This window comes from Pseudomonas sp. yb_9 (genome assembly GCF_043103635.1).
Taxonomy (GTDB): Bacteria; Pseudomonadota; Gammaproteobacteria; order Pseudomonadales; family Pseudomonadaceae; genus Aquipseudomonas; species Aquipseudomonas monteilii.
Genome location: NZ_JBICKA010000043.1, coordinates 49,201 through 102,101 on the forward strand (window position 1 = coordinate 49,201; position 52,901 = coordinate 102,101).

The following is a 52,901-nucleotide window of genomic DNA, read 5'->3' on the forward strand; positions in this document are numbered from 1 at the left end:
GTGCTCCGCAAGGCGATGGAGGAATGCAGTCCGGAGCCTGGAGCCATTGCAGCGGTATTGCGCGGCAAAGCTCTTCTGCATGTAGGGACGGTTCTTCTCAGCGAGGGCCGACTGAAGGTCATCGACACAAACCCCGGCGGCGCCTGCCTCCGGACAACCGGCGAGTTCGAAGCCGCGCATCCAAGGGTGGTTTACTACCGTGACCGTCGAATTCTTCCCGAACAAACTCAGTGACACGGCGCCGCTCGGCACCTGGAAGACCGACCGCCGCATGTCCATCGAGGCGTGGCTGAAGTCGTTGGCTCCGTCCTACGAGCGCCGGGAAAGCCCGCCGATCAGCATTGTCCTCAATGATGAGGTGATCGAGCAGCACCTGTGGCACAAGGTTAAATTCAAGCCATCCGACTTGCTCCAGATCTACCGCGAGCCCAAGGGAACCGACCCGTTTTCCATCACCTTCGCCCTCTTCAAGGGCGCCAAGGCGGTGCTGAAGGCGATCATGCCGAAGATGCCGGGAATGCCGTCCAGCGCCGGAACTCAGCAGGGCGACCCTCTGACCGAGGCCAGTGCCAAGGGCAACAAGGTCAAACTGGGCGATCCTGTTCGGCAGATCGCCGGGCACCAGCGGGTCTATCCGTCGTACCTGGCCCAGCCGCGCCGCGCATTCCTGGCGCCTCGTGACCAGCGCGTAGAAATGTTGCTCTACATCGGCGAGGGCGAATACGACGTGCCTTTGGCCAAGGTCAAGGTAGGGGAAACCCCGCTGATCTCGCTGGGCGCTGATGCCACCTTCACCATCTACCCGCCAGGCGCTGACTTGTCTGGAGACCCTGCGCACATCAACTGGTTCAACGCGCCAGAGGTGGGTGCCAGTTCCAGCGGTTCGGCTGGCCTGGAACTGACCATGGCAACCGACCTGACCAGGTCGGCCACCGCCTCGGCGTACCAGTTTGTGGGCGACACCATCAGCGTGCCGGCCGGCTCCGGCCAATTCCCAGCGGACTGGTCGAACGGAATCATCGTCCGTGTGCTTGCACCGTACACCTACACCGTTATTGACGGCGGGGTTGGCCGAGATATCGTGCGCGGCCCGCTGGAGATGCTGAACCCAACTCCGGGGATGCTAATAGAGGTCGCCGGGGCTAACGCCGGCCTGTACGTGGTGAACAGCTATACGCCATACAGCCCAGCGGTGCCGGCCAACCCGGGCACCGCATCGACGCTGACCGGCTCGGCTGCGCCGACGCGCTACGACTTCAACGTCACGCCGCTGAGCTTCACCCTGTTCCGGGGCGCGACCAGCTACCCGATCACGCTGAACACTGCCACCACCAACTTGGCAGGACTGGTTTCTGCACTGAACACGCTGTTTAGCGGAATGCCATTCCAGGCGCAAGTGAGTGGCACTGTGCTGCGCATCGTCGAGCTCACGCCATTCGCCGGCCAGGCGATAACCGCCACCGGCGCGTCCACCATTTTGGGTGGGGCGCCAGTCGGCGTCACGGGCACGGCCACCACCAGCGCTATTCCTGAGCAGCCAGCCGAGATGACGCTGGACTATGACGGCGGCTCGCCTGTGGTAGGCCTGGCGCTTGGGCAAGGACTGGCCACCATCGGCCCGCGTGGTCTGCGGTACCGCATTACGGCCTTCAGCACGAGCCTGCTCGAGGTTGAGCGCCTGACCTCTTCTGGATCTACCGATTCAGGGTGGCCGGGCTTCAATGCCATGCAGACCGTGAACGGCCTGATCACCCTTGACGCATCGAACCTTCAAGGCGGTTACCGGGGCCCATTCGCCTGCTGCCCAGAGAACGAGAAGGTCATCGAACTGGAATGGTCGGTCACCTACGCCAACGGCCTGTGCGGCATTGGCCGGGAAGGGCAGATCTACGAGATTCCGACCTACTACGTGTTCGAGTACCGCGACATGGATGTAGCAGGGGCCTGGACTCAGCTGCAGTACATGAACGTCGGTGGGTCACTGGATGCTCAAGGATTCACGGAGCGATTGACCCTGCCATACGCAATGCGCGCTGAAGCAAGGGTTCGCAAGCAGTACGTTGACCGGCCGGGGCGAATCAATGATGAAGCCCGGGATGACGCAACCTGGACAGACCTGCGCGGGCGGATGCAGAACTCGCCTACCAGCTACCCGGGCCTGACGGTTATGACCTGCAACATCCGTGGCGGTGACCGGCTTTCAGCGCAATCAGAGAGCCAGGTGAGCGCTGAGGTTACCCGCATCCTGCCGCTGATGGCTGAAGGCACAGGACCAAGCCGCGACATCGTGCCCTGGTGCATCTATCAGCTGAAGCAGCGCGGATACACGGACGATGACCTTGATCTGCCCGAGTGGCAGGCCTTCCATAATATCTGCGTTGCCCGCGGCGACACCTACGACGAGACGCTGGATTCCACGATCACCGTAAAGGACATGATCAACAACGCGCTGGCGTGCGGGTTCGGTGAGCTGGTGACTTTCCGTGGCCTGCTGCGCCCAGTTCGTGACAGCGCCCGCGCCGCGTTCGATGTCGCCTACGGCCCGAAAACGCAGACCTACTCACCACAGAACATGACCAAGATGCTGAAGATTAGCGGCGCCATGCCGTCGATCAACGACTTCGACGGCGTGGATGTGGAGTTTTTCTCGCGCATCTCCTGGGCTTGGGAAACGGTCGAATGCCGCTGGCCTGGCGATCTCGGAACCAAGGTCGAAAAGATCAAGATGCCGGGAATCAGCGACAAGACCAGAGCCTGGCGAATCGGCATGCGCCGGCGTGGCCACCAGAAGTTCCGCACCGATATCTACACCTGGGAAACCGAGATGGACGGCAGCAACAGCGGCTATCTGAGCTTTGCAGCCGTTGCGGATGACGCGCCGAAGCGGTGCCAGAGCGCGATCCTGCTGGCCTTTGAGGTGACTGGGGCGGGCACGCTGCTGACCTCTTCGGAGCCGCTGGACTTCACCGCTGGCGGTGAGCACCTGATCGGTGTGCGCAAGCTGGATGGCACGCTGTCTGGGCCGTGGGCTTCCACGCAGGTGGACCAATACACGGTCAAGGTTGATGCGCTCGACTTCACACCCGTGGTCGACGGCCCGTTTGAGCCGCCGCACATACTGTTCGGCCCGGCCACCAGGTGGGCCTACCCAACCCTGATCACCAGTTCCGACCCAGCCAACGGCAACGTCGCCATGAAGGGCATGCCCTACGACGCCCGCGTTTACACCTACGACGACCAACTCCCGCCGGTCTGACCGGAACCATACGAGCATGCCCGCCATGAGCGGGCTTTTTCATGCCCGGAGAAAATATGCGATATAACACTGGTAACCCGGTTGGCCCGGACGGCTCAAACAGTCCGTTTGACCTTAACGATAACGCCGGGATTATAGATGTATGGGCAAATGATCGCTCAAAACGAAGCGCGACTGATCGCTTGGGGGTGCCCAGGAAAACTGTTTTTGGCCTTGAACAGCAGGTAAACGACTTCCTGGCAAATCAGGGGTATGAGCCTGTTGTTCTTAATTATGTAGATGGGCAGCCACTGGTTGTCGAAAGATCGACTCAGCTCTTAATGCGGGAAAACATTTTATACAGCGCCAGGCTTCCTGCGACATTTCCAGTGGTGCTATCAGGTGAGTGGCTGGACGACCAGGCTGAGCTTGTAACTCAGGTAGACAGGGATTTTAAAGCCAAAGTTAACCTAGAGGTCATGCCGATCTCTGAAAGCGTCATCGTGAAAATTCCTTCGGATTATCAATATATTCAGTCTGCTCTTGATGATCTTTATACAAAAGGTGCGAGTAAGGAGTTTAGAGTTGATATAGTAATTGAGTCGGGTCATCGACTCAAAAAAGGGTTTAGGATCATTGACAAGGATTTGTCGTTTGTGACTATTAAGTCCGTTGATCCTGTTGTGTTTCCTGCTGAAGACTTTGAGCATACCTCAAATGCCGACATAGGTTTGGATCAAATTGTAGCTAGGACTAGCAAGATAGGGTTTTTGTCGATAAGGTCAAAAGCTCCGGTTTGGGACATTCTTGTCGATATGGAAGGTATTCCAACTGTTTATGGCTACGCGCTTAATGCAGGAAGCTACGGCTACATAAGGTCAAATAAAGGAGTTAAAAATACATCTGACAGCGCAGCTCTGGCGGGAACGAATATTATCGTTGGGGGCGACAGTACTCTGGATGCGATGCATGGGGTTGCTGAGGGCGGGTACTTTTCAGGAATTACAGTTACTCACAGATCTAACGCGAATATCGCTGAGCTGCAGGCAGGAGGAGTGCGGGGGATTGGGATCGACGTATCAAGGGGGTCTACAGTCTACTGCAACCTAGCCAACGTAAGCGGAAGGAACCAAGGGGTATATGGGAGAAGGTGCTTTATTTCTGCTCAGGGGCTGGTTCTTGCTAATTGTACTGGCGCAGGCATTGTTGGAGGCTTCGGAGCAGTTATTGAGGCCAGTGATTCGAATTTTTCAGGTGCGCGGCCTACGTTCGGTTATATTCAGATCAGCGGGGGATGTTCTGTTGATGCCTCCAACTCGGTGGTCAATGGTGCTTTAATAAGTCGGTATGATGTATATCTAAATGCTGGTCTAAATAAGGTAACAGGTCGAGGCATTGTGCATGCTCAGCACGCTCGAGATTCTCATCCTTATTATCTGAGCGCAGGTGGTGCTAGTAGGCAAGTTTCAGGATCGATTTCTGTTTCTTCCGCATCCTATGCAACTGTGTTTTCACGCACTGATACTGGATACTTCGCGGGAGGGGTGGTGTATGGGAATGACGTTGGCTTCCGCCTGACGTGCGATGGCGCAGTCTTGATTGAGGATGTTAGCAGGGTGATCGGAGGGACTTCGGTTTCAGTAGCGTTCGTTCCGCCATTTGCCTTTGCGTCCAGCTGCACGCTGGAGGTATACAACCGCGCCAGCGTTACAGCCAACGTTGCTTACCGGCTAACCGAGTATCGGTAGCCGGTACTCTTAGTGGTCAGTTGTTAGCTACATCATGTCGAGAGAGGTTGAGCAGGGATTTAGGAATAGCTCCCGTCTTAACTGCGATCTGCCCAAGCTTCTCTGATCCAGCACGACTCAGGTGTCCGCCGTCATAGTAGAGCTGTGTCTTGCCAGAAAATGCGGAGCAAGTTTTCCCGTCACAGATAAGGTCACGCACGCTGAAGTAGGAAACATTGGAGCGTTGCTCTACACGCTTGATGATTTCCTTGTTGATGTTCATTTCTCCAGAGTCGGCCAGAATGGTTTTACTACCGCAATCGATGAATGGGATCTTCAGTGCTTTCTCAGAGCATTGTCTATCGATGGCGTTAAATGTCGGCGCTTTCAATGCAACAATTACGCGCTTTCCGCTGGCACTTAGCTCGTCGAGCATGGCATCGAAGTCTTCAATGAAAGCCGCTTTGTCCACTGCGTAGTAGGATGGCCAGCTTGCACCAACGATTATCGTGTCATATTTATCCATCTGTTTTTGAACTTCTGAGAAGTAGGAAGGGCAGCTTACCTTGTAACCCTCCTTGATGTAGCGAATGCTTCTTTGCCCAGGAAACGGAGGACAAGCAGAGTGCTCGACGTTCCTCACGGCAACGCCTTGGGCTTTGGCAATCTCATTCAGATAACCGGAAAAATGCGCAGCGTTTGAGTCGCCAATGAGGAGTGCGGTAGCCGGTTTTGTGGTGTCACCAAATATGCACTTTTCCGCAGTGAACAGCTCTGGCTTGAATGCATTCTGGCAAACGTATGGAGCTGATGCCGCAGGCTCAGAGCCAGAACGATTGGCCAACAACGCTTGCTCATAACCGGTTGGGTTGAAGGGCGCTATCAAACCATTGCTCACATACAAAGCCCCTGCAAGGGACAGCGCAACTGCAGCGGATGACGGTATGGCCAGGGTGAACTTCCACCCTCTGTTACCACGGAATGGGACCTCGATCAGGTGGTAGCTGAACATGGTTAGAGCGAGCATTACGGCAAGGCAAGCCAGGTTGCCCACGGCATCCGGCTCACCAAAGGCATAGCGATAGAACGCCAGGACTGGCCAGTGCCACAGGTAAAGCGAGAATGACACCAAGCCAATCGCTACCATTGGACGGATAGCAAGAACGCTACCAACAAAAGTCTTCCCGAAGCTTCCTGCTGCCATTACCAAGGCGGCACCGACGGCGGGAACAACCGAAATAAAGCCAGGGAAACCTTCAGTTTCGCGAACGAAGGCGAGCGACCAAGCCAGCAACAGAGCGCCTGCAACCGCCATGGCCTGGGCATACAGTTGATTGACCCGCCCCTTGAACGCCTCTGCACCAAAGAAGGCGATTCCACCAATGAGCAGCTCACCGGCACGAGATGGGAGCATGTAATAGGCGAAGGTCGGATCTGTCGCCAGTTTGCTCTGCCCATACCAGAAAGAAGCCGAAGCGATTAGTGCTGCTACTCCAACCGTTGCGGCTCTACCGCCAAACTTCAACGTGATCAGCAGCAGGGCTGGCCAGATCAGGTAGAACTGTTCCTCGACACCTAGTGACCACATGTGGAGCAAAGGAACAGTGTCAGATGACGCTGCAAAGTAGCTCGTATCGAGGAACTTCCAGAAGTAGATGTTTGCGGCTGACAGAGTCGATGCGATTGCTGAAAGAGATAACGCCTTCGCATCGTCTGGTAGCATGAATACAGATCCGAACAACAGGGTAGCCAGAGTTGCAAACAAGGCTGCTGGCAGAATGCGTCGGACTCGTCGCATGTAGAAGTCAGTAAACGAGAAATTTCCTGCGGCCGCTTGTCTCGCCACGATCCCGGTAATTAGGAATCCCGAAATCACAAAGAAAATGTCAACACCAACGAATCCGCCGGGAAGCCATTTCTTATTGAAGTGAAAAATTACCACAGCCAAAACGGCCAATGCCCTGAGCCCGTCGATATCCGGGCGGTAGGCCAAATGTTTGCCTTGCATCTCTGATTTCCCTGTCATGGGGCCGCTGAATAAGCGGCGAATAATACCTTTTTGCCCGCATTTGCGGGTTTTTTTGTGCCTGGAGAAAACCAATGGCAACACCACGCGGTGTCCGCAACAACAACCCCGGCAACATCGATTACAACCCGCGCAACGCCTGGCAGGGCCAGCTCGGCCTGGAAGAGGGGGTATCCAAGCCACGCTTCGCCCGCTTCGACCATCCCGAAAATGGAATCCGTGCCCTGGGCAAGCTGCTGATCAACTACCGTGGCAAGGATGGCATGCCCGGGGTGGGCGGGAAGGGCATCGATACGGTGCTTGAAACCGTCAACCGCTGGGCGCCCAGCAACGAGAACGACACCCAGGCCTACGCCTCGGCCGTGGCCAAGCGCCTGGGTGTGAAACCGACTGACCCGATCAACATCAAGGATCCGGCCACGCTGCGCGGAATGGTGCTCAGCATCATCATCCACGAGAACGGCGGTAACCCATACCCCCAAACGATCATTGATGAGGGTATTCGGCGGGCGCTGGCGTGACGGCCTGGGCACTGCGGGCGGCTGGCGCTGGTCTGCTGATAATCGTCGGCATTGCCGTTGGAGCCTGGGTGACGATCAACCACTTCCGACCGGCTCTCGACGCAGAACAGGACTTGGTGGCGGCGTGCACCGCGGCCCGCGACAACCTCGCAGGCCTAGCTCAGGAGCAGGGGAAGGCCCTGGGCGACCTGACTCTGGCGGCGAACAAGCGCCAGGCCAGGGTGGAGCAAGCGGTAGCCGAGGCGAAGGCCAGCGCCCAGGGTGACTACGCCGCGGCGAACCGGCTTCAGCAGGAACGGACTGGTGGCGACCAATGCGCGGCTGCCATCTCGATCATCGACGAGGAGCTGGGCCTATGAGGCTGGGCCTGAAATCAAAATGCTGTGGGAGCGGAACGCCGCTGTTTCAGGCTGCACGCCGTGTATTTCGGGGCTTTGCCTTTAGGAGCGGGCTGGTGCTGACCCTGGGCCTTGCCGGGTGCGCAGGTAAGCCAGCGCCGCAAGTGCAGTACGTGCGCGTCGAGGTGCCGGTGCAGGTGCCCTGCCGGGTGCCGGAAGTCGCGGTACCGTCTTGGGCGGCTGCCGGCCTGCGGAAGTCCGACAGCCTGGAGGTGAAGGTGCGGGCGCTGTTGGCTGAGCGGCGGCAGAGGATAGGATACGAGAAGCAGCTGGAGGCGGCGGTTCAGTCCTGCCGCTGACCGGTGATTGCCTGAGGGCATGACGGCCTATACGATACTGGTTTTACGTACAGTATTAGCCATGCCGCTTCCATACCCGCCACACTGGGTAACCGCACTCGATGACCGCGAGCCACTGATCACAGATCCAGAGGCGCGTGTGGCCGTGCTCAGGCAGATGGCCTACGACTGCTATCACCGGGCGGAGGTGTCCTTCGAGGATATGGGCGACATGCTTGAGCTTGCCGACGCGGCCCGCGACTGGGCGCTGATGGAGCACGAGGAGGCCTGGGCTATAGGCCTGTTCGGCAAGTACGAGCCAGATCACCCGCTTGGTCACCAGGTGATAAAGGGGGCGGGAAAGCCTCCGGGCTGTGAGTAGCTATATAAAGGAAGGGAAGCGGTCGGCAGAACGCCGGAAGATGGGATCTGGAAGCGTGGGACAATTATGGGACATCGAGTGTCCCAAACGATGATGAATCAAGATGCATCAAAATTAGGCAAAACCCAATAGATATAGGGGGTTGAGCGATTTCATCCAGCAAAATAGCAGGTTCGTACCGGATTGCAAATCCGTCTACGCCGGTTCGATTCCGACCTCGGCCTCCACCATTCGAAAGCCCCGCAGACTAACGTCTGCGGGGTTTTTATTTGCGCGCTGGAAAGTCTGATCATTTCCGCTTGGGCGCTAGCCTTCAGGCAAGGTTACGCCACAGACAAAATCACGCGACCCCAGGCGATGCGAGCCGAACTCCACGACGTAACCTTTCCCTCGGCGCTGTGCTTCCGCTTCGGCGGTCTTCTGGTCGGCATAGACGTCGACGAAATGCCAGGGATGCCTGTCTCTCAGAACGCCCCATCCCAGAACCCAGCCCGCTCTGGAAGGATCTGGCGGTAGATGCTTGGCCAAGCTTCGAATCGACATGCCCATCTCCTCGTGTGTACAGGCTCGATGCTGCATCTTGAGCACTTAGCTTGAACCGCACCACCCATACGTGGTCATCAGAAGGGAGGGCGGTAATCACGCCCCGGTTCCCTCACCACGAATTGAAATGTTCGCAAGCTAACGTTGAGCTCAAGCCCATTCCACCAGCGAGGTCGTCAGGAAATGGATTATTCCAGCATGGTTGAAGCGTTGGACAAGATGTTGGAGAAAGCGGCTGCAACACAGGTGCCCGCCAACGAAAGTCAGCGATGCATCCGTAACCATTCATCCGCGACGTCGCCCATGGTGGACGGCGTCCCGCTCTTGATCCACGCCATGAAGGCTCGGTCGAACGTGAATGCCTGGCCACACTCGCCGAGCAGAAACTGACGCACCTTCTGCGTGTTGCGGTAGTGCTTGTCCAGGGGCGTGGTGCGGGTAATCGGCCCGGCGTGCCAGTCGAAGCTCATGGTCTGTTCCTTGACTATGAAAGGGGCAAAAGCCCGTGAATGATCATCCCCGGGCTTTTGGTCGTTCGAAATGATCGGCCTTCAGGCTATCAACCTTCGAACTGGATCACCATGCGGCCTTTGATCTTGCCTTCCAGCATCTCGTCGAAGATCTGGTTAATGTCCTCGATTGGCCGCAGGGTTACCTTGGGCACTACTTTGCCTTCAGCGGCAAACTGGAAGGCCTCTTGCAGGTCTTGCCGTGTGCCGACGAGCGAGCCAACCACTTCGATTCCGTCCAGCACCAGGCGGGGGATATTCAGGTCCATGGACTCTGACGGAAGCCCGACGGCAACCAGGCGGCCGCCTGCGCGCAGCGCATCTACAGCCGAATTGAATGCACCTTTGGCAACGGCGGTAACCACAGCTGCATGGGCACCCCCGGTCTTGGCCTGGATGACCTTCGCGGCGTCTTCGGTGCGCGAGTTGATCACCAGGTCGGCGCCCATTTCGCTGGCGAAGCGCAGTTGCTCTTCGTTTACGTCAATGGCGATCACTTTGGCGTTGAACACGTTCTTGGCGTATTGCAGCGCCAGGTTGCCCAGGCCGCCGAGGCCGTAGATGGCGATCCATTGGCCGGGGCGGATGTTGGAGATTTTTACCGCCTTGTAGGTGGTCACGCCGGCGCAGGTAACGCTGCTGGCGGCGGCGGAGTCGAGGCCGTCAGGTACCTTGACCGAATAATCGGCTTTGACGATGCAGGCTTCTGCCATGCCGCCGTCCACGGTGTACCCGGAGTTCTTCACTTCGCGGCACAGGGTTTCGTTGCCGCTGGTGCAATAGTCGCAATGCCCGCACCCCTGATAAAACCATGCCACGCTGGCACGGTCGCCTGGCTTGAGCGAGGTAACGCCCGGCCCGACTTCCTGGACCACGCCGATGCCTTCGTGGCCCAACACGACGCCGGTCTTGTCGCCGAAGTCGCCGTTTTTTACATGCAGGTCGGTGTGGCACACACCGCAGCATTGCATCTTCAGCAGCGCTTCACCGTGTTCGAGGGGGCGCAGGGTTTTCTCAACCACATCCACGCGACGGCCTGGCGCAACAACAGCAGCTTTCATAAGAGCCTCCGTGTCTATCCGAGTGAGCTTGGGTTATCGCCGGGTTAGCATAGCCCTTGCGTGGCCGTGCAAAACTGCTTCAGGTCATGGAGTGGGTGAGCGCCACAAAAGAAAAGCCCGCGGCAATGATGCGGCGGGCTGCAAGAACGTACGGAGCAGTGTCAGTGTGCCCATCCGTTTGTCAGTATTTCGTGAAGCGCAGGTCATGAGGCTGTCATCTGCGCAACACCATAAAAAAGCCCGCCATGAGCGGCGGGCAAAAGACGTTTGAAGGGAGAGCCTGCAGGTTGCGCCCGGTTGGTTAACCCAGGATTAAGTGGCAACGCATTGACCTCGGAACCTGATCAGCCTATACAGGCCTGCCATCACGCCAGGAGCCAGCATGCACGACGAAGACGACCTGCACGAACCCGAACACGATCACCTGCTCGACCATGAGTTTCTCTACGACGACGTGGAGCACGAGGCAGATGCCCAGGGCGCCGAGGATGAAGTGGAAGAAGACGAGGAAACGCTGGATGACCTCGATGACGAGGAGCGGGATCACCCAGCCTGGTTCGACGATTGCGAAGACGACTGACCTAGCGGCCGTCCACCGAGAAACGCCCTGGGCCGCTTACGGCCAGCAATAGCAGGCCGCCCATGATGGCGAGGTTTTTCAGGAACTGGGTCATGTTGGCGCTGCGCTCGGGGTCGACCATGTTCCAGAACGGGTGGCCCAGCAGCGCCGTGCCCAGCACGAACAGTGCGAACAGGAACGCCAGCGGCCGGGTATAGAAGCCCAGGATCAGCAGGATACCGACCACGAACTCCATGAGCACGGCAATCGCAGCCGCCAGCATGGGGGCAGGGGCACCCAGCGAGGTCATGTAGCCGACCGTGCCGTCAAAACCGGTCAGCTTGGCCCAGCCCGACAAGACGAACAGGATCATCAGCAGCACGCGGGCTATCAGGATAATGATGTCGCGTTGGCCATCAAACAGTGAGTAGCGCATGGCGGCGTTCCAGTGGACGAGTACAAGCTCCACTCTAGCAGCTGCGCGAGACATTGCCGGCAGGCAGCAAAAAGGCGCCGCAAGGGCGCCTTTTCAACGAAGTTTGGTGCGAGTGGCGGGACTCGAACCCGCAAGGCTCACGCCGACAGATTTTAAGTCTGCTGTGTATACCAATTCCACCACACTCGCATGCTTGACGGGGTCGTAACGACCGGCTCGCTTCTAAGCAGAAGGGCTTCGCAATCAAGCGCGCTTTATAACCCATTGTTATAGTTGAGTCAACTGCAGCACCTATGATCAACAGAATGAAGGGGCGAGCGAACGGATAATTGACACTTTGCTGTCATTGCGCCACTGTGGCCCTTTTATTGGATCCAAGAGTATGCGGCGATGACTCAGTCCGACGCTTGCGAGCGTGTCGTGCGCCCGCGGCTGTTCTGGCGGCTGCTGTTTGCGCAGGTGATCGTGTTGGGGGCTTTTCTCTACCTCAGCCTGGTCAGCCTGGGTGTTTACCTGCTGATGTTGGGGTTCGATGCCGATCATCCTCAACCGCAGCGGCTGATGGCCCTGGCAGGTGGCGGTGTTATCATGCTGGTTGGCCTGTGGCTGCTGAAAGTCGCCATGCCGCGACGCATCAGCCCGATACTGGTCGAGCCTGAACGGTGACCCACGGTAGCTGCACGGCTGTTTGTCACCGGGCGTCTTCGGCTAAGCTCATTTTGTTCCTCCCGCTGTGCCAGTGGAGCTTGCATGGTTTCAGCTGACTGCCCCGACCACCCCGTCATGCCTGCCCACCGCTACGAGCAGCTGGTTCAGTCGGTGGTGGACTACGCCATCTACATGCTTGACCCAGCCGGCCATGTGGTGTCGTGGAATGCCGGTGCGCAACGGATCAAGGGTTACCGCGCCGATGAAGTGATCGGCAAGCATTTCTCGCTGTTCTTCACGCCGCAGGACTGTGCCGACGGCCGCCCGGAGCGCTTGTTGCGCCAGGCGCTGGAGCAGGGTGTAGCGCAGGATGAAGGGTGGCGCGTGCGCAAGGATGGTACACAGTTCTGGGCCTTGGCGGCGCTGGACGTGATCCGCGACGACCAGGGCCAGATCATCGGCCTGGCCAAAGTTACCCGGGACATCACGGACCGCCGCGAGTCGGCGATGCAACTGGACGCGGTGCGCGCCCAGCTGTTCCAGGCACAGAAACTGGAGGCCCTCGGCCAACTGACTGGCGGGCTGGCGCATGACTTCAACAACATGCTGACCATCATCATCAGTTCGGCGCGCCTGGCGATAGCCACCCAGGACCCGGCGCGTGCCCAGCGCATGCTGCAGCATATTCTGGATGCCGGGCAGCGAGGCACTGAACTGACCCAGCAACTGCTCAGCTTTGCCCGCCACCGCAAACTCGATGTGGCGTGTGTAGCGCCGGCAGACCTTGTAGCTGCCACGCGTGGGCTCCTGGAACATGCCCTGCCCAGTTCGATTGACCTGCAGGTGCAGTTGCAGGCGGACTTGCCGCTGATCGAAGTGGATGCCGGGCAATTGCAGATGGTGCTGCTGAACCTGTTGTTCAACGCCCGCGATGCCATCGCAGGGGAGGGCCGGATAGGCTTGTCGGCCGAAGTAGTCGAACTGGCGGGCGACGTGGAAGGGTTGCAAGGCCGTTTCGTGCGTTTTGTGGTGGCAGACAGCGGCGAAGGCATTGCGCCTGAGGTATTGCCACGCATCTTCGAGCCGTTCTTCACGACCAAACCTTTCGGCAAGGGCACTGGCTTGGGCCTTAGCCAGGTATATGGCTTTGCCAGGCAGAGCGGCGGCGCCATTTTTGTCGACAGTGAGCCCGGCCACGGAACTTCCATGCAACTTTACTTGCCAACGTATCAGGACAAGACCCACAGCAATCTCGACAGGTGAGCATCATGGCACAGGCACTCAGGCGGCTGGTGACGGGTATCGAAGGGCTCGATGCCTTGCTCAAGGGTGGCTTGGTAGCCGGTGCCTCCTACATCATTCAGGGCCCACCGGGTGCGGGCAAGACCATTCTCGCCAACCAGCTGGCCTGCGGCCATGTACGCGGCGGTGGCCGGGTGCTGGTGGCCACCTTGCTGAGCGAGTCGCATGAGCGGCTGTTCCAGTACCTGGGCACGCTGGACTTCTTCGACCCTTCGCTGGTCGGCGACCAGATCCAGTTTGTCAGTGCCTTCGACACCCTTGAGCAGGAAGGGCTGGATGCCGTTGTGCGGCTGTTGCGCCAGGAAATCGCCCGGCAGCAGGCCAGCTTGCTGATCGTCGACGGTGTACTCAATGCCCGGGTGCGCGCGGAAACTGCGCTGGACACCAAGAAGTTCGTCTCCGAGCTACAGGGTCATGCGGCCTTCGCCGGCTGCACGGTGCTGCTGCTCACCAGCGCACGGCTGGACGAGGGCAGCCCGGAACACACCATGGTCGATGGCGTGATCGAGTTGGGTGAGCAACTGGTGGGCAGCCGCGCCGTGCGCCATATCCAGCTGCGCAAGACGCGCGGCAGTGGGGCGTTGTCGGGGCGCCATGAGTGCCTTATCGATGAAAGCGGCATGCATGTCTACCCGCGCCTTGAGGCGTTGTTCAGCCACCCCAGCCAGCTGGGCAGCGCCATCCCTGCACGCATCAGCAGCGGTGTGCCAAGCCTGGATGAAATGCTCGACGGCGGCCTGTCCACGGGGTCGGTCAGCTTGCTGATCGGGCCTTCGGGTATTGGCAAGACATCCTTGGGGCTGGCCTTTCTGGGGGCCAGCACTGCGCAAGCGCCGGGGCTGCATTTCGGCTTCTACGAAACCCCCGAACGCCTGCGTAGCAAGGCTGCATCGCTGGGTTACGACTTTGCAGCGATGGAACGCGCCGGCAGCCTGCAGCTGTGCTGGCAACCGACCACCGAAGGTTTGTTGGACCAGGTAGGGGCGCGCCTGCTCGAACGTGTCGAGGCGCAGGGCTGCAAGCGCGTGCTGATTGATAGCCTCGGGGCGTTCAGCCGACTGGCTGTTGACCCGGCGCGTCTCAATGCATTTTTCCGCGCCTTGACCGGTGAACTGCGCGCGCGTGATGTGAGCGTGATGCTGACCTGGGAAATGCGCGATATCTTCGGCTCGGAAATCAGCGCCCCGGCCCCGGACCTGTCGAGCATCGTCGACAACCTGATGCTGATGCGCTTCGTCGAGCTAGATTCGCAGCTGCGGCGCATGCTGTCGATCCTCAAGGTGCGTGACAGTCACCATGACCCTGCTTTGCACGAACTGCTGATGGGGCCGCAAGGCATTAGCCTGCGCAAGGCGTTCGAAGGCGCCTGTGGCGTGCTCTCGGGAACGCCGGTGCCGCAAGGGGGCGGGTGACGGAGCAGGCCCATGAACACCATCCTGATCGTCGATGACGAGTACCTGATTGCCGATATCCTCGGTTTTGCCCTGGAGGACGAAGGCTACCTGGTGGAAAAGGCGAGCAATGGCTGCAAGGCGCTGGAAGCGCTGAAGGAGAAGCGTGTTCAGCTGGTCATCACCGATTACATGATGCCGCTGCTAAACGGTGAAGAGCTGGTGCGCTCGATGCGTGAAGACCCGGCCTTGAGCGAGTTACCGGTCATCCTCATGAGCGGCGCACAGGCCAACCAGGGATGCCCGGAACTGTTCGCCGCCGTGTTCGACAAACCGTTCGACATGGACTGTATGGTCGCCAAGGTGCACGAACTGCTCGGCACCTGAGGCGTGGGGCGATCAAGCGCGTCCGTGCGGCTTGAGGCAGGTCGCTCAGTGCGAGTCGTCGTGCTTTTCCGGGGCCGGGCTGCCGGCCTGGATGCGCTTGAAGATTTCTTCGCGATGAACCTGAACATCTTTCGGTGCATCGATCCCGATCCTCACCTGCACCCCTTTGACGCCCAGAATGGTGACTTTGATGTCATCGTTGATGACGATGCTTTCGCCAACCTTGCGGGTGAGTATCAGCATGTAGATCTCCTTGGTGATGTAAAAGACCGCCAGGCTAATTGCCTTGGCGGCGGGAGCGGGTCCCTCTTCCTTCTCATTAAAGACGCTTTCGGCGGATAGTAATTCCCCGACAGACAAATTCTGTTGCGAGTCTTCAGTTGCAGGTGCCGAAGCAAACCGTCAGCGTTTTGCCGGTCAAGGTGCTCGATGGCAAGAATAGGGCGCTTGGCGGCCAATGGGAAATTTCTTCGCATCATGGGGTGAATAGACAGGCTTAATGGTCATCCTGTTCCTCAAGTGCCTGCAGAAATATCAGCAATGCCACTTCTTCGGGGTCCAGCCCTTTGCGCACTCGGCTTTTCGGCAAGTTGGCCAGGCGCCCCAAGGCATAGTGCTCAAGTACCGCAGGGTGTATATAACAACGCCTGCACACTGCGGGCGTATTGCCAAGGCGTTTGGCGACCTGGCGGACTACTGCGGCGACTTGGCGTTTGGCCTCGGCGTCCGGCTCCCAGGCCAAGGGCTTCAGCAGGTCCAGGGCCAGGCTGCTGCCGGCCCAGGTGCGGTAGTCCTTGGCGGTGAAGTCGGCGCCGGTCAGTTGCTGCAGAAACTGGTTGACCTCGCTGGAGCCGACGCTGTGGCGCTGGCCGTCCTCATCCAGGTATTGAAACAGTGCTTGTCCGGGCAGTTCCATGCAGCGTTTGAGCAGGCTGGCAAGCCGCCGGTCATTGAGGGTGACGTTGTGCTCCACGCCGCGCTTGCCGCGGAACTGGAAGCGGATAGTGCTGCCTTTGACCTGCACATGACGGTTGCGCAGAGTGGTCAGGCCATACGACTGGTTGTCGCGCAGGTAGCGTTGATTACCAATGCGGATCAGGGTGTGGTCGAGCAAGCTCACTACCAGCGCCATCACTTTTTCCCGGTCCAGGCCTGGCCGTGCCAGGTGGCTCTCCAGTTGTGCGCGCAGTGCAGGCAGGGCCTGGGCAAAGGCCAGCATACGCCCATACTTGTGCTGGTCGCGCAGCTCGCGCCACTGCGTGTGGTAGCGGTACTGCTTGCGGCCACGCGCGTCGCGGCCGGTTGCTTGCAGGTGGCCCTGTGGGTCGGTGCATATCCACACATCCGTGTAGGCCGGCGGAATCACCAGTGACGCGATGCGGGCGAGGGTTTCGCTGTCGCGCACCCGTTGGCCATCGGTATCCAGGTAGATGAAACGGTCGCGCCAGCGACGCCGGGTCAGGCCCGGCTGGCTGTCGTCAACGTAGTGCAGGGTGCGTGGCAGGGGGCAGTCGAGCATGGGCGGCAGGCCTCAATCAAGTCACTGATCAATGGACAACGCCCGTGTAAAGGATGCTCAGCGCAATAGGGCCACCGACTTGATCTGGGCAAACAGCGCCTGACCCGTGTGCAGGCCGAGCTGGTCTGCCGAGAAGCGGGTGATGCGGGCGAGCAAGGCATTGCCGCCGGCATCCAGGCTCACCAGCACATGGGCCGGGTTATCGGCCGGGCGGCTTTCGCGCACACGCACCGGCAGGCGGTTGAGAATGCTCGATGTGCTGTCAGCCGTCAGCGCCAGGCTGACGTCCCGGGCTTGCACCTTTACTCGCAAGGTACTGCCCATCACATGTGCCGGATGGGCGATGCGCAACAGTGGCGCGCCGCTGCCGGGCAGACGCAGGTCGAGCAGGTCGTAGTGCGGGTCATGCCCCACCACCATGCCGTCGAAGACGACGCCGGCATCCTCGCCCTGGGCCAATGACAGGTCCAGGCGTGCCAGGGTTTCGCCGATCGCGCCGCTGGCCACCGCCTTGCCTTGCTCCAGCAGTACCAGGTGGTCGGCCAAGCGTGCCACTTCATCCTGGGCGTGGCTGACATACACCAATGGAATGTCCAGTTCGTCGTGCAGGCGCTCAAGGTAAGGCAGGATCTCGCGCTTGCGCGGCCCGTCCAGGGCCGCCAGGGGCTCGTCCATCAACAGCAGGCGCGGGCTGCTGAGCAGGGCGCGGGCAATGCCCACCCGCTGCGCTTCGCCACCCGACAAGGTAGCGGGACGGCGTTCCAGCAGGTGGCCGATACCCAGTAGCTGGCAGGCCTGGTCGAGGCTGACCTTGCGTTCGGCAGCGGCCACCCGGCGCCAGCCGAACTCAAGGTTGCCGCGCACTGACAGGTGCGGGAACAGGCTGGCCTCCTGGAACACATAGCCAACCGGGCGCAGGTGCGGTGCCTGGAAGTAGCGGCGGGTACTGTCTTCCCAGACTTCGCCGTTAACCTCGATGTAGGCGCTGGCGGCCCGTTCCAGCCCGGCCAGGCAGCGCAGGCAGCTGGTCTTGCCAGAGCCCGAGTGGCCGAACAGCGCGCTGATGCCGCGCCCCGGAAGGTGCAGGTCGACGTCCAGGGTAAAGTCGTCGCGCGACAGGTTCAGGCGCGCCACAATCGATGCGGTCATATCAGCTCCAGCCAGCTTTGCCACGGCGCCCGGCGTACAACAGGAGCAGCACCAGGAAAGAGAACACCAGCATGGCACCGGCCAGCCAGTGGGCTTGTGAATACTCCATGGCCTCGACGTGATCGAAGATCTGCACCGAAACCACGCGGGTCTTGTCGGGGATGTTGCCGCCAATCATCAGCACCACGCCAAACTCGCCCACGGTGTGGGCAAAGCCAAGAATGCTGGCGGTGACGAAGCCAGGCCGGGCCAGTGGCAGCACCACATGCACGAAGGTGTCCCACGGGCTGGCGCGCAGGGTGGCAGCGACTTCCAGTGGACGCTGGCCGATCGCACCAAAGGCATTTTGCAACGGCTGCACCACAAACGGCATGGAATACACCGTCGAACCGATCACCAGGCCCGTGAAGCTGAACACCACGCTGCCCAGGCCAAGCGCCTGGGTGGCCTGACCGAGCCAGCCGTGCGGGCCGAGGGCGATCAGCAGGTAAAAGCCGATCACCGTCGGTGGCAGCACCAGCGGCAGTGCCACCACCGCACCCACCGGCCCGCGCAGCCATGAGCGCGTGCGCGCCAGCCACCAGGCGATGGGTGTGCCGATAATCAGCAGGATCAGGGTGGTCAGGCTGGCCAGTTTAACGGTCAGCCAGATTGCCCCCAGGTCACTGGCATCCAGTGGCATCAGATTTCATAGCCGTAGGACTTGATTACCGCTGCGGCTTTTGGGCCTTTAAGGTATTCCACCAGCGCCTTGGCGGCGGCGTTGTCCTTGCCTTTGTTGAGGATTACGGCGTCCTGGCGGATCGGGTCGTGCAGGTTGGCTGGCACGATCCAGGCCGAGCCACTGGTCACCTTGCCGTCCTTGTAGATCTGCGACAGGGCGACGAAGCCCAGCTCGGCATTGCCGGTGGAGACGAACTGGAAGGCCTGGGTGATGTTCTGGCCTTCGACGATCTTGCCTTTGGTGGCTTCGGTGAGCTTCAGCTTGTCCAGCACCTGGGTGGCGGCCAGGCCGTAGGGTGCCGCTTTCGGGTTGGCGATCGACAAGTGCTGGTAGGTGTTTTTCTTCAGTACTTCACCCTTGGCATCTACGTAGCCTTCTTTGGCCGACCACAGGGCGAGGGTGCCGATGGCGTAGGTAAAGCGCGAACCGGGGACGATTTCTTTTTCGTCTTCAAGCTTTTTCGGGGTGGTGTCGTCAGCGGCAAGGAACACTTCGAACGGTGCGCCGTTCTTGATCTGGGCATAGAACTGCCCGGTGGCGCCGTAGGCCGCGACCAGCTTGTGGCCGGTGTCTTTCTCGAAGGCTTTGGCAATGGCCTGGATAGGGGCTGTGAAGTTGGCTGCGACCGCGACCTGAACCTCATCGGCCCAGGCCGTGTTGAAGGCGAACAGGCTGGCCAGGGCGGTGAAGGCCAGGTGGGACGGGCGGATACGCATGAAAACAGCTCCTTGGGGTTATCGTTATGTCCTGAACTATATAGCGATAGGCCATTTGCCGGGAAGAGGGCCAGCCTGCTGAAGAAGCCTAACGATAAACCACGGCCAGTGCCTGTTCGGCAATCGCCCGGGTCAAATCCCCGGCCGGCATGTGCCGGCCCAGCCGCAGCGCCTGCCCCGACCACAAGTTGCTGAAATCACTGTTGCCCTGCGGCTCGGCAATCGCCCGCAGTGGCATCAATGCTCCACCCGCCAGCGGGAAGCGCGGTGCAAGCGCGCTCATCGGCCCCAGCTCACGCATGATGCGGTTGTTGATGCCACGCGCCGGGCGCCCGGTAAACAGGTTGGTCAACGCGGTGTCGCTGGCAGAGGCACTGTCCAGGGCTTTGCGATGAGCCGGCGAAACCTTGGCCTCGGGGCAGAACAGATAAGCGGTTCCGATCTGAACAGCCGACGCGCCCAACGCCAGTGCCGCCACCAGGCCGCGGTGGTCACCGATACCGCCAGCGGCGATGACCGGCACACTGACCGCATCCACTACCTGCGGCACCAGGGCGAAGGTGCCGATCTGGCTGGTGATGTCATCGCTAAGGAACATGCCGCGGTGGCCGCCGGCTTCATACCCCATGGCGATGATCGCGTCACAGCCGTGGCGCTCCAGCCAAACCGCTTCTTCCACCGTGGTGGCGCTGGACAGTACCTTGGCACCGCTGGCCTTCACCCGTTGCAGCAGTTCAGCCTGCGGCAGGCCAAAGTGAAAGCTGACCACTTCCGGGCGCAGTTGCTCGACCAGTTGGCAGCTTTGCTCATCGAACGGCGCACGGTTGGACACCGGCGTGGGCGCCGAAAAGTCGGCCCCCGTTTCACTGTAATAACGGGCCAGGGCCTGCTTCCAGCGTACATCGCGCGCGCTGTCGGGCGCGGGTGGCTGGTGGCAGAAGAAGTTCAGGTTCAGCGGGCGGCCCGGGCAACCGGCGCGCAATGCGGCGATTTCCGCACGTATCTGTTCGCCGGTAAGCATGGCGCAGGGCAGGGCGCCCAGCCCGCCTGCCAGGCCCACGGCGATGGCCATGGGCGAGCCTGTCGCACCGGCCATGGGGGCCTGGAGAATGGGCAGCTCGATGCCCAGCAGATCGAGGATTCGGCGGTCGGGCCAATGGCTCATGCGGTTCTCCATGTGCGGGGCGGGCGGCGCTACAGGGGCTTGAAGCGGGTTTTACAAGGCCTTGCTGACCTGGATGTCGCTGATCTTCTCGGCGTCTTCGCCGTGGATCTTGCGCAGGGCTTCCAGGGCTTGCTCCTGAGAGGCATCCTGCATGAGTGCGAAGTCCCAGCGGCGCTGGCCGTCGAGCTTGTATTTGATGACGTACTTGATGGTCTGGGTCATGGGGGCCTTATCTGAGTTTCGACGACGAACGGCGGATGATCTTGATCTTGTGGGTCAGGGTCGGCTTGCGGGTGACCGAGATCGGGCGGGTGGTGACGGTATCGATGGTGATGTTCCAGAAGCCCGTGCTGGGTACGGTGATTTTCGCCGGGAACTTCTCGAAATGGCCGCCGTGGTAAGTGTGACGGCCGCCATTCTTGAAGCTGCGGAAGTTGGCGTCGTTCATCAGGCGGATATTGCAGCGCTGGGAGCACTCGATGACGACGATGTCGTCCTCGTTCAGGTGCTCGCGCTGGTGTACGAATTTCATGTGATGCTCCGCAAGGTTTGGATCTGCAAACGCAAACGATACCACGATGTGCCGTTACACTGCCGCGCTGTTCACCCGGCGCAGATAATTCTGCCAAAGCAGGGAGCAAAACCGCCCGGCTGTGGTCAAACCGAACTCTTGAAGGCAGAGGTGTTGCAAATGAAGTGGATGGTGGCCGCGTTAGCGGTGACGCTCGGTGGCTGCGTGAGCGTTACGGAGCTGGAGCAATCACGCGAAACGCTGGATGTGATTTCTGGCAAGAGCCCGCGTGAATATGCCGACTGCGTCAAGCAGAAGCTGGCCGATACCCGCGACCCGCTGACTGAAGAGCAGCGCGGTGACGGCCTGCGGCTGATCGTGCCGCAAAAACTCACGTCGGGTGCCGGGCCGGCGGCGCTTGTGGATATCGACAAGCGTGGCAGCGGTAGCAGCATCAAGCTGCACGAGCGGCTGAACAACTTCCCCCTGCGCCTGGGCGATGTGCGTACCGCAGCCACCCAGTGCATCTCCGGAAATTGATCTGAGGCAACGGACCTTCCGCTCTTTGCTTATATGTTTTAAGCCTAAACATATAACAAAAGAGAAGGAGTTTCGTGATGACACCGTTGAGACGCGTCGTGATCGGCAGCCTGCTGATCCTGGCCTGGCCGACGGCGCATGCCGCCGATGGCCAGAAAATCTTCACCCAGGGTGGGGCCAACCCCGCCGCCATGGCCTGCCTCGGCTGCCATGGCCCGGACGGCAAGGGTATTGCTGCTGCCGGCTTTCCTCGTTTGGCCGGGCTACCGGCCGGTTACCTCAGCAAGCAACTGCATGACTGGCGCAACGGCAGCCGCAAGCAGCCGGTGATGGAGCCGTTGGCCAAGGCCCTGAGCGAAGATGAAATCAAGGCGGTCAGCCTGTACCTGGCCAGCCTGCCGGCAGACCCCGTTGGCGACCTGCGCCGCCAGCAGATGGCCGATGACCCTACCACTCGCATGGCCCTGTACGGCGACTGGAGTCGGCAGATTCCCGGCTGCGTGCAATGCCATGGCCCCGGTGGCGGCGGGGTCGGCGAACACTTCCCGCCCTTGGCCGGCCAGCCCGCCAGCTACCTGGTGGCGCAGCTCAATGCCTGGCGCGACGGTAGCCGCAGCAATGACCCCAACCAGCTGATGGTGGGCGTGGCCAAGGCCATGACCGATGACGAGATCAAGGCCGTTGCCGAGTTCTTCGCCCACCCCGTCAGCCAGGAGGTCAAGCCATGAAACCGATGATTCCAGCCTTGTTGCTGCTGGCCATGGGCAGCGCCCAAGCCGCGCCGATCGCCATGGAAGACCAGTCGCAGCTGAAGGTGCCCGATGTGCAGGTGGCGCCGCAGTTCATGCCGCCCGCCGAAAGCGAGTTGCCTGACAATGCCTTTGGCAAGACAGTGCGTGAAGGCCATGCCTTGTTCGTCGACACCCGTCGCCTGATGCCAGAGGCCGTGGGCAACGGCATGAACTGCAGCAACTGCCACCTTGATCAGGGGCGGCTAGCCCATTCGGCACCGTTGTGGGGCGCTTACCCGATGTACCCCGCGTACCGCAAGAAGAATGACAAGGTGAACACCTACGCCGAGCGCATCCAAGGGTGTTTCCAGTTCAGCATGAACGGCAAGCCGCCTGCTGCCGACAGCCCGCAGATGACGGCGCTGGCCGTGTACTCGTACTGGCTTTCGACCAAGGCACCTACCGGCGTGGAGATTGCCGGGCGTGGCTACCCTGAGGTGCCGCCACCCAAGGGCGGCTACGACTTCAAGCGTGGCCAGCAGGTGTACCGCGAGCAATGCGCGATTTGCCACGGTGACAGCGGCGAAGGGCAGAAGGTGGCGGGCGAATACGTGATGCCACCGCTGTGGGGCAAGGATTCCTACAACTGGGGCGCCGGCATGCACCGTATCAACACGGCGGCGTCGTTCATCAAGTACAACATGCCGCTGGGCAAACCGGGCAGCCTCAGTGACCAGCAGGCTTGGGACGTGGCGGCGTGGATCAACCGCCATGAGCGGCCTCAGGACCCACGTCTGGTGGAAGGCTCCATCGAGAAGACGCGGGTGAAGTTTCATGCCAATGATGGCGTGAACCTATACGGGCAGAAGGTTGACGGGGTGCTGGTCGGCCAGGGCACGGGCAGTTGATGGGGGCCTGTGCCGGCCTCTTCGCGGCGGTTCGATGCCTCGCTAAACCCGCGAAAAGGCCGGTACGGGCAACATCATTTTGCTGTCATCCATCCGTCATGTATGACCGTAATATTTACGATGCCCCGGAACTATCTACACTGGGATATCTCTATGATGGCATCGGTCGATACCAGGGGGCATTGTAAGGTGACTGCCGCCTGATTAGACTGCGCCGAATTCCACAGGCCTAGCCTTTTGTAAGGACGTTTATGATCAAGAAATGCTTGTTCCCGGCAGCCGGCTACGGTACTCGCTTCCTGCCCGCTACCAAAGCCATGCCCAAGGAAATGCTGCCGGTGGTCAACAAGCCACTGATCCAGTATGGCGTTGAAGAAGCATTGGATGCTGGTCTGAACGAGATCTCCATCGTGACCGGTCGCGGCAAGCGCGCGCTGGAAGATCACTTCGACATCAGCTACGAGCTGGAAAACCAGATCAAGGGCACCGACAAGGAAAAATACCTGGTCGGCATCCGTCGCCTGCTCGACGAGTGCTCGTTCTCCTACACCCGCCAGACCGAAATGAAGGGCCTGGGCCACGCCATCCTGACCGGTCGCCCGCTGATCGGCGACGAGCCGTTCGCCGTGGTGCTGGCGGATGACCTGTGCGTCAACCTCGAAGGTGAAGGCGTGTTGGCGCAAATGGTTGCGCTGTACAAGAAGTATCGCTGCTCGATCGTCGCCATCCAGGAAGTCGATCCGCAGGAAACCAACAAGTACGGCGTCATCGCCGGTGAAGAGATCAAGGACGGCATCTTCCGTGTCGACGCCATGGTCGAGAAGCCGAAGCCTGAAGATGCCCCATCGAACCTGGCAATCATCGGCCGTTACATCCTGACCCCGGACATCTTCGAGAAGATCGAACAGACCGAACCTGGCAAAGGCGGCGAGATCCAGATCACCGATGCCCTGATGAAGCAAGCGGCCGAAGGCAACGTGATCGCCTACAAGTTCAAGGGCAAGCGTTTCGACTGCGGTGGTGCCGAGGGCTACATCGAGGCGACCAACTTCTGCTTCGAGAACTTCTACAAGGCTGGCAAGGCTTACTGATAAGCCCTGCTGGTACAAGAGCCACCCTTCGGGGTGGCTTTTTTGTTTGCGGCGGCCAACGGCGTTATGCTGGGCGCCTGCCTAGGAGACTGAATACATGGCCTACGATTTTGATCTGTTTGTGATTGGCGCCGGTTCTGGCGGTGTGCGCGCGGCGCGCTTTGCCGCCGGCTTTGGCGCAAAGGTGGCTGTGGCCGAAAGCCGCTACCTGGGCGGTACCTGCGTCAACGTTGGCTGTGTACCGAAAAAGTTGCTGGTGTACGGCGCGCATGTCGCTGACGAGCTCGAGCAGGCCGCAGGGTTTGGCTGGACCTTGGAAGAGGGGCATTTCGACTGGGGTACCCTGATTGCCAACAAGAATCGCGAGATCGAGCGCCTCAACGGCATCTACCGCAACCTGTTGGTCAATAGCGGTGTGACCCTGCTGCAGGGCCATGCGCGGCTGACCGGCGCCAATGAAGTGGAGGTCGAAGGCCAGCGCTATACGGCCGAGCATATCCTGATCGCCACCGGTGGCTGGCCACAGGTGCCGGAGATCCCGGGCAAGGAGCTGGCCATCACCTCCAACGAAGCCTTCTACCTCAAGGACCTGCCACGACGGGTGTTGGTTGTGGGGGGCGGTTACATCGCCGTCGAGTTCGCCGGTATCTTCCAGGGCCTGGGGGCCGATACCACGCTGCTCTATCGAGGCGACCTGTTCCTGCGCGGCTTCGATGGCTCGGTGCGCACGCACTTGAAGGAAGAGCTGGAAAAGCGCGGCCTGAACCTGCAGTTCAACGCCGACATCCAACGCATCGACAAGCTGGAAGATGGCAGCCTCAAGGCCACGTTGAAAGACGGCCGCGAATTGGTGGCAGATTGTGTGTTCTACGCCACAGGCCGGCGCCCGATGCTGGACAACCTGGGCCTGGAGAACACGGGCGTAGAGCTGGATCCACGCGGTTACATTCGCGTCGATGACCAGTACCAGACTACCGCCCCGTCGATTCTGGCCATTGGCGATGTCATCGGCCGTGTTCAGCTGACCCCCGTGGCCTTGGCCGAGGGCATGGCGGTGGCACGTCGCTTGTTCAAGCCAGAGCAATACCGCCCGGTGGATTACCAGAACATTCCGACTGCGGTGTTCAGCCAGCCGCCTATTGGTACTGTCGGCCTGACCGAGGAGCAGGCGCTGGAGGCCGGGCATAAGGTGCAGGTGTTCGAAAGCCGCTTCCGCGCCATGAAGCTGACACTCACCGACATCCAGGAAAAGACCCTGATGAAGCTGGTGGTCGATGCCGACACCGACAAGGTGCTGGGTTGCCACATGGTGGGCCCTGACGCTGGCGAGATCATCCAGGGCCTGGGCATTGCCCTGAAGGCCGGTGCGACCAAGCAACAGTTCGACGAGACCATCGGCGTCCACCCGACGGCGGCTGAAGAGTTCGTGACCATGCGCACCGTGACCCGCTGATGCTAACGGCCTCGTTGCTGGCTTGCCGGCAATGAGGCCCAAACGCACCCCGCAATCCTTTGCTCAGCCGATTCCCTTCTATTAATAAACCCCGGTTATAGCCAAAACCAATCGCAAGCATGAGCTTTGCCAATGAGCCATCTGCGGGATGATTAGTTAGGATTCTATCCATCAACTGATTCCAACCCCATGAAGGAGCGTCTCTCATGCCAATCATCAACAGCCAGGTCAAACCGTTCAACGCCACTGCCTACCACAAAGGCGAGTTCGTTCAGGTCAGCGAAGCCGACCTGAAAGGCAAGTGGTCTGTCGTGTTCTTCTACCCGGCCGACTTCACCTTCGTATGCCCGACCGAGCTGGGTGACCTTGCTGACAACTACGCCGAGTTCCAGAAGCTGGGCGTGGAAATCTACGGTGTGTCCACCGACACCCACTTCACCCACAAAGCCTGGCACGACACCTCGGACACCATCGGCAAGATCGAATACCCGCTGATCGGTGACCCGACCCACGTCATCTCGCGCAACTTCGACGTGCTGATCGAAGAAGCCGGCCTGGCCGATCGCGGTACCTTCGTGATCAACCCGGAAGGCCAGATCAAGATCGTCGAACTGAACGACGGTGGTGTAGGCCGCGATGCTGCCGAACTGCTGCGTAAAGTGAAGGCTGCCCAGTACGTTGCCGCTCACCCAGGCGAAGTGTGCCCGGCCAAGTGGAAAGAAGGCGAAGCCACCCTGGCGCCATCGCTGGACCTGGTCGGCAAGATCTAAGGCTATGTGCATGTCGTGGGCGGTAGCCAGCCGCCAAAGCTGAAGTAGTCACCGCCCCGTAAAAGCGCCCGGGCGACCTCGCCTGGGCGTTTTTGTATCCGAGTTTTGAAAAAAGGAATCGCCCGTATGTTGGACGCCACGCTTAAATCGCAACTGAAAACCTACCTGGAGCGGGTCACCCAGCCGATCGAGATCGTTGCCTCCCTCGACGACGGCGCGAAGTCCCGCGAATTGCATGACCTGCTGGTGGAAATTGCCAGCCTGTCAACCTTGATTACCCTGCGCGCGGATGGTGATGACGCCCGTCGTCCATCGTTCTCGCTCAATCGCCCCAATGGCGAGATCAGCCTGCGCTTTGCAGGTATCCCCATGGGTCACGAATTCACCTCGCTGGTGCTGGCGCTGCTGCAAGTCGGCGGCCACCCGTCCAAGGCCAGTGCCGAAGTGATCGAGCAGATCCAGGCGCTGGAAGGCGAGTTCACCTTCGAAACCTACTTCTCGCTGTCGTGCCAGAACTGCCCGGATGTGGTTCAGGCGCTTAACCTGATGGCGGTGTTGAACCCTAATGTGCGCCATGTGGCCATCGACGGTGCGTTGTTCCAGGCAGAAGTGGAAGCGCGCAAGATCATGGCGGTGCCGAGCATCTACCTGAACGGTGAAGTGTTTGGCCAGGGCCGTATGGGCCTGGAAGAAATCCTAGGCAAGATCGACACCAACGCCGGTGCTCGCCAGGCCGAGAAGATCAACGCCAAGGACGCCTTTGATATTCTGGTGGTCGGCGGTGGCCCAGCCGGCGCGGCAGCGGCCATCTACGCCGCACGTAAAGGCATCCGCACCGGCGTCGCCGCCGAGCGTTTCGGCGGCCAGGTGCTCGATACCCTGGCCATCGAAAACTTCATCTCGGTGCAGGAAACCGAAGGGCCGAAGTTGGCCACGGCGCTGGAAGAGCACGTCAAGCAGTACGACGTGGACATCATGAACCTGCAGCGCGGCGAAGCACTGATCCCGGCCACCGATGGCGGCCTGCATGAAGTACGCCTGGCCGGCGGCGCATCGCTCAAGGCCAAGACCGTGATCCTGGCCACCGGCGCCCGCTGGCGCGAAATGAATGTGCCGGGCGAGCAGGAATACCGCGCCCGTGGTGTCGCCTACTGCCCGCATTGTGACGGCCCGCTGTTCAAGGGCAAGCGTGTAGCGGTGATCGGTGGTGGCAACTCGGGCGTGGAAGCGGCCATCGACCTGGCCGGTATCGTCGCCCAGGTGACGCTGATCGAGTTCGACAGCCAGCTGCGGGCCGATGCGGTGTTACAGCGCAAACTGCACAGCTTGCCGAACGTGAAAGTGATCACCAGCGCACTGACCACCGAAGTGCTGGGCAATGGTGAGAAAGTGACCGGCCTGCGCTACAAGGACCGTACCACCGATGAACAGCATGAAGTGGCGCTGGAAGGTATCTTCGTGCAGATCGGCCTGCTGCCGAACACCGACTGGCTGAAAGGCACCGTCGAGCTGTCGCCGCGTGGTGAGATCATCGTCGATGCCAAGGGCCAGACCAGCATCCCGGGTGTGTTTGCGGCGGGTGACGTGACCACCGTGCCGTACAAGCAGATCGTGATTGCGGTGGGCGAGGGGGCCAAGGCCTCGCTGGCAGCCTTCGACCACCTGATCCGGACTTCGGCGCCGGCGTAAGCCCGTACCGGCCTCTTCGCGGGCAAGCCCGCTCCCACAAGTACTGCACACACCTTGATGTTGTGGCAGTCACTGTGGGAGCGGGCTTGCCCGCGAAAGGGCTGGTATTGGCAAAGTTGTACTTGAAGGTGTCTATGCTTACTGCAGATCCCTCAGGAACAACTCTCATGACCCTGATCAGCCGCGAACCCTGGTGGTTAGTCCCTCCAAAGCCCGGGCAGAAAGAACAGGACCTGCACTGGGGTTACCTGGAAATCTACGCCGACGGCCGCACCGTGTTCGTCGACCAGCGCCCCAGTGACAGGGAGCTGGCCGAACGCAAGAGCTGCCGCAACTTCCCCGACCGCGAGCCGTGACGGCTCAGCCTTCCAGCTCGGCCAGGCGCGCCTCCAGCGCCGCAATGCGGGCTTCCAGGGCTTCGATCCGTTCTTCCGACACACTGGCGCCACTGCTGCGCACGCCACCTTCCTGCTGGCGTGCAGCGAGGATCGCCTCGATTTCCGCCGGGTCACCCAATGCATGGGTGTAGCGGTCTTCACGCTGGCCGGCCTGGCGCGGCAGGTGCAAGGCCAGATCCCGCGATATCAGGCGTTCCAGCTGGTGCTGGATCTGTTCGGTGTCGTCGAAGTCGTGCAGGCGGTTACTGCGGGTCAGCAGTTCGTTGAGGGTTTGCGGGCCGCGCAGGAACATCAAGCCCATCAGCACCAGTTGGGCCGGTACCAGCTCCAGGGCCTTGTCTACCCGCTGTTCCCAGCGATCGGCACGGCTGCCCATCTGCAGGCGGGTCATGTCTTGCCCTTCGAGGGCACGCAGGGCCTGGCCGACCTGGCCTTGTGTAAGGTTCATCACCGGCTCGCGGCTGGTCTTCTGGTTGCAGGCCAGGACCAGGGCATTGAGGGTCAGTGGGTAGCTTTCCGGGCTGGTGGCCTGCTTTTCGATCAGTGAGCCGAGAACGCGGATCTCGATGCTGTTGAAGCGGCCTTCACCTGCGGTTTCGTGTTCTGACATGGCCCTGTCTCATTGCTGTGGAAAGGCCACTAGGGTAGGTAATGCCACGGTGTATAGCAATTGGGGCCGCGATGCGGCCCCGACAATCTCAAGCGCTGCGCCGCTCTTCTGCCTGGCACGCCGCTGCAGTGAACAGCACATCGGTCGAAGAATTCAGCGCCGTTTCGGCCGAATCCTGCAGCACACCGATAATGAAGCCCACCGCTACCACTTGCATGGCAATTTCACTGGGGATACCAAACAGGCTGCACGCCAGTGGAATCAACAACAGCGAACCACCTGCCACACCCGATGCGCCGCAGGCACATACCGCAGCCACCACGCTGAGCAGCACGGCAGTTGGCAGGTCCACCTGGATACCCAGGGTGTGTACCGCTGCCAGGGTCAGCACGGTGATGGTAATGGCGGCACCGGCCATGTTGATGGTGGCACCCAGCGGGATCGAGACCGAATAGGTATCTTCATGCAGGCCAAGGCGCTCCGACAGGGCCAGGTTGACCGGGATGTTGGCCGCCGAGCTACGGGTGAAGAACGCGGTAATGCCGCTTTCGCGCAGGCACAGCAGGGTGAGTGGGTAGGGGTTGCGGCGGATTTTCCAGAACACGATCAGTGGGTTCATGATCAGCGCCACGAACAGCATGCAGCCGATCAGGACTGCAAGAAGGTGCAGGTAGCCGAGCAGAGCGTCCAGGCCAGACTGCGCCAGGGTGGCGCTGACCAGGCCAAAGATGCCCAGCGGGGCGAAACGGATGACCACGCGCACGATCAGGGTCACGCCATTGGACAAGTCTTCCACGACCGTGCGGGTGGCCGGGCTGGCATGGCGCAGCGCAACGCCCAGGCCGATGGCCCAGCTCAGGATGCCGATGAAATTACCGCTGAGCAGCGCGTTGACCGGGTTGTCCACTGCGCTGAGCACCAGGTTCTGCAGAACCTCGCTGATGCCTCCCGGAGCCGCCAGTGTGGCATCACCCGCGCTCAGCGCCAGCGTGGAAGGGAACAGCATGCTGGCAACGACCGCCACAGCCGCCGCGGCAAAAGTGCCTAGCAGGTACAGCCACAGAATTGGCCGAATGTGGGTTTCCTGACCGTGGCGGTGATTCGCGATCGAGGCCATGACCAGGATGAACACCAGGACCGGCGCAACCGCTTTCAGCGCGCTGACGAACAGTTTGCCGAGAAAGGCGAGGTCCAGGGCCATGGCGGGCGCCAGCAGGGCCAGTGCAATACCGGCAAGCAGGCCAATGACGATCTGCGTCACCAGGCTGGTTCGGTTGAGTAGGCGAAGTACAGGGGACATGTGCAGCACAATCTCATTATTGTGAAAGGGCGCGACTTTAGCACAGAGCGCGGCGGCGCAGCCTCGGCTGTGTCGTCGCAGGGGCCAACGTCACCAGTGAAACAACTCCCGCCGTGCGCCTTCGGTAATCGCCACGATCCCCGGGTGCTTGACCTTGCGTTCCACCGAAATGGCATAGAACGACTCATGCACGGCCTCGGTCTGCCCGATCAGTTCCACGCCATACTGGCGGCACACTTCGTCGGTAATCACGCTGGGGGCGACGAAAATGCCGCTGCCTGACTGCCCGAACGCCTGCATCAAGGCACTGTCATCGAACTCGCCCACGATCCGTGGCTGCACCTGTTGCTCGCCTAGCCAGCGCAGCAGGCGGCTGCGCACCACGGTCTCCTGGCCGGGAACAAGCAGCGGTGCATCCTGCAGGCAAGCCGGGAAGGGGCCGTCCAGCCGTTGTGCCAGCGCCGGGGTGGCGAAGAAGCTCAGTCCGCATTCGCCCAGTTTCTGGCTGTAGCCTTTGATGTCCAGGTGGCTGGGCATGGGGCTGTCGGAAATCACCAGGTCCAGGCGCTGGATGGCCAGGTCTGCCAACAACCGCTCGAGTTTGTCTTCGCGGCAGTTGATGCGCAGCACTTCATCCAGCTCCATGGTCGGTGCCAGCAGGCGGTAGACGATGGATTTGGGCACCACGTCGGCCACCCCCACGCGGAACAGGATCTGCTCTTGCGGGCCGGCGCGCAGCATGGCTTCCAGCTCGCCGCCGATCTGGAACATCTGCTCGGCATAAACCAGCGCCTGGCGGCCTGTCTCGGTCAGCTCCAGCTGTCGGCCCGCACGCTGGAACAGCTCCAGGCCATAGGTTTGCTCGAACAGGCTGATCTGCCCGCTGATGGTTTGTGGTGTGAGGTTGAGCTGTTCGCTGGCGCGGGTGATGCTGCCCGTCTTGGCCACCACCCAGAAGTAATGCAGTTGGCGATAGTTGAGCACCGTCGGTCGCCCCGATTCGTAAAAACCGAAGTATACGCCATGAAAATACGAATTTTCCTGAACTATTGGCGTCTCTAGAATGCACGGCATCAGGCGCCATGCGCCGCCGGGATATTTCATGCGAGGACACCATGCTACAACTCAAATCCATTGGCACCCCGTTGGTGCTGGCGTTGGCCCTGTTCACGCTCGCGGGTTGCGACCAGGCCGAGAAATCCGCCCAGCAGATGCTCGACCAGGCGGCGCAGTCGGCCAAGCAGGCGATCGACGACACCAACAAGGCCGCCCAACAGGCCTTGAGTGAGGCCATCGGCAAAGAAGGGCACACGCTTGAAGATGCCGACAAGAAAAAAGACACTCAGGAAATCTGACCCCACCCCGCCGCTGCAGGATTTGAACAATGGAATACTTGCTGGAACTCGCCGCTAGCCCCACCGCCTGGGTTGCCCTGGCTACGCTGGTGGCCATGGAAGTTGTACTGGGCATCGACAACCTGATCTTCATTTCCATCCTGACCAACAAGCTGCCGGTGGAATACCGTTCCAAGGCGCGTCGCATTGGTATCAGCATGGCCTTGGTCATGCGCCTGGCCTTGCTCAGCACGGTGGCCTGGATCGTTCAGCTGACCGACCCGGTGTTCGAAGTGTTCGGCAACGCCTTCTCGTGGAAGGACGTGATCCTGATTGCCGGTGGCCTGTTCCTGCTGTGGAAGGCGACCAAGGAGATTCACGAAAACGTCGACCCGCACGGCGCCAAGGAAGAAGCCAAGGTGTCGTCTACGGTTACCTTGGGCTTTGCGGCGGCGATCTTCCAGATTTTGCTGCTGGACATCGTCTTCTCGGTGGACAGCATCATCACCGCCGTGGGCATGACCGAGCACTTGCCGATCATGATCATTGCCGTGATCACGGCTGTAATCGTGATGATGGTGGCCGCCGACCCGCTGGCCAACTTTATCAATGACAACCCGACGGTCGTCATGCTGGCCCTGGGCTTCCTGATCATGATCGGCATGACACTGATCGCTGAAGGCTTTGGTGCCCATGTGCCGAAGGGGTATGTGTATGCGGCCATGGCGTTCTCGACCGCGATCGAGATCCTCAACATCCTGGCTCGCAGGGCGCGATTGAAGCGTGAGGCGGCTGAAGGTTGATAAAAAAACGGGGCGCCATGCGCCCCGTTGGCGGTTTCTGAAAGTTTAGTGCACCCCGGCATGCCGCCGTGCCCGGCGTACAGGCTGCGGCCTGGCGGGTGCCTGCGGTGGCAGGTGGTGGTGGGAATGACGCCGCACGATACGGAGTACACCCCACAGCATGGCGGCTGCGACGCTCAGCCACATGCCCACCAGCATGAGGATTGCCATGGTCAGGCTCATCTGTGCCTCCATCTCCAAGGGCAGCGCACGGTCAGCCAGCGCTTGCCTTCCAGACACTGCTTTAGTCTAGCCCTTCGCCTGTGACGTTCCATCGAACAATGGTCTATCTCTGGGTCCGATTTGCTCTAAGCCGCTGTCGGACTATACCCGCGCCGCTGTGGGACCTATGATCGTTGGCCAGAGCCAGGCGCTGCCTGCCTGGCGTTGAAACAAGCGAGCGTCCATGCAGCAACATTCCTTCAAAACCGTCCCCCGTCGGCTGCTGGCTGCCTGCCTGATTGCGGCCAGCCTGGCCGGCTGTGCCAGTGCACCGCCCGCCAACCTCAAGGGCCTGCCGCAGCGTGTCGAGATCAGCAGCGTGCCGTTCTACCGTGGCAACGCCAACCACAGTGGCGCCATGGCCCTGGCGGCCGAGCTGTCGCAGCAGGGCGCGCCCATCACGCCGGGGCTGCTGGACAAACCGTTGAACCTGCCGCAGGGCGCCGAAGCGCTGGACACCGGCATTCCTCGTGTGGCGCGGGACTACGGCATGGTGGTGTACCCGCTGGACAAGCAGCTGGACGCGCTGCTGGCCCAGGTGGCGGCTGGCAACCCGGTGCTGCTGCGTTACGAGGACGGTTCGGCGTGGTGGGGCGAGCCGCGTTATGCGGTGCTGATCGGCTATGACCGTTACAAGCAACGGGTGCTGTTGCGCTCGGGCATGCACCGGCGGCAGGTGATGGCGTTCGATGACTTTGCCTCGGCGTGGGCGAAGCAGGGGAGTTGGGCAGTGCTGGTGCAGCCGCCGAGGCAGTTGCCGGCACAGGTGGATCGTCAGCGCTGGCTGCAGGCGGCGGATGAGCTGGCGCGGGCGGGGCAGGAGATTGCGGCGAAGCAGGCTGTGAGTAGCCTGAACAAATAGCGTTGCCAGCCCTTTCGCGGGCAAGCCCGCTCCCACAGGGATCGCACTGAGCCTGAAACCAGTGCGGAACCTGTGGGAGCGGGCTTGCCCGCGAATAGGCCGGGCCTGCTTACATCAGAAGCCCAGGCGATCGCGCAGGCTGTAGTACCAGGCACCGATGGCGCTGAACGGCACGCGCAGCATCTGGCCACCCGGGAACGGGTAGTGCGGCAGGCCGGCGAAGGCGTCGAAACGCTCAGCCTGGCCACGCAGGGCCTCCGCCAGCACCTTGCCTGCCAGGTGGGTGTAGGTTACGCCGTGGCCCGAGCAGCCCTGGGAGTAGTAGATGTTGTCACCGATACGGCCAACCTGCGGCAGGCGCGACAGGGTCAGCAGGAAGTTGCCGGTCCAGGCGTAGTCGATCTTCACGTTCTTCAGCTGCGGGAAGGCCTTGAGCATCTTCGGACGGATGATCGCCTCGATGTTGGCCGGGTCACGCGCGCCGTACACCACGCCGCCGCCGAAGATCAGGCGCTTGTCGCTGGTGAGGCGGTAGTAGTCGAGCAGGTAGTTGCAGTCTTCGACGCAGTAGTCCTGCGGCAGCAGGGTGCGTGCCAGTTCGTCACCCAGCGGCTCGGTGGTGATCACCTGGGTACCACACGGCATGGACTTGGCGGCCAGTTCCGGTACCAGGTTGCCCAGGTAGGCGTTGCCGGCGACGATGATGAACTTGGCGCGCACTTTACCTTGTGGCGTGTGTACGACCGGGTTGGCACCGCGCTCGATGCGCACCGCTGGGGTTTGCTCATAGATGATGCCGCCCAGCGATTCGACCGCAGCGGCTTCGCCCAGGGCCAGGTTGAGCGGGTGGATGTGGCCGCCGCTCATGTCCAGCATGCCGCCGATATAGCTGTCGCAGGCGACCACTTCGCGGATGCGCTTCTGGTCCATCAGCTCCAGCTGGTTGTGGCCGAAACGTTCCCACAGGCGCTTTTGCGACTCCAGGTGGCCCATCTGCTTGCTGGTGAGGGCGGCGAACACACCACCGTCTTTCAGGTCGCACTGAATGTTGTACTTGGCCACGCGCTCACGAATGATGCGGCCGCCTTCGAAGGCCATGTGGCCCAGCAGTTGCGCCTGCTTGGGGCCAACGGTGCGCTCGATGACGTCGATGTCGCGGCTGTAGCTGTTGACGATCTGGCCGCCGTTGCGGCCCGACGCGCCAAAGCCGACCTTGGCCGCTTCGACGATGCTTACCTTGAAGCCGTTCTCCAGCAGGAATAGGGCGCTGGACAGGCCGGTGTAGCCGGCGCCGATGATGCACACATCGGTTTCCACCTCACCCTGCAGCGCCGGACGTGGCGGCACCGGGTTGGCCGAGGCGGCGTAGTAGGACTGGGGGTAGGGGGTGTTAGCCATGCTGCAGGAACCTCGTGTTTTATATTTTTAACGAATGTACCGATGCTATCAATAATAATAAACACCCGCTAGTCGTCTGATGAAAATCCTTTACGGGGTACCTGACAGTCCTTCTATCTATAAAGAGTTTAAGATTCAGTAGCTTAGCGCGAAAAAAAGTGTTGACAGGGTTTTAGGAATGCGTAGAATGCGCACCACACGACAGGCACATAGCTCAGTTGGTTAGAGCACCACCTTGACATGGTGGGGGTCGTTGGTTCGAGTCCAATTGTGCCTACCAAATCGAAGAAGGGGTGATCCGCAAGGGTCACCCCTTTTTTCATTGCCCGGTTTCGGGTGCTGCAAACCGTTGCAGGGGCGCCAAGCGCTTACATTCGAAAGTTTTTGATTTTTCTCAAAAAAAAAGCTTTACAGGTGTGCATTCGATCACTAACATGCGCACCACACGACAGGCACATAGCTCAGTTGGTTAGAGCACCACCTTGACATGGTGGGGGTCGTTGGTTCGAGTCCAATTGTGCCTACCAAATCCGAAAAGGGCGATCAGAAATGATCGCCCTTTTTGCATGGGCGCGTGAAGCAGCGTGTAACGTTTGGTCGCGGTTCGGGATCGAGGTCGGCGTGCTAGAATCCGCCCCTTCGAATCTGGAGGTACACGCGTGCGCAAACTGGCTGTGGTAATGGCAGTGCTCGCCCTGGCGGGCTGTGAGAACGAGGTCGAAGGCGTGCACAAGCAGGTGGCCGAGCACCTGCACAACCCCAAAACCGCCAAGTTCGGCAACGTACGGATCGACACCCAGGGCACCATCTGCGGCCAGGTCCGTGGCAAGGATGATGCCGGGCAGTACGAAGCCTACCGCAGCTACGTGGCGATCAAGCGCGATGGCCAGTACGACATCATCGTCGACGACACTGGCAACAACCTGCGCATCCGCGAGATGTGCGGCGGTGCCGACCTGCAGCGCCGCGCCGAGGCGCTGGCAGACCAACCGGCACCCGAGGGCTGGGATGTAGAGGTGGTTCAGGGTGCCAACATGGGCGCGCTGAGTGACATGACCGCACGGCTTATCGAAAAGGGCATCCCGTCTTCGGTGGAATACCGCGACGGCAAGCCAGTGGTGCTGATGGGGCCATTCCCTACCCGCGAAGAAGCAAAAGCGCGCAGGGATGAAGTGATGGCCAAGCTGGGCACCGATTCGGTGGTTATCCAGCACGGGGCCACACGCTAACCTTCCCAGGCCCTTTCGCGATGCAAGGCCGCTCCTACAGGGATCGCGTCAAGTCGTAGACTTGGAGCAAGCCAGTTTCGCCGAAGTTTGCGCTGAGCATTGTTCACACAAGTTTGGCTATGCTTGGAGTGACGATGCCGAACGGGGAGGGGCCTCATGTCTACACTGGAGCGGGCCATTGCCGTGGCCGCCAGGGCGCATGAAGGGCAATACGACAAGGGTGGGGCAGCTTATATCCTCCACCCGCTACGGGTGATGATGCGGGTGTCCACACCCGAACAACGGATTGTCGCAGTACTTCACGATGTGATTGAGGACACCCCGCTGACCCTGTCCGACCTGGCGCGCGAGGGTTTCGCGCTTAAAATCCTTGCAGCCTTGCTGGCGCTCAGTCGCCGCGAGGGTGAGGCTTACCAGGACTTCGTGGTGCGTCTGGGCGATGACCCGCTGGCGCGAACCGTCAAACTGGCCGATCTGGCCGATAACAGCGACATTTCGCGCATTCCTTGCCCTGGCCCCGCCGACCTGGCGCGGTTGGCCCGCTACCGGGAAGCCAGCGCCTATTTGCAGGCGTTGGCCTGAGGCTCAGCCGCAGGCCTTGAGGTTGACCGGCCCGACGAACTCATTCCCCCGGCCCATCACGCAAGCCACCTGCTGGTTGCGTTGCCGCTCCCATGCCTGCGGCGGATAGGTCTTGTTCCAGGCCTTGAACAACTGGCGGTCCTGCCGGGACAGGCGCAGGTTGTACTGCTTGCTCATGTAGAAGTAGGTGCGGGCGATCATGCCGCGTATCGAGGGGCGTGGCATGACCTTCCTGGCTTTGAAGTCGACTTGGGTCAGGCAACTGCCATACTGGCCGCGTTGCTCCGGCAGCCAGCCGAAACTGAAGTTGCTGCGGTCGCCATTGACCTCGCCGATGCTCGGTACAAGGTTGTGCAGGTCAGCCTCGGCACGTTTGTACACCTCGTCATGCTGCGAGCACTGCTTGCGCCCGCCGTCCTGCCAGCACTGGCGCTGATGGCCGATCTGCCAGGCGGGCACGATGTGCTCCCACTCGATACGTGACGCGCGCTGGGCATTCTTGCGCGGGGCATAGCCGCAGGACGCCAGGTCGACCTTGTTGCCTTTGTATTTGCAGCCGCAATAAAACTCGGTCGATTGCGGTGCATACAGCTTCCAGGCGACCTGCTTGGCCTCCTGAAAGGTGCGTGGGGCATCGGCTTGGGCAAATGGAGCGGTCAGTAACAGGCAGGCTGCGGCAAAAAACGAAACTCTCATGCGGGGTCAGTCTTCCTTCGGTACGGTCCAGAAAACCTGTACGCCACCGTCGTCGCGGTGAGCGAGGGTGACGTTGTCGTTTTCTGCGATCTCCTCCATCAAGGTTTCCCAGTCTTCCGGGCTTTCCTGTTCCAGGCGAAAGATCAGCGCCGCTCGGCTGCGCTGGGCGGTAGGGCTGTTGATGATCTTCTGGATGCGTACACCCAGCTGTTCATAGCTGCTCGGGGTGGCGGAGGCGGTGCTGGACACAGACATTTCCTTGTTTTGCTGTATGCACATACAGTATTTCGCTGTAAGTAAATTCGCAACAGCTTGTCGGGGGAAATCCACTCATGGTCAGTCATCGCCATGACGTCAGGTAAAGCGTTCGAAGCGGCAAGGGGCGGGGTCGATCAGCGGAGCGGCCTGGGACACCAGGTCCGCTGCCGGCTGGCCGGCCGCAGGCGAGGTGCCGAAGCCGTGCCCGGAAAACCCAGTGGCCAGGGTCAGGCCCGGAAGACTGGCCACCGGGCCGATCACCGGGTTGGAGTTGGGGGTGACGTCGATGGTCCCGGCCCAGCATGCACCAGGGCGCCTGCACGACGACGAAATCATCCTGATGTCGGTCGGCGGCATGCCCGTCGAGGACGTGGCCTGGGGCGCCGTGGTGTACCGCAAGGCGCTCGAACAAGGCGTCGGCGTAAAGCTCAACCTCTGGGGAAACCTCGTTCTCAGCTGATCCCTCCACTACCGGATCACAAGGCAAAACCTATGACACAGATCACCAAACTGACCGTGGTGGCCGGGTCAATACCACGGAGCTTCTCACCTATCACGTCCATTACCCGTGGGACATCGGCCGGCTCCTGGATGAACACGCGTGAGTCGCTGGAGTCGACCCCGGCGCGGCACGAAGACCTGAAAATCTACCACCGTTTCAATGCACTGATCGAAGCGCATTACCTGGAGCACTGGCTGCTGGCCTGCTACGCGCAGCAAATTGGCGTGACCGAGGCGCGGCTGAACGACGTGTGTCGACCTGCCGTCCAAGCGCCTGCTGTTGTTCTCTGGCAGCACGGCCAACGAAATTTGCTACCAGCTCTGCTTCAAGGATCCGGCCTATTTCAGCCGCTTCTTCAACCGCTACGCCAAGCTTACGCCGGTTGAGTACCGCCAACGGCAGGCGGGCTTGCAGTGAAAGGGTCATGGCAGGGCACCCGGAATATGTTGTTTGTAGCGGATGGTCGCAGCCCGCGCGCCAGGCTTGAATGGGTTTTCCGTGGAACAGATTGCACTTTCCATCGTGCATGCCCTTAAATTCGTGAGCAGAGAAAAACCACAGGCTTGACCATGACCAAGATGCAACCTTCGCTCACACTGATCCTTCTGCAGGCCCGGGAAGCCGCAATGGCATTTTTCAGGCCGCTGTTGAACGAGCACGACCTGACCGAGCAGCAATAGCGGGTGATCCGCATCCTCAAGCAGCATGGCGAGCTGGAGAATTACCAACTGGCAGAGCTGGCCTGCATCCTCAAACCGAGCATGACTGGGGTGCTGGGGCGACTGGAGCGTGACGGGCTGGTGCGGCGGCAGATGGTCGCGCAGGACCAGCGACGTGTTTTCGTGACGCTGGCCGAGGGCGCGTGCTTTGGCTCGATGAAGGAGGGGGTGGAAGCCAACTACCAGTAGATTCAGGCGCAGTTTGGCGAAGAGAAACTGCAGCAGCCGATGGGGTTGTTAAACGAGCTGAAGCGCATCGCGCCATGACCCTCTCCTAGTCTTGCGCGAGCTTTTTGTAGGAGCGCGTGTTAGCCAGTAGGGTTGGAGCGAAGCCCCTAGGGCCGGCGTACCGGCTCTGGGGGCGGTACGATCAATACTCCCAGAAGATCCGCTGCAGCTCTTTGCTGTCCTGGGTCTTGGTCATCGCCACCATCGCCAGAATCCGCGCTTTTTGCGGGTTCAGGTCATGGGCCACAACCCAGTCGTTCTTGTCATCCGGCTGTTCGGCGTTGCGCAGCACGAAACCACCTTGGTTGACGTGCGACGAACGGATGATCTGCACACCATTCTTGCGCAGCTCCTGCAGCGCCGGCACTACTCGTGACGATACCGAACCGTTGCCGGTACCGGCATGGATCAGCGCCTTAGCACCGTTCTGCGCCAGCGCCTTGTAGGCAGTGTCCGTCACGTTGCCATAGCCATAGGCGATGTCCACCTGCGGCAGGCTGCTGATCTGCTTGATGTCGAACTCGGAATTGACCGTATGGCGCTTGGCCGGCAGGCGGAACCAGTACGACTTGCCTTCCACCACCATGCCCATCGGGCCCCAGGCGCTCTTGAACGCTTCGGTCTTGATGTTCACCGACTTGCTCACGTCACGGCCAGACTGGATCTCGTCGTTCATGGTCACCAGCACGCCCTTGCCGCGCGACTGCTTGTCACTGGCCACGGCTACGGCGTTGTACAGGTTGAGCATGCCGTCGGCCGACATGGCGGTGCCCGGACGCATCGAGCCGAGGACCACGATGGGCTTGTCGGTCTTTTCCACCAGGTTGAGGAAGTAGGCGGTTTCTTCGAGGGTGTCGGTGCCGTGGGTGATCACGATACCGTCGACGTCCTTGCTCTCGGCCAGTTCGGCGACACGCTTGCCCAGCTTCAGCAGGTCGTCGTTGGAGATACTTTCAGAGGCGATCTGCATCACCTGCTCGCCGCGTACGTTGGCAATGTCGGCCAGTTCCGGCACACCGGCAATCAGCTTGTCGACGCCCAGCTTGGCGGCCTGGTAGGTGGCACTGTTGGCGGCGCTGGCGCCGGCGCCGGCAATGGTGCCGCCGGTGGCGAGGATGACCACGTTGGCCAGCTTCTGCTGAGTTTCGGCTTCTTTGGCCGAGGCGGTGGCGGGCAGGATCAGCAGCAGGGCGAGGGCGCTGGGGGCGAAGGTTTTAAGTGCAGCATTCATCGTTATTGTTCTCTCTCTTCCTAATGAGATTTTTCGTATGTCGCATAAGGCTTGAGGCATGTTTCATACCAGCTTGTGCAAACGCCTGCAGGCACGGTCTTGAGCCGCGACAGGGGCCAGTATTCCATTCGAAAATCCGAACAGGCGTAGGAAAAGGTGTTCGGTTTTCCGGAAAATTCTGGATAATCGGTACCAGCAGAGCTCAGGCCACCGAACGCCAAACGGATTTGACAACCCCCGGTCTTATTTCCATAGTTAGGCAACGCAAACGTTTGCGATCCGATAAAAAACACAAGATTCGGAGTCATTGTCCATGAAGCTGCCGTTCCCCGGTCGTCTGCTGGCCCTCGCTGTCGTTTCCACCCTGTCTTTCGCCCTGCCGTTTTCCGCCGCCCACGCCGAAGACAAGCCCAAGGTCGCCCTGGTGATGAAGTCACTGGCCAACGCATTCTTCCGCACCATGGAAGACGGCGCCAAGGACTACCAGAAAGCGCATCCCAACGAGTTCGATCTGATCGCCAGCGGCATCAAGAACGAGACCGATACCGGCGAGCAGATCCGCATCGTCGAGCAAATGGTCAATGCCGGCGCCAAGGCGCTGGTGATCGCCCCGGCGGATTCCAAGGCGCTGGTCTTGGCAGTGAAAAAGGCCATGGACCAGGGCGTGGTGGTGATCAATATCGACAACCGCCTGGACCCTGAACTGCTCAAGAGCAAAGGCATCAGCGTGCCCTTCGTTGGCCCCGATAACCGCAAAGGCGCGCGCCTGGTCGGCGACTACCTGGCCAACGAGAAGCTCAAGGCCGGTGACCAGGTCGGCATCATCGAAGGCGTGCCGACCACCACCAATGCCCAGCAGCGCACCGCCGGCTTCAAGGACGCCATGGACGCCGCACAGATGAAGATCGTCTCGGTGCAAAGCGGCAACTGGGAGATCGACAAGGGCAACGCCGTCGCTGCCTCCATGCTCAACGAATACCCCGACCTGAAAGCCCTGCTGGCCGGCAACGACAGCATGGCCATGGGCGCGGTGTCGGCCGTGCGCGCTGCCGGCAAGACTGGCCAAGTGCAAGTGGTGGGCTACGACAACATCAACGCCATCAAACCCATGCTCAAGGATGGCAGGGTGCTCGCCACCCTCGACCAGGCGGCCAGCCAGCAGGCGGTGTACGGCATCCAGGCGGCGCTGAAGATGGTCAAGGGCGAGAAGCCGGACGTGGATGCCGACAACGTCATTCAGACCCCGGTCCAACTCATCACCAAGCCCTGATTGCTGCCAGGAGAAACGGCCATGCCTGCATCGGCCAACGAAGTGGTGCTTGCCGCCAGCGGGTTGGGCAAGACTTACGCCCAGCCTGTGCTCGGCGAGGTCAGCCTGAACCTGCGGGCCGGCGAAGTGCTGGCCCTGACCGGTGAAAACGGTGCGGGCAAGAGCACCCTGTCCAAACTCATCAGTGGCCTGGAATCTCCGACCACCGGGCACATGACCTACCGCGGCCAGGCGTACGCGCCTGGCAGCCGCCGCAAGGCCGAGCGCCTGGGTGTGCGAATGGTCATGCAGGAGCTCAACCTGCTGCCCACGCTGACCGTGGCGGAAAACCTGTTCCTCGATAACCTGCCCAGCCGTTTCGGCTGCATCAGCCAGAAGCGCCTGCGCCAGCTGGCCACGGCTGCCATGGTGCAGGTCGGGCTCGATGCCATCAGCCCGGATACGCCGGTCGGTGAGCTGGGCATCGGCCACCAGCAGATGGTCGAGATCGCCCGTAACCTGATCGGCGACTGCCGTTTGCTGATCTTCGACGAGCCCACCGCCATGCTCACCGCCCGCGAGGTGGAGCTGCTGTTCACTCAGATCGAGCGTCTGCGTGAGCGTGGTGTGGCCATCGTCTACATCTCGCACCGCCTTGAAGAGCTGCAGCGGGTGGCCCAGCGCATCGTCGTGCTGCGCGACGGCAAGCTGGTGTGTGACGAGCCGATCCAGCGCTACAGCAGCACCGAGCTGGTCAACCTGATGGTCGGCCGCGAGCTGGGCGAACATATCGACCTGGGCCGCAGGCAGATTGGCGCGCCCTTGCTCAAGGTCGACAAGCTCAGCCGCGCCGACAAGGTGCGCGACGTGTCGTTCGAAGTCAGGGCAGGGGAAATTTTCGGTATTTCCGGCCTGATAGGTGCCGGACGAACCGAATTGCTAAGGCTGATCTACGGCGCCGACCGCGCCGACAGCGGTAGCATTGCACTTGGCCAGCCACCCCAGGCCGTTAACATCGATTCGCCCAAGGCGGCTGTGCGGGCGGGTATCGCACTGATTACCGAAGACCGCAAAGGCGAAGGCCTGCTGCTGACACAGTCGATCAGCGCCAATATCGCCTTGGGCAACCTGGGCGCGGTATCGCGGGCCGGCATACTCGATGGCGAGGCAGAAAAGAGCCTGGCAGAGCGCCAGATCCAGGCCATGCGCATTCGCAGTGCGGGCGCGCAGCAAGTGGTGGGCGAGCTGTCGGGCGGCAACCAGCAGAAGGTGGTAATCGGCCGCTGGCTGGAGCGCGACTGCCAGGTGCTGCTGTTCGACGAACCCACCCGTGGCATCGACGTCGGCGCCAAATTCGACATCTACGGCCTGCTGGCCGAACTGGCACGTCAGGGCAAGGCCTTGGTGGTGGTGTCCAGCGACCTGCGCGAGCTGATGCTGATTTGCGACCGCATCGCCGTACTGTCTGCCGGTCGCCTGATCGACACCTTCGACCGCGATCATTGGAGCCAGGACCAGCTGTTGGCCGCCGCCTTTGCCGGTTATCAGAAACGTGACGCACTGCTGCACGACGCAGCCCCCAGGATGGATGCATGAAAACCACTCCGCTCGATAGCCAAGGCGCCGCCCCCGTGCGCCGCAGTGGCACCTATTTTGGCCTGGGCACCTACCTGGGCCTGGCTGGCGCCTTGCTGGCGATGATCGTGCTGTTCTCGTTCCTCAGCAGCCACTTCTGGTCGTATAACACCTTCAGCACCCTGGCCAACCAGATCCCCGACTTGATGGTGCTGGCGGTGGGCATGACCTTCGTGCTGATCATCGGCGGCATCGACCTGTCGGTGGGCTCGGTGCTGGCGCTGGCGGCATCCACGGTGAGCGTGGCGATTCTTGGCTGGGGCTGGGGCGTTTTGCCCTCGGCGCTGCTGGGCATGGCCGTGGCCGCGCTGGCCGGTAGCATCACCGGTGGCGTCACCGTAGCCTGGCGCATTCCGTCGTTCATCGTCTCGCTTGGCGTGTTGGAGATGGCCCGCGGCCTGGCCTACCAGTTCACCGACTCGCGCACCGCCTATATCGGCGATGCCTACGCCTGGTTCTCCAACCCGGTGGCCTTTGGCATATCGCCCGCGTTCATCATTGCCTTGCTGGTGATCGTGCTGGCCCAGTTGGTGCTGACCCGCACCGTGTTCGGCCGCTACCTGATCGGCATCGGCACCAACGAAGAGGCCGTGCGCCTGGCCGGTATCGACCCGCGCCCATACAAGGTACTGGTGTTCGCCCTGATGGGCCTGCTTGCCGGACTGGCCTCCCTGTTCCAGATTTCTCGACTGGAGGCGGCTGACCCCAATGCCGGCTCCGGCCTGGAGCTGCAGGTGATCGCAGCCGTGGTCATCGGCGGCACCAGCCTGATGGGCGGGCGCGGCTCGGTCATCAGCACCTTCTTTGGCGTACTGATCATTTCGGTGCTGGCCGCCGGGTTGGCGCAGATCGGTGCCAGCGAACCGACCAAACGCATCATCACCGGGGCGGTGATCGTCATCGCCGTGGTGCTCGACACCTACCGTAGCCGGCGCGCAGGCCGGCGGAACTGACAACATGGCAACCATCAAAGACGTCGCGGCACTGGCGGGCATTTCCTACACCACCGTGTCCCATGTGCTGAACAAGACCCGACCCGTCAGCGAACACGTGCGGCAGAAGGTCGAAGCCGCCATCCTTGAACTGGACTACGTGCCCAGCGCCGTGGCGCGTTCGCTCAAGGCGCGCAGCACGGCCACCATCGGCCTGCTGGTGCCCAACAGCGTCAACCCTTACTTCGCCGAGCTGGCACGGGGTATCGAAGATGCCTGCGAGCGCAACGGCTACTGCGTGATCCTGTGTAACTCCGACGACAACCCGCAGAAGCAGCGCAGTTATCTGCGGGTGCTGCTGGAAAAGCGCATCGACGGTCTGGTGGTGGCCTCGGTAGGCCAGGACAGTGACCTGCTGCAAAGCCTGGCCAGCGTGCGCACGCCAATGGTGATCGTCGACCGCGAGCTGGAAGGCGTCGATGCCGACCTGGTACGCATCGACCACGAGCAGGGCGCCTACCTGGCTACCCGGCATTTGCTGGAACTGGGCCATCGGGATATCGCCTACATCGGCGGCCCCGCCGAAACCGGGGTTACCCAGCTGCGCCTGAGCGGCTTCCGTCGGGCCATGGCCGAGACCGGGGCGCAGGTGCAGGGCAATCGTGTGCTGCATTGCGACTTCACCAGCCCCGGCGGGCACGCAGCGGCAGCGCAGGTGCTGGAGGGCAAGCGGCCAACGGCGATTTTTGCCGGCAACGACATGATCGGTTTTGGTGTGCTGCGTGCTGCCGCGGAGCGCAATATCAATGTACCCGGTGAGCTGTCGGTGATCGGCTTCGACGATATCGAGCTCAGCCGCTACGTGTACCCGCCGCTGACCACCGTGGGCCAGTCCATCCGTGAGCTGGGCGAAAACGCCGCCTCGCTGTTGCTGGCACGCATCGCTGCACCCCGGCAAGGCGCGGCAGAACAACGCATCGTCGCCCCGCGCATCGTGTTGCGCGAATCCACCGGGCCGCGCCCGGACCTGTTCAACGATTACCGCTAACGCTAAGGAAATATCATGAGTGCCAAGGTCGTGGTAGTGGGTAGCCTGAATATGGACCTGGTGGCCCGCGCCCAGCGCTTGCCCCGGGCCGGCGAGACCCTTCCCGGCGAAAGCTTTTTCACCGTGCCGGGCGGCAAGGGCGCCAACCAGGCTGTGGCCGTGGCGCGGCTGGGCGGCAGCGTGGCCATGATCGGCAATGTGGGTGACGATGATTATGGCCGGCAGTTGCACCGCGCCTTGTATGTAGAGGGCATCGACTGCCAGGGTGTCAGTACCTGCCCTGGCGTATCCAGTGGTGTGGCGCTGATTACCGTGGATGCGGCCAGCCAGAACTGCATCGTCATCATCCCCGGCGGCAACGGCCTGCTGACGCCGCAGTCGGTGCAACGCTTCGATGCCCTGTTGCAAGCGGCCGAGGTGGTCATCTGCCAGCTTGAGGTGCCGGTGGAAACCGTGGCCTGGACCTTGGCCAGGGCCCGTGAGCTGGGCAAGCAAGTCATCCTTAACCCGGCGCCTGCCACCGGCCCCTTGCCGGCGGAGTGGTTTGCCCGCATCGATTACCTCACGCCCAACGAAAGCGAGGCTGAAACCCTGACCGGCATGCCGGTAACCGACCAGGACAGTGCCCGTCGCGCAGGCGAACGCTTGCGGCAGATGGGGGCGGGCAAAGTGATCATAACCCTGGGGGCTCAAGGGGCCTTGCTGGTGACGGAACAGGGCCACCAGCATTTCCCGGCGCCTGTGGTGCAGCCGCTGGATACCACTGCCGCCGGCGACACCTTCATCGGTGGTTTCGCCGCCGGTCTGGTTCGGGGCTTGGGGGAGGGCGAGGCCATCGCCTTTGGCCAGCGTGCGGCGGCATTGTCGGTTACCCGCGCCGGTGCACAGCCATCGATTCCCTATCTGGCGGAGCTTACGCCATGAAGAAAACCCCGTTGCTGAACGTTGCCCTGTCGCGGACCATCGCGGGCATGGGGCATGGCGACATTCTGGTGATCGGCGATGCCGGCCTGCCGGTACCGCCAGGCGTGGAGCTGATCGACCTGGCCGTTACGCCAGGCCTGCCGGATTTCGCCAGTGTCTTGCGGGCGGTGCTGAGCGAACTGCAGGTAGAGCGGCACGTACTGGCCGAAGAAATGCAGAAAGTGGTGCCACCGGCACTGGTCGAGATCGAGCGGTTGAAAGGCAAGCTGGGCAAGCGGGAATGGCTGAGCCACGAAGACTTCAAGGTGCTGTCGCGCAGTGCCCGCGCCGTGGTGCGTACGGGCGAGTGCCAGCCCTACAGCAACATCGCCCTGATCTCCGGCGTCACCTTTTGAAGGCGGAGGCTTTGCCCCCGATCGCCGGCAAGCCAGCTCCCACAGGGATGTCATCAGCCTTGGGGGGGGCGGCGCTGTACCTGTGGGAGCTGGCTTGCCGGCGATTGGCTGCAAAGCAGCCCCGGAAATTACTACTCAGGCAACAGGAGTGCCACACCATGCTCAAACCCCTGCTACAAGGACTCGCCCTCATGGCCACCGCCACCACCCTCCAGGCCGCCCCGATCGACCTGATCATCGACACCGACCCCGGCGCCGACGACGTGGTCGCGCTGTTCCTGGCCATGGCCTCGCCCGACGAACTCAACATCCGCGCCATCACCACCGTGGCCGGCAACGTCCGCCTGGACAAAACCTCGCGCAACGCCCGCCTGGCCCGTGAATGGGCCGGCCGTGAAGACATCCCCGTCTATGCCGGTGCCGCCCGCCCGCTGGTACGCACGCCCATCTACGCCGCCGACGTCCACGGCGAAGAAGGCCTGACCGGCGTCCCCGTACACGAACCGAAGAAGCCCCTGGCACAAGGCAACGCCGTGCAATATCTGGTCGACACCCTCGGCGCCGCCAAACCACACAGCATCACCGTGGCCATGCTGGGCCCGCAGACCAACCTAGCCCTGGCATTGGTCCAGCGCCCGGAAATCGCCAAAGGCATCAAGGAAGTGGTGGTCATGGGCGGCGCCCATTTCAACGGCGGCAACATCACCCCGGCAGCGGAATTCAACCTCTACGCCGACCCGCATGCAGCCCAGGTGGTGCTGGCCAGTGGTGTACAGCTCACCTATCTGCCGCTGGACGTCACCCACAAGCTGCTGACCAGCGACGCTCGCTTAAAGCAACTGGCCGCGGTGAACAATCAGGCCAGTAAACGGGTGGTGGATATCCTCAACGCCTACATCACCCACGACATGGACCTGTACGGCATGCCCGGTGGCCCGGTGCATGACGCCAGCGTCATCGCCTACTTGCTAAAGCCCGAGTTGTTCAGTGGCCGGCGCATCCACATGAGCATCGACAGCCGCGAAGGCCCGGCCTTCGGCCAGACCCTTGCCGACTGGTACGGCGTACTCAAGCAGCCTGCCAACGTGATGTGGGTGGAGGAGGGCGATGCCCAAGGCCTTTTCGACCTGCTCAGCGACCGTTTGGCGCGATTGGAATAGCCGGGTGCGGTGCAAAGCGCTCAAGCACCTGGTCGACGAAGCTGCGCGCCGCCTCGGCGCCGCGGTCGCGTACCAGCAGGTCGACGGCGATCAGCAGCAACTCTTCCGGCGTGCCAGGGCTGTACGCGCTTTGGCCTTCGGCCCATTTGACCTTGATATCGGCATCGATGCTGTGGCTGCTCATGAAAGGCTCTCGCTTGGGCCCGGGGCGGAGGGGCGAATACCGGATCCTGGTATTCGGGGAGGCACTGTGCCTTCACTTCCTAAAGTAAATCATGACTTTGCAGCGCAAACCAAGCGCCTCGTCGGCTGACTGGTAAAATTCGGTCACGATTGCCTTTCGCTCAGGGCGCCCGGTTCAGGCAGACTTGCGCGGTTTTGCAACGAATTCTTGGTGGAGCTGTCGGAACAGGCAGTTCCCAGATCGATTTAGGAGGCTTCATGTTCCGTACCCGTGCAATGTTGGCAACCCTGGCGGTGGCTGCTGTCCTGGCTGGTTGCAGCACTGGCGGTAACTCAGGTGGTGGCGATGCACCAGCCGCAGCGGCTGGCAATGATGGCCGTTGCGAGGCCAGCGGTGCCGATTTCGCCATTGGCAAGCAAGGCAGTGCCGAGCTGCTGGAGCAGGCGCGCAAGGCCAGTGGCTCGCAAATGGCACGTATACTCAAGCCGCACGACGTGGTCACCCTGGAGTACCGTTCCGAGCGCCTGAACCTGAATGTAGACGAGCAAGGCAAGGTCACCCGCGTTAACTGCGGTTGAAGGCCTGTACAGGCGGGTGCAACACCCATAAAAAAACCCGCCACAAGGGCGGGTTTTTTTACAGCTATCCGAATTACTCCGGACGAACCTGTGCAGCCTGCATGCCCTTCTGGCCGCGCTCGGCGACGAAGGATACAGTCTGGCCTTCTTTCAGGCTCTTGAAACCGTCAGATTCGATGGCTTTGAAGTGAACGAACAGGTCGTCGCCGCCGCCTGCTGGGGTGATGAAGCCGTAGCCTTTCTCATCATTGAACCATTTGACGGTGCCTTGTTGGCGATTGGACATGGGTGAATCTCCAGAACATTTAGTTTTTTCAGTGGTGCAATGCGGCCGAGGCTACGGAGCACGGGACACATCATAGTCTAATTCTGCGCATCTAGCGCCTTTTACCTTCGCAGGATATTGATCCAGCTCAAAGAATGGCTGGCTGATCCTGGCTTTAAGGTTTCAGCTCTTAGGCTTGCACGCCTGCTGAACGACCGTCTGGGCCTTCTGCATCAGCTTGGCGTCCACCCCGTCGTTGCTGTCCAGGTCGGCAATCTCCGCGTCGGTGAAATTCTTTTTGATGGCCTGGGCGCCGCAGTCGCAGTGTTTTTTCGCGGTCGCGGCGTCAACGCCCTGGCCGCTGGCCACTTGCGTGCACTGGGCCATGTAGCCAGCTTCCTTGCCTGGTGGGAAGTTGCCAGCGTTCGCCGCCATCGGCAGCAGCAGGGCCCCAGCGGCCGCCAGGGCCAGAAGAGACGGAACTCGCATAACCAGTTACTCCTTGGGTTAAGGTCTCATCAAGAGTAGGTTGCTTCCCAAGGTCTGATAGGAATTTTTCCGCGTTAGTTCAGCCGAAGTCCGTAATTTCCAAATATTTCTGCCTGGCGTGCAACCCGCGTGCTAGCATGCCCGGCTTGCAGCTGACAACGTTCAGCTTGCAGCTATCTTTTTTCTTTCCAGTCACTCTGGTTCGTCCCTCGCAAGCCGAAAGGCTTCTGCCACTGTGAGGCAGGCTTCCTGTAAAGGAGGGCAGGTCGGATCTTGTACTGGCTCATCCCAACCCACGTGACCTTTGGTAGGGGTCACCACTAGGAGAGGAGGCGCCATGCCCGTTATTACTCTTCCCGATGGCAGTCAACGTTCGTTTGATCACGCCGTATCCGTAGCCGAAGTCGCCGCATCCATCGGCGCCGGCCTGGCCAAGGCCACCGTGGCCGGCAAGGTCGACGGCAAGCTGGTCGACGCCTGTGACCTGATCAGCCACGACGCCACCCTGCAGATCATCACCCCTAAAGATGCAGAGGGACTGGAGATCATTCGTCACTCGTGTGCCCACCTGGTTGGCCACGCCGTGAAGCAGCTGTACCCGACCGCCAAGATGGTGATCGGCCCGGTCATCGATGAAGGCTTCTATTACGACATCGCCTACGAGCGCCCCTTCACCCCAGAAGACATGGCCGCCATCGAAAAGCGCATGATGGAGCTGATCGACAAAGACTACGACGTGGTCAAGAAAGTGACCCCGCGTGCCGAAGTCATCGACGTGTTCACCGCCCGTGGCGAAGACTACAAGCTGCGCCTGGTCGAAGACATGCCGGACGAGCAGGCCATGGGCCTGTACTACCACGAAGAATACGTCGACATGTGCCGCGGCCCGCACGTGCCGAACACCCGCTTCCTCAAGGCATTCAAGCTGACCAAGCTGTCCGGCGCCTACTGGCGCGGCGATGCCAAGAACGAGCAGCTGCAACGCGTGTACGGCACCGCCTGGGCCGACAAGAAGCAGCTGGCTGCGTACATCCAGCGCATCGAAGAAGCCGAAAAACGCGACCACCGCAAAATCGGCAAGCAGCTCGACCTGTTCCACCTGCAGGAAGAAGCCCCGGGCATGGTGTTCTGGCACGCCAACGGCTGGACCGTGTATCAGGTGCTTGAGCAGTACATGCGCCAGGTTCAGCGCGTCAACGGCTACCAGGAAATCAAGACCCCGCAGGTTGTCGACCGCATCCTCTGGGAGCGTTCCGGCCACTGGTCCAACTACGCCGAGAACATGTTCACCACTTCGTCGGAAAGCCGTGACTACGCGGTAAAACCGATGAACTGCCCGTGCCACGTGCAGGTATTCAACCAGGGCCTGAAGAGCTACCGCGACCTGCCACTGCGCCTGGCCGAGTTCGGTGCCTGCCACCGTAACGAGCCGTCCGGCGCCCTGCACGGCATCATGCGCGTGCGTGGTTTCGTGCAAGACGACGCGCACATCTTCTGCACCGAAGAGCAGGTGAAGAAAGAGGCCGCCGACTTCATCAAGCTGACCCTGGACGTGTACAAGGACTTCGGCTTCACCGACATCGCCATGAAGCTGTCGACCCGCCCGGCCAAGCGTGTGGGCTCCGAAGAGCTGTGGGACCGTGCCGAAGGTGCACTGGCCGACGCCCTGAACGAATCCGGCCTGGAGTGGGAATACCAGCCAGGCGAAGGCGCCTTCTACGGCCCGAAGATCGAGTTCACCCTGCGCGACTGCCTCGGCCGTAACTGGCAGTGCGGTACCCTGCAGTACGACCCGAACCTGCCAGAGCGCCTGGATGCCAGCTACATCGCCGAAGATAACAGCCGAGTACGCCCGGTCATGCTGCACCGCGCCATCCTTGGTTCGTTCGAACGCTTTATCGGCATGCTGATCGAGCACTACGCTGGCGTGTTCCCGGCGTGGCTGGCGCCAACCCAGGCTGTGATCATGAATATCACCGACAAACAGGCCGATTTTGCCCTCGAGGTAGAAAATACCCTGAACGGTAGCGGTTTCCGTGCCAAGTCGGACTTGAGAAATGAGAAGATCGGCTTTAAAATCCGCGAGCATACTTTGCTCAAGGTCCCGTACCTTTTGGTTATAGGGGATCGCGAAGTCGAAACGCAGACCGTCGCCGTACGCACCCGTGAAGGCAAAGACCTCGGCTCCATGCCGGTGGCTGAATTCACGCAGCTGCTCAACAGCGCTGTTGCCCAGCGCGGTCGCCTAGAATCGGAGTAATGACTATTAAGCGTGAAATGAGAAACGATAAACGAACTGCACCGAAAGCCCCGATCAACGAGAATATCTCGGCACGCGAGGTTCGGTTAATTGGCGCTGACGGCGAGCAGATTGGCATCGTCTCGATTGATGAAGCGCTTCGTATCGCTGATGAAGCGAAGCTGGATCTGGTAGAAATCTCTGCAGACGCGCAACCGCCCGTCTGCAAGGTCATGGACTACGGCAAGCACCTCTTCGAGAAGAAGAAGCAGGCCAACGAAGCCAAGAAAAACCAGAAGCAGATCCAGATCAAAGAAATCAAGTTTCGTCCAGGGACGGAAGAAGGGGATTACCAGGTAAAACTACGCAACCTGGTACGTTTCCTTACCGATGGGGACAAGGCCAAGATCTCTCTGAGATTCCGCGGCCGTGAGATGGCCCACCAGGAGCTGGGCATGGAGCTGTTGAAGCGGGTCGAAGCCGACCTCGCCGAATACGGCGCCGTTGAGCAGCATCCTAAGATGGAAGGACGCCAGCTTATGATGGTCATCGCCCCCAAAAAGAAGAAGTAATCTCCCGGGCACGGCAGGCCTGATGATTATTGTGTAATTTTTATCGAATGCGGAGTTCCAACATGCCAAAAATGAAAACCAAGAGCGGTGCTGCGAAGCGCTTCCTGAAGACCGCTTCCGGCTTCAAGCACAAGCACGCTTTCAAGAGCCACATCCTGACCAAAATGTCGACCAAGCGTAAGCGTCAACTGCGCGGTGCCAGCCTGCTGCACCCGTCTGACGTGGCAAAAGTCGAGCGCATGCTGCGCGTACGTTAATTCTGGTTTAGATAGAGGAAGTTACTCATGGCTCGTGTTAAGCGTGGCGTCATCGCTCGTAAGCGTCACAAGAAAATTCTGAAACTGGCTAAAGGCTACTACGGTGCGCGCTCGCGCGTATTCCGCGTTGCCAAGCAGGCTGTCATCAAGGCTGGTCAATATGCCTACCGTGACCGTCGTCAGAAGAAGCGTCA

61 protein-coding genes, 3 tRNA genes and 4 pseudogenes (2 of these 68 only partly in view) are annotated in these 52,901 nt (G+C 60.9%); 42 read left to right on the forward strand and 26 right to left on the reverse strand.

Annotation, left to right across the window (positions count from 1 at the left end; translation table 11 throughout):
* The 3 genes in view from ACF8MI_RS11275 to ACF8MI_RS11285 are tightly spaced (at most 41 nt apart) and all read left to right on the forward strand, a layout consistent with a single transcriptional unit that may run on beyond the window.
* Positions 1-234: the 3' portion of a hypothetical protein gene (locus ACF8MI_RS11275; protein WP_392517529.1), read on the forward strand. The gene continues 174 nt to the left of window position 1, outside the view; only the last 234 of its 408 coding nucleotides appear in the window; its start codon lies off the left edge, out of view; it ends in the stop codon at positions 232-234.
* Positions 200-3,256 (forward strand): host specificity factor TipJ family phage tail protein, encoded by a 3,057-nt coding sequence (locus ACF8MI_RS11280; protein ID WP_392517530.1) that lies wholly within the window; start codon positions 200-202, stop codon positions 3,254-3,256. Before ACF8MI_RS11275 ends, ACF8MI_RS11280 begins: the two co-directional genes overlap by 35 nt.
* A gap of 41 nt (positions 3,257-3,297) precedes the next feature.
* Positions 3,298-4,983: a hypothetical protein gene (locus tag ACF8MI_RS11285; protein WP_392517531.1), complete on the forward strand. Its 1,686-nt coding sequence runs from the start codon at positions 3,298-3,300 to the stop codon at positions 4,981-4,983.
* Between the two features lie 16 nt (positions 4,984-4,999).
* Here the strand turns inward: ACF8MI_RS11285 and ACF8MI_RS11290 are convergent, their stop codons facing one another.
* Positions 5,000-7,072: an acyltransferase family protein gene (locus ACF8MI_RS11290; protein WP_392517532.1), complete on the reverse strand. Its 2,073-nt coding sequence runs from the start codon at positions 7,070-7,072 to the stop codon at positions 5,000-5,002.
* Between ACF8MI_RS11290 and ACF8MI_RS11295 the strand changes: the two genes are divergently transcribed.
* The 4 genes from ACF8MI_RS11295 to ACF8MI_RS11310 all read left to right on the forward strand — a co-directional run bounded on the left by ACF8MI_RS11295 (position 7,063) and on the right by ACF8MI_RS11310 (position 8,567).
* Positions 7,063-7,509, forward strand: coding sequence for a structural protein P5 (locus ACF8MI_RS11295; RefSeq protein WP_392517533.1), 447 nt, complete (start codon positions 7,063-7,065; stop codon positions 7,507-7,509). The two genes, ACF8MI_RS11290 and ACF8MI_RS11295, sit on opposite strands and share 10 nt — an antisense overlap.
* Positions 7,506-7,868: a hypothetical protein gene (locus ACF8MI_RS11300; RefSeq protein WP_392517534.1), complete on the forward strand. Its 363-nt coding sequence runs from the start codon at positions 7,506-7,508 to the stop codon at positions 7,866-7,868. The genes ACF8MI_RS11295 and ACF8MI_RS11300 overlap by 4 nt, the downstream gene beginning before the upstream one ends.
* A gap of 92 nt (positions 7,869-7,960) precedes the next feature.
* Positions 7,961-8,206, forward strand: a complete 246-nt coding sequence (locus ACF8MI_RS11305; protein ID WP_392517548.1) for a hypothetical protein — start codon at positions 7,961-7,963, stop codon at positions 8,204-8,206.
* A 19-nt stretch (positions 8,207-8,225) separates the two neighbouring features.
* The gene (locus ACF8MI_RS11310; protein WP_392517535.1) at positions 8,226-8,567 is read left to right on the forward strand and encodes a hypothetical protein; all 342 of its coding nucleotides are present in this window, start codon (positions 8,226-8,228) and stop codon (positions 8,565-8,567) included.
* A 306-nt stretch (positions 8,568-8,873) separates the two neighbouring features.
* Here ACF8MI_RS11310 and ACF8MI_RS11315 read toward each other — a convergent pair whose 3' ends face one another.
* From ACF8MI_RS11315 to adhP, 3 genes are all read right to left on the reverse strand, one after another.
* Positions 8,874-9,110: a hypothetical protein gene (locus ACF8MI_RS11315; RefSeq protein WP_082426335.1), complete on the reverse strand. Its 237-nt coding sequence runs from the start codon at positions 9,108-9,110 to the stop codon at positions 8,874-8,876.
* Between the two features lie 263 nt (positions 9,111-9,373).
* The gene (locus tag ACF8MI_RS11320; protein WP_060497628.1) at positions 9,374-9,580 is read right to left on the reverse strand and encodes a DUF6434 domain-containing protein; all 207 of its coding nucleotides are present in this window, start codon (positions 9,578-9,580) and stop codon (positions 9,374-9,376) included.
* Positions 9,581-9,669: 89 nt separating this feature from the next.
* Positions 9,670-10,680, reverse strand: a complete 1,011-nt coding sequence (gene adhP, locus ACF8MI_RS11325; protein WP_104834439.1) for an alcohol dehydrogenase AdhP — start codon at positions 10,678-10,680, stop codon at positions 9,670-9,672.
* 382 nt (positions 10,681-11,062) lie between these two features.
* On the opposite strand from adhP, the gene ACF8MI_RS11330 reads away from it, so the two are divergent.
* Positions 11,063-11,260, forward strand: a complete 198-nt coding sequence (locus ACF8MI_RS11330; RefSeq protein WP_016711430.1) for a hypothetical protein — start codon at positions 11,063-11,065, stop codon at positions 11,258-11,260.
* A gap of 1 nt (position 11,261) precedes the next feature.
* Here ACF8MI_RS11330 and ACF8MI_RS11335 read toward each other — a convergent pair whose 3' ends face one another.
* Together ACF8MI_RS11335 and ACF8MI_RS11340 are read right to left on the reverse strand one after the other, a co-directional pair.
* A complete protein-coding gene (locus ACF8MI_RS11335) occupies positions 11,262-11,675 on the reverse strand; it encodes a DoxX family protein (RefSeq protein WP_016711429.1) in 414 nt (137 codons plus the stop codon).
* Between the two features lie 104 nt (positions 11,676-11,779).
* A tRNA-Leu gene (locus tag ACF8MI_RS11340) sits at positions 11,780-11,864 on the reverse strand.
* A gap of 201 nt (positions 11,865-12,065) precedes the next feature.
* On the opposite strand from ACF8MI_RS11340, the gene ACF8MI_RS11345 reads away from it, so the two are divergent.
* From ACF8MI_RS11345 to ACF8MI_RS11360, 4 genes are all read left to right on the forward strand, one after another.
* On the forward strand, positions 12,066-12,341 hold the full coding sequence (locus ACF8MI_RS11345) for a hypothetical protein (protein WP_060497626.1): 276 nt from the start codon (positions 12,066-12,068) through the stop codon (positions 12,339-12,341).
* Positions 12,342-12,425: 84 nt separating this feature from the next.
* The gene (locus tag ACF8MI_RS11350) at positions 12,426-13,586 is read left to right on the forward strand and encodes a nitrogen regulation protein NR(II) (protein ID WP_019096530.1); all 1,161 of its coding nucleotides are present in this window, start codon (positions 12,426-12,428) and stop codon (positions 13,584-13,586) included.
* A gap of 5 nt (positions 13,587-13,591) precedes the next feature.
* Positions 13,592-15,037, forward strand: a complete 1,446-nt coding sequence (locus ACF8MI_RS11355) for an ATPase domain-containing protein (protein ID WP_060497625.1) — start codon at positions 13,592-13,594, stop codon at positions 15,035-15,037.
* A gap of 12 nt (positions 15,038-15,049) precedes the next feature.
* Complete coding sequence (locus ACF8MI_RS11360) at positions 15,050-15,403, forward strand: response regulator (RefSeq protein ID WP_016711425.1); 354 nt, start codon at positions 15,050-15,052, stop codon at positions 15,401-15,403.
* A 45-nt stretch (positions 15,404-15,448) separates the two neighbouring features.
* Here the strand turns inward: ACF8MI_RS11360 and csrA are convergent, their stop codons facing one another.
* The 8 genes from csrA to ACF8MI_RS11400 all read right to left on the reverse strand — a co-directional run bounded on the left by csrA (position 15,449) and on the right by ACF8MI_RS11400 (position 21,208).
* Complete coding sequence (gene csrA / locus ACF8MI_RS11365) at positions 15,449-15,646, reverse strand: carbon storage regulator CsrA (RefSeq protein WP_392517536.1); 198 nt, start codon at positions 15,644-15,646, stop codon at positions 15,449-15,451.
* A 253-nt stretch (positions 15,647-15,899) separates the two neighbouring features.
* Entirely contained in the window at positions 15,900-16,922 is a 1,023-nt protein-coding gene (locus ACF8MI_RS11370; protein WP_200928557.1) for a DNA topoisomerase IB, read from the reverse strand.
* 57 nt (positions 16,923-16,979) lie between these two features.
* On the reverse strand, positions 16,980-18,071 hold the full coding sequence (modC, locus tag ACF8MI_RS11375) for a molybdenum ABC transporter ATP-binding protein (protein WP_200928556.1): 1,092 nt from the start codon (positions 18,069-18,071) through the stop codon (positions 16,980-16,982).
* 1 nt (position 18,072) lies between these two features.
* Positions 18,073-18,753 (reverse strand): molybdate ABC transporter permease subunit, encoded by a 681-nt coding sequence (modB, locus tag ACF8MI_RS11380; protein WP_060497621.1) that lies wholly within the window; start codon positions 18,751-18,753, stop codon positions 18,073-18,075.
* Entirely contained in the window at positions 18,753-19,511 is a 759-nt protein-coding gene (modA, locus tag ACF8MI_RS11385) for a molybdate ABC transporter substrate-binding protein (protein WP_060497620.1), read from the reverse strand. Before modA ends, modB begins: the two co-directional genes overlap by 1 nt.
* Before the next feature lie 88 nt (positions 19,512-19,599).
* Positions 19,600-20,676, reverse strand: a complete 1,077-nt coding sequence (locus ACF8MI_RS11390; protein WP_164524777.1) for a nitronate monooxygenase family protein — start codon at positions 20,674-20,676, stop codon at positions 19,600-19,602.
* A gap of 51 nt (positions 20,677-20,727) precedes the next feature.
* Complete coding sequence (locus ACF8MI_RS11395) at positions 20,728-20,898, reverse strand: hypothetical protein (protein WP_164524776.1); 171 nt, start codon at positions 20,896-20,898, stop codon at positions 20,728-20,730.
* 7 nt (positions 20,899-20,905) lie between these two features.
* Entirely contained in the window at positions 20,906-21,208 is a 303-nt protein-coding gene (locus ACF8MI_RS11400; RefSeq protein ID WP_003250918.1) for a DUF1883 domain-containing protein, read from the reverse strand.
* Positions 21,209-21,367: 159 nt separating this feature from the next.
* On the opposite strand from ACF8MI_RS11400, the gene ACF8MI_RS11405 reads away from it, so the two are divergent.
* From ACF8MI_RS11405 to ACF8MI_RS11440, 8 genes are all read left to right on the forward strand, one after another.
* A complete protein-coding gene (locus tag ACF8MI_RS11405) occupies positions 21,368-21,727 on the forward strand; it encodes a hypothetical protein (RefSeq protein WP_060497618.1) in 360 nt (119 codons plus the stop codon).
* Between the two features lie 77 nt (positions 21,728-21,804).
* Entirely contained in the window at positions 21,805-22,455 is a 651-nt protein-coding gene (locus ACF8MI_RS11410) for a cytochrome c (RefSeq protein WP_060497617.1), read from the forward strand.
* Positions 22,452-23,366 (forward strand): c-type cytochrome, encoded by a 915-nt coding sequence (locus ACF8MI_RS11415; protein WP_060497616.1) that lies wholly within the window; start codon positions 22,452-22,454, stop codon positions 23,364-23,366. Before ACF8MI_RS11410 ends, ACF8MI_RS11415 begins: the two co-directional genes overlap by 4 nt.
* A gap of 251 nt (positions 23,367-23,617) precedes the next feature.
* Entirely contained in the window at positions 23,618-24,457 is an 840-nt protein-coding gene (galU, locus tag ACF8MI_RS11420) for a UTP--glucose-1-phosphate uridylyltransferase GalU (protein WP_016711416.1), read from the forward strand.
* A gap of 97 nt (positions 24,458-24,554) precedes the next feature.
* A complete protein-coding gene (gorA, locus tag ACF8MI_RS11425) occupies positions 24,555-25,910 on the forward strand; it encodes a glutathione-disulfide reductase (protein ID WP_060497615.1) in 1,356 nt (451 codons plus the stop codon).
* A gap of 206 nt (positions 25,911-26,116) precedes the next feature.
* Positions 26,117-26,680 (forward strand): alkyl hydroperoxide reductase subunit C, encoded by a 564-nt coding sequence (gene ahpC, locus ACF8MI_RS11430; protein WP_003250537.1) that lies wholly within the window; start codon positions 26,117-26,119, stop codon positions 26,678-26,680.
* A 126-nt stretch (positions 26,681-26,806) separates the two neighbouring features.
* On the forward strand, positions 26,807-28,369 hold the full coding sequence (gene ahpF / locus ACF8MI_RS11435; RefSeq protein ID WP_200928555.1) for an alkyl hydroperoxide reductase subunit F: 1,563 nt from the start codon (positions 26,807-26,809) through the stop codon (positions 28,367-28,369).
* 167 nt (positions 28,370-28,536) lie between these two features.
* Positions 28,537-28,725, forward strand: a complete 189-nt coding sequence (locus ACF8MI_RS11440; RefSeq protein WP_043199601.1) for a hypothetical protein — start codon at positions 28,537-28,539, stop codon at positions 28,723-28,725.
* A gap of 4 nt (positions 28,726-28,729) precedes the next feature.
* Here ACF8MI_RS11440 and ACF8MI_RS11445 read toward each other — a convergent pair whose 3' ends face one another.
* The 3 genes from ACF8MI_RS11445 to nhaR all read right to left on the reverse strand — a co-directional run bounded on the left by ACF8MI_RS11445 (position 28,730) and on the right by nhaR (position 31,661).
* The gene (locus ACF8MI_RS11445) at positions 28,730-29,377 is read right to left on the reverse strand and encodes a YceH family protein (protein WP_060497614.1); all 648 of its coding nucleotides are present in this window, start codon (positions 29,375-29,377) and stop codon (positions 28,730-28,732) included.
* Between the two features lie 88 nt (positions 29,378-29,465).
* The gene (gene sstT, locus ACF8MI_RS11450; RefSeq protein WP_104834445.1) at positions 29,466-30,677 is read right to left on the reverse strand and encodes a serine/threonine transporter SstT; all 1,212 of its coding nucleotides are present in this window, start codon (positions 30,675-30,677) and stop codon (positions 29,466-29,468) included.
* 90 nt (positions 30,678-30,767) lie between these two features.
* The gene (nhaR, locus tag ACF8MI_RS11455) at positions 30,768-31,661 is read right to left on the reverse strand and encodes a transcriptional activator NhaR (RefSeq protein WP_060497612.1); all 894 of its coding nucleotides are present in this window, start codon (positions 31,659-31,661) and stop codon (positions 30,768-30,770) included.
* A 131-nt stretch (positions 31,662-31,792) separates the two neighbouring features.
* Between nhaR and ACF8MI_RS11460 the strand changes: the two genes are divergently transcribed.
* Both ACF8MI_RS11460 and ACF8MI_RS11465 read left to right on the forward strand, forming a co-directional pair.
* Complete coding sequence (locus ACF8MI_RS11460; RefSeq protein WP_156867714.1) at positions 31,793-32,032, forward strand: hypothetical protein; 240 nt, start codon at positions 31,793-31,795, stop codon at positions 32,030-32,032.
* A 29-nt stretch (positions 32,033-32,061) separates the two neighbouring features.
* Positions 32,062-32,814, forward strand: a complete 753-nt coding sequence (locus ACF8MI_RS11465; protein WP_019096844.1) for a TerC family protein — start codon at positions 32,062-32,064, stop codon at positions 32,812-32,814.
* 45 nt (positions 32,815-32,859) lie between these two features.
* Here ACF8MI_RS11465 and ACF8MI_RS11470 read toward each other — a convergent pair whose 3' ends face one another.
* A complete protein-coding gene (locus ACF8MI_RS11470; protein WP_164524771.1) occupies positions 32,860-33,036 on the reverse strand; it encodes a hypothetical protein in 177 nt (58 codons plus the stop codon).
* Positions 33,037-33,259: 223 nt separating this feature from the next.
* On the opposite strand from ACF8MI_RS11470, the gene ACF8MI_RS11475 reads away from it, so the two are divergent.
* Positions 33,260-33,937, forward strand: a complete 678-nt coding sequence (locus tag ACF8MI_RS11475) for a peptidase C39 family protein (RefSeq protein WP_200928554.1) — start codon at positions 33,260-33,262, stop codon at positions 33,935-33,937.
* Between the two features lie 114 nt (positions 33,938-34,051).
* On the opposite strand, the gene ACF8MI_RS11480 is transcribed toward ACF8MI_RS11475, so the two are convergent.
* The gene (locus ACF8MI_RS11480) at positions 34,052-35,335 is read right to left on the reverse strand and encodes an FAD-binding oxidoreductase (protein WP_060497609.1); all 1,284 of its coding nucleotides are present in this window, start codon (positions 35,333-35,335) and stop codon (positions 34,052-34,054) included.
* Positions 35,336-35,538: 203 nt separating this feature from the next.
* On the opposite strand from ACF8MI_RS11480, the gene ACF8MI_RS11485 reads away from it, so the two are divergent.
* The 4 genes from ACF8MI_RS11485 to ACF8MI_RS11500 all read left to right on the forward strand — a co-directional run bounded on the left by ACF8MI_RS11485 (position 35,539) and on the right by ACF8MI_RS11500 (position 37,146).
* A tRNA-Val gene (locus tag ACF8MI_RS11485) sits at positions 35,539-35,615 on the forward strand.
* 170 nt (positions 35,616-35,785) lie between these two features.
* Positions 35,786-35,862, forward strand: a tRNA-Val gene (locus ACF8MI_RS11490).
* Positions 35,863-35,994: 132 nt separating this feature from the next.
* Positions 35,995-36,564 (forward strand): SPOR domain-containing protein, encoded by a 570-nt coding sequence (locus tag ACF8MI_RS11495; protein ID WP_060497608.1) that lies wholly within the window; start codon positions 35,995-35,997, stop codon positions 36,562-36,564.
* A gap of 156 nt (positions 36,565-36,720) precedes the next feature.
* Positions 36,721-37,146: a GTP diphosphokinase gene (locus ACF8MI_RS11500; protein ID WP_019096842.1), complete on the forward strand. Its 426-nt coding sequence runs from the start codon at positions 36,721-36,723 to the stop codon at positions 37,144-37,146.
* Positions 37,147-37,149: 3 nt separating this feature from the next.
* On the opposite strand, the gene ACF8MI_RS11505 is transcribed toward ACF8MI_RS11500, so the two are convergent.
* The 3 genes and pseudogenes from ACF8MI_RS11505 to ACF8MI_RS11515 all read right to left on the reverse strand — a co-directional run.
* A complete protein-coding gene (locus ACF8MI_RS11505; protein ID WP_164524768.1) occupies positions 37,150-37,842 on the reverse strand; it encodes an endonuclease in 693 nt (230 codons plus the stop codon).
* 6 nt (positions 37,843-37,848) lie between these two features.
* Complete coding sequence (locus tag ACF8MI_RS11510; protein ID WP_200928553.1) at positions 37,849-38,091, reverse strand: DUF1654 domain-containing protein; 243 nt, start codon at positions 38,089-38,091, stop codon at positions 37,849-37,851.
* A gap of 105 nt (positions 38,092-38,196) precedes the next feature.
* A pseudogene (locus ACF8MI_RS11515) lies at positions 38,197-38,415 on the reverse strand (NAD(P)/FAD-dependent oxidoreductase); the annotation flags it as partial.
* Between ACF8MI_RS11515 and ACF8MI_RS11520 the strand changes: the two are divergent.
* The 3 pseudogenes from ACF8MI_RS11520 to ACF8MI_RS11530 form a co-directional block, all read left to right on the forward strand.
* Positions 38,402-38,560: pseudogene (locus ACF8MI_RS11520) on the forward strand (ornithine cyclodeaminase); the annotation flags it as partial. The pseudogenes ACF8MI_RS11515 and ACF8MI_RS11520 sit on opposite strands and share 14 nt — an antisense overlap.
* Positions 38,561-38,622: 62 nt before the next feature.
* A pseudogene (locus ACF8MI_RS11525) lies at positions 38,623-39,019 on the forward strand (helix-turn-helix domain-containing protein); the annotation flags it as partial.
* A 266-nt stretch (positions 39,020-39,285) separates the two neighbouring features.
* Positions 39,286-39,588 (forward strand): annotated as a pseudogene (locus ACF8MI_RS11530) (MarR family transcriptional regulator).
* 103 nt (positions 39,589-39,691) lie between these two features.
* On the opposite strand, the gene ACF8MI_RS11535 reads toward ACF8MI_RS11530, so the two are convergent.
* Positions 39,692-40,780, reverse strand: a complete 1,089-nt coding sequence (locus tag ACF8MI_RS11535; protein WP_200928552.1) for an asparaginase — start codon at positions 40,778-40,780, stop codon at positions 39,692-39,694.
* 313 nt (positions 40,781-41,093) lie between these two features.
* On the opposite strand from ACF8MI_RS11535, the gene ACF8MI_RS11540 reads away from it, so the two are divergent.
* From ACF8MI_RS11540 to ACF8MI_RS11570, 7 genes are all read left to right on the forward strand, one after another.
* On the forward strand, positions 41,094-42,050 hold the full coding sequence (locus ACF8MI_RS11540; protein ID WP_392517537.1) for a sugar ABC transporter substrate-binding protein: 957 nt from the start codon (positions 41,094-41,096) through the stop codon (positions 42,048-42,050).
* A 21-nt stretch (positions 42,051-42,071) separates the two neighbouring features.
* Complete coding sequence (locus tag ACF8MI_RS11545) at positions 42,072-43,625, forward strand: sugar ABC transporter ATP-binding protein (protein ID WP_200928551.1); 1,554 nt, start codon at positions 42,072-42,074, stop codon at positions 43,623-43,625.
* Complete coding sequence (locus tag ACF8MI_RS11550) at positions 43,622-44,617, forward strand: ABC transporter permease (RefSeq protein WP_060497308.1); 996 nt, start codon at positions 43,622-43,624, stop codon at positions 44,615-44,617. The genes ACF8MI_RS11545 and ACF8MI_RS11550 overlap by 4 nt, the downstream gene beginning before the upstream one ends.
* A gap of 4 nt (positions 44,618-44,621) precedes the next feature.
* Complete coding sequence (locus tag ACF8MI_RS11555) at positions 44,622-45,644, forward strand: LacI family DNA-binding transcriptional regulator (protein WP_060497307.1); 1,023 nt, start codon at positions 44,622-44,624, stop codon at positions 45,642-45,644.
* Between the two features lie 15 nt (positions 45,645-45,659).
* Complete coding sequence (gene rbsK, locus ACF8MI_RS11560; protein ID WP_156867895.1) at positions 45,660-46,568, forward strand: ribokinase; 909 nt, start codon at positions 45,660-45,662, stop codon at positions 46,566-46,568.
* Entirely contained in the window at positions 46,565-46,963 is a 399-nt protein-coding gene (gene rbsD, locus ACF8MI_RS11565) for a D-ribose pyranase (RefSeq protein WP_016711344.1), read from the forward strand. Before rbsK ends, rbsD begins: the two co-directional genes overlap by 4 nt.
* Before the next feature lie 158 nt (positions 46,964-47,121).
* Complete coding sequence (locus ACF8MI_RS11570) at positions 47,122-48,123, forward strand: nucleoside hydrolase (protein WP_156867896.1); 1,002 nt, start codon at positions 47,122-47,124, stop codon at positions 48,121-48,123.
* Here ACF8MI_RS11570 and ACF8MI_RS11575 read toward each other — a convergent pair.
* The gene (locus ACF8MI_RS11575) at positions 48,095-48,307 is read right to left on the reverse strand and encodes a hypothetical protein (protein ID WP_060497304.1); all 213 of its coding nucleotides are present in this window, start codon (positions 48,305-48,307) and stop codon (positions 48,095-48,097) included. The two genes, ACF8MI_RS11570 and ACF8MI_RS11575, sit on opposite strands and share 29 nt — an antisense overlap.
* Before the next feature lie 257 nt (positions 48,308-48,564).
* On the opposite strand from ACF8MI_RS11575, the gene ACF8MI_RS11580 reads away from it, so the two are divergent.
* Positions 48,565-48,885, forward strand: a complete 321-nt coding sequence (locus ACF8MI_RS11580) for an I78 family peptidase inhibitor (protein ID WP_060497303.1) — start codon at positions 48,565-48,567, stop codon at positions 48,883-48,885.
* A 73-nt stretch (positions 48,886-48,958) separates the two neighbouring features.
* On the opposite strand, the gene ACF8MI_RS11585 is transcribed toward ACF8MI_RS11580, so the two are convergent.
* Both ACF8MI_RS11585 and ACF8MI_RS11590 read right to left on the reverse strand, forming a co-directional pair.
* The gene (locus ACF8MI_RS11585) at positions 48,959-49,171 is read right to left on the reverse strand and encodes a cold-shock protein (RefSeq protein ID WP_003250656.1); all 213 of its coding nucleotides are present in this window, start codon (positions 49,169-49,171) and stop codon (positions 48,959-48,961) included.
* Between the two features lie 162 nt (positions 49,172-49,333).
* The gene (locus ACF8MI_RS11590; protein ID WP_016711340.1) at positions 49,334-49,639 is read right to left on the reverse strand and encodes a hypothetical protein; all 306 of its coding nucleotides are present in this window, start codon (positions 49,637-49,639) and stop codon (positions 49,334-49,336) included.
* Between the two features lie 337 nt (positions 49,640-49,976).
* Between ACF8MI_RS11590 and thrS the strand changes: the two genes are divergently transcribed.
* From thrS to rplT, 4 genes are all read left to right on the forward strand, one after another.
* A complete protein-coding gene (thrS, locus tag ACF8MI_RS11595) occupies positions 49,977-51,899 on the forward strand; it encodes a threonine--tRNA ligase (protein WP_060497300.1) in 1,923 nt (640 codons plus the stop codon).
* Positions 51,899-52,450 (forward strand): translation initiation factor IF-3, encoded by a 552-nt coding sequence (infC, locus tag ACF8MI_RS11600; protein ID WP_177337068.1) that lies wholly within the window; start codon positions 51,899-51,901, stop codon positions 52,448-52,450. Before thrS ends, infC begins: the two co-directional genes overlap by 1 nt.
* A 62-nt stretch (positions 52,451-52,512) precedes the next feature.
* On the forward strand, positions 52,513-52,707 hold the full coding sequence (gene rpmI, locus ACF8MI_RS11605; RefSeq protein WP_003250667.1) for a 50S ribosomal protein L35: 195 nt from the start codon (positions 52,513-52,515) through the stop codon (positions 52,705-52,707).
* 27 nt (positions 52,708-52,734) lie between these two features.
* Positions 52,735-52,901 carry the 5' portion of a 50S ribosomal protein L20 gene (rplT, locus tag ACF8MI_RS11610; RefSeq protein ID WP_003250671.1) on the forward strand. It continues 190 nt past the right edge of the window, so only the first 167 of its 357 coding nucleotides appear in the window; it begins with the start codon at positions 52,735-52,737; the stop codon falls past the right edge of the window.

What these genes read in the sequence shown, in the direction of transcription:
- ACF8MI_RS11285 (WP_392517531.1), top strand. Translation starts at nt 3,298, where the DNA reads ATGCCCGGAGAAAATATGCGATATAACACTGGTAACCCGGTTGGCCCG.
- ACF8MI_RS11295 (WP_392517533.1), top strand. Translation starts at nt 7,063, where the DNA reads ATGGCAACACCACGCGGTGTCCGCAACAACAACCCCGGCAACATCGAT.
- ACF8MI_RS11310 (WP_392517535.1), top strand. Translation starts at nt 8,226, where the DNA reads ATGACGGCCTATACGATACTGGTTTTACGTACAGTATTAGCCATGCCG.
- ACF8MI_RS11315 (WP_082426335.1), bottom strand. Translation starts at nt 9,110, where the DNA reads ATGTCGATTCGAAGCTTGGCCAAGCATCTACCGCCAGATCCTTCCAGA.
- ACF8MI_RS11320 (WP_060497628.1), bottom strand. Translation starts at nt 9,580, where the DNA reads ATGAGCTTCGACTGGCACGCCGGGCCGATTACCCGCACCACGCCCCTG.
- adhP (WP_104834439.1), bottom strand. Translation starts at nt 10,680, where the DNA reads ATGAAAGCTGCTGTTGTTGCGCCAGGCCGTCGCGTGGATGTGGTTGAG.
- ACF8MI_RS11330 (WP_016711430.1), top strand. Translation starts at nt 11,063, where the DNA reads ATGCACGACGAAGACGACCTGCACGAACCCGAACACGATCACCTGCTC.
- ACF8MI_RS11335 (WP_016711429.1), bottom strand. Translation starts at nt 11,675, where the DNA reads ATGCGCTACTCACTGTTTGATGGCCAACGCGACATCATTATCCTGATA.
- ACF8MI_RS11345 (WP_060497626.1), top strand. Translation starts at nt 12,066, where the DNA reads ATGACTCAGTCCGACGCTTGCGAGCGTGTCGTGCGCCCGCGGCTGTTC.
- ACF8MI_RS11350 (WP_019096530.1), top strand. Translation starts at nt 12,426, where the DNA reads ATGGTTTCAGCTGACTGCCCCGACCACCCCGTCATGCCTGCCCACCGC.
- ACF8MI_RS11355 (WP_060497625.1), top strand. Translation starts at nt 13,592, where the DNA reads ATGGCACAGGCACTCAGGCGGCTGGTGACGGGTATCGAAGGGCTCGAT.
- ACF8MI_RS11360 (WP_016711425.1), top strand. Translation starts at nt 15,050, where the DNA reads ATGAACACCATCCTGATCGTCGATGACGAGTACCTGATTGCCGATATC.
- csrA (WP_392517536.1), bottom strand. Translation starts at nt 15,646, where the DNA reads ATGCTGATACTCACCCGCAAGGTTGGCGAAAGCATCGTCATCAACGAT.
- ACF8MI_RS11370 (WP_200928557.1), bottom strand. Translation starts at nt 16,922, where the DNA reads ATGCTCGACTGCCCCCTGCCACGCACCCTGCACTACGTTGACGACAGC.
- modC (WP_200928556.1), bottom strand. Translation starts at nt 18,071, where the DNA reads ATGACCGCATCGATTGTGGCGCGCCTGAACCTGTCGCGCGACGACTTT.
- modB (WP_060497621.1), bottom strand. Translation starts at nt 18,753, where the DNA reads ATGCCACTGGATGCCAGTGACCTGGGGGCAATCTGGCTGACCGTTAAA.
- modA (WP_060497620.1), bottom strand. Translation starts at nt 19,511, where the DNA reads ATGCGTATCCGCCCGTCCCACCTGGCCTTCACCGCCCTGGCCAGCCTG.
- ACF8MI_RS11390 (WP_164524777.1), bottom strand. Translation starts at nt 20,676, where the DNA reads ATGAGCCATTGGCCCGACCGCCGAATCCTCGATCTGCTGGGCATCGAG.
- ACF8MI_RS11395 (WP_164524776.1), bottom strand. Translation starts at nt 20,898, where the DNA reads ATGACCCAGACCATCAAGTACGTCATCAAATACAAGCTCGACGGCCAG.
- ACF8MI_RS11400 (WP_003250918.1), bottom strand. Translation starts at nt 21,208, where the DNA reads ATGAAATTCGTACACCAGCGCGAGCACCTGAACGAGGACGACATCGTC.
- ACF8MI_RS11405 (WP_060497618.1), top strand. Translation starts at nt 21,368, where the DNA reads ATGAAGTGGATGGTGGCCGCGTTAGCGGTGACGCTCGGTGGCTGCGTG.
- ACF8MI_RS11410 (WP_060497617.1), top strand. Translation starts at nt 21,805, where the DNA reads ATGACACCGTTGAGACGCGTCGTGATCGGCAGCCTGCTGATCCTGGCC.
- ACF8MI_RS11415 (WP_060497616.1), top strand. Translation starts at nt 22,452, where the DNA reads ATGAAACCGATGATTCCAGCCTTGTTGCTGCTGGCCATGGGCAGCGCC.
- galU (WP_016711416.1), top strand. Translation starts at nt 23,618, where the DNA reads ATGATCAAGAAATGCTTGTTCCCGGCAGCCGGCTACGGTACTCGCTTC.
- gorA (WP_060497615.1), top strand. Translation starts at nt 24,555, where the DNA reads ATGGCCTACGATTTTGATCTGTTTGTGATTGGCGCCGGTTCTGGCGGT.
- ahpC (WP_003250537.1), top strand. Translation starts at nt 26,117, where the DNA reads ATGCCAATCATCAACAGCCAGGTCAAACCGTTCAACGCCACTGCCTAC.
- ahpF (WP_200928555.1), top strand. Translation starts at nt 26,807, where the DNA reads ATGTTGGACGCCACGCTTAAATCGCAACTGAAAACCTACCTGGAGCGG.
- ACF8MI_RS11440 (WP_043199601.1), top strand. Translation starts at nt 28,537, where the DNA reads ATGACCCTGATCAGCCGCGAACCCTGGTGGTTAGTCCCTCCAAAGCCC.
- ACF8MI_RS11445 (WP_060497614.1), bottom strand. Translation starts at nt 29,377, where the DNA reads ATGTCAGAACACGAAACCGCAGGTGAAGGCCGCTTCAACAGCATCGAG.
- sstT (WP_104834445.1), bottom strand. Translation starts at nt 30,677, where the DNA reads ATGTCCCCTGTACTTCGCCTACTCAACCGAACCAGCCTGGTGACGCAG.
- ACF8MI_RS11460 (WP_156867714.1), top strand. Translation starts at nt 31,793, where the DNA reads ATGCTACAACTCAAATCCATTGGCACCCCGTTGGTGCTGGCGTTGGCC.
- ACF8MI_RS11465 (WP_019096844.1), top strand. Translation starts at nt 32,062, where the DNA reads ATGGAATACTTGCTGGAACTCGCCGCTAGCCCCACCGCCTGGGTTGCC.
- ACF8MI_RS11470 (WP_164524771.1), bottom strand. Translation starts at nt 33,036, where the DNA reads ATGAGCCTGACCATGGCAATCCTCATGCTGGTGGGCATGTGGCTGAGC.
- ACF8MI_RS11475 (WP_200928554.1), top strand. Translation starts at nt 33,260, where the DNA reads ATGCAGCAACATTCCTTCAAAACCGTCCCCCGTCGGCTGCTGGCTGCC.
- ACF8MI_RS11480 (WP_060497609.1), bottom strand. Translation starts at nt 35,335, where the DNA reads ATGGCTAACACCCCCTACCCCCAGTCCTACTACGCCGCCTCGGCCAAC.
- ACF8MI_RS11500 (WP_019096842.1), top strand. Translation starts at nt 36,721, where the DNA reads ATGTCTACACTGGAGCGGGCCATTGCCGTGGCCGCCAGGGCGCATGAA.
- ACF8MI_RS11505 (WP_164524768.1), bottom strand. Translation starts at nt 37,842, where the DNA reads ATGAGAGTTTCGTTTTTTGCCGCAGCCTGCCTGTTACTGACCGCTCCA.
- ACF8MI_RS11535 (WP_200928552.1), bottom strand. Translation starts at nt 40,780, where the DNA reads ATGAATGCTGCACTTAAAACCTTCGCCCCCAGCGCCCTCGCCCTGCTG.
- ACF8MI_RS11540 (WP_392517537.1), top strand. Translation starts at nt 41,094, where the DNA reads ATGAAGCTGCCGTTCCCCGGTCGTCTGCTGGCCCTCGCTGTCGTTTCC.
- ACF8MI_RS11545 (WP_200928551.1), top strand. Translation starts at nt 42,072, where the DNA reads ATGCCTGCATCGGCCAACGAAGTGGTGCTTGCCGCCAGCGGGTTGGGC.
- ACF8MI_RS11550 (WP_060497308.1), top strand. Translation starts at nt 43,622, where the DNA reads ATGAAAACCACTCCGCTCGATAGCCAAGGCGCCGCCCCCGTGCGCCGC.
- ACF8MI_RS11555 (WP_060497307.1), top strand. Translation starts at nt 44,622, where the DNA reads ATGGCAACCATCAAAGACGTCGCGGCACTGGCGGGCATTTCCTACACC.
- rbsK (WP_156867895.1), top strand. Translation starts at nt 45,660, where the DNA reads ATGAGTGCCAAGGTCGTGGTAGTGGGTAGCCTGAATATGGACCTGGTG.
- rbsD (WP_016711344.1), top strand. Translation starts at nt 46,565, where the DNA reads ATGAAGAAAACCCCGTTGCTGAACGTTGCCCTGTCGCGGACCATCGCG.
- ACF8MI_RS11570 (WP_156867896.1), top strand. Translation starts at nt 47,122, where the DNA reads ATGCTCAAACCCCTGCTACAAGGACTCGCCCTCATGGCCACCGCCACC.
- ACF8MI_RS11575 (WP_060497304.1), bottom strand. Translation starts at nt 48,307, where the DNA reads ATGAGCAGCCACAGCATCGATGCCGATATCAAGGTCAAATGGGCCGAA.
- ACF8MI_RS11580 (WP_060497303.1), top strand. Translation starts at nt 48,565, where the DNA reads ATGTTCCGTACCCGTGCAATGTTGGCAACCCTGGCGGTGGCTGCTGTC.
- ACF8MI_RS11585 (WP_003250656.1), bottom strand. Translation starts at nt 49,171, where the DNA reads ATGTCCAATCGCCAACAAGGCACCGTCAAATGGTTCAATGATGAGAAA.
- ACF8MI_RS11590 (WP_016711340.1), bottom strand. Translation starts at nt 49,639, where the DNA reads ATGCGAGTTCCGTCTCTTCTGGCCCTGGCGGCCGCTGGGGCCCTGCTG.
- thrS (WP_060497300.1), top strand. Translation starts at nt 49,977, where the DNA reads ATGCCCGTTATTACTCTTCCCGATGGCAGTCAACGTTCGTTTGATCAC.
- infC (WP_177337068.1), top strand. Translation starts at nt 51,899, where the DNA reads ATGACTATTAAGCGTGAAATGAGAAACGATAAACGAACTGCACCGAAA.
- rpmI (WP_003250667.1), top strand. Translation starts at nt 52,513, where the DNA reads ATGCCAAAAATGAAAACCAAGAGCGGTGCTGCGAAGCGCTTCCTGAAG.